48 protein-coding genes and 5 pseudogenes (2 of these 53 cut by a window edge) are annotated in these 57,671 nt (G+C 56.9%); 35 read left to right on the top strand and 18 right to left on the bottom strand.

Annotated features, from left to right (window positions below):
• Nucleotides 1-1,707: the 5' portion of an alpha/beta fold hydrolase gene (locus QMG40_RS03225; RefSeq protein ID WP_283527842.1), read on the bottom strand. Its footprint begins 993 nt before the window's first position; the window shows 1,707 of its 2,700 coding nt (coding positions 1-1,707); it begins with the start codon at nucleotides 1,705-1,707; the stop codon falls past the left edge of the window.
• Entirely contained in the window at nucleotides 1,701-2,726 is a 1,026-nt protein-coding gene (locus QMG40_RS03220; RefSeq protein WP_283527840.1) for a 3-oxoacyl-ACP synthase III, read from the bottom strand. The genes QMG40_RS03225 and QMG40_RS03220 overlap by 7 nt, the downstream gene beginning before the upstream one ends.
• 253 nt (nucleotides 2,727-2,979) lie before the next feature.
• Between QMG40_RS03220 and smc the strand changes: the two genes are divergently transcribed.
• Entirely contained in the window at nucleotides 2,980-6,639 is a 3,660-nt protein-coding gene (smc, locus tag QMG40_RS03215) for a chromosome segregation protein SMC (protein WP_283527838.1), read from the top strand.
• 118 nt (nucleotides 6,640-6,757) lie between these two features.
• On the opposite strand, the gene QMG40_RS03210 is transcribed toward smc, so the two are convergent.
• Nucleotides 6,758-7,978 (bottom strand): MFS transporter, encoded by a 1,221-nt coding sequence (locus QMG40_RS03210; protein WP_283528609.1) that lies wholly within the window; start codon nucleotides 7,976-7,978, stop codon nucleotides 6,758-6,760.
• 72 nt (nucleotides 7,979-8,050) lie between these two features.
• Here QMG40_RS03210 and ftsY point away from each other — a divergent pair, with 72 nt between their 5' ends.
• The 3 genes from ftsY to QMG40_RS03195 all read left to right on the top strand — a co-directional run bounded on the left by ftsY (nucleotide 8,051) and on the right by QMG40_RS03195 (nucleotide 11,157).
• Nucleotides 8,051-9,244: a signal recognition particle-docking protein FtsY gene (gene ftsY / locus QMG40_RS03205; RefSeq protein ID WP_283527836.1), complete on the top strand. Its 1,194-nt coding sequence runs from the start codon at nucleotides 8,051-8,053 to the stop codon at nucleotides 9,242-9,244.
• 216 nt (nucleotides 9,245-9,460) lie between these two features.
• Nucleotides 9,461-10,822: an ammonium transporter gene (locus QMG40_RS03200; protein ID WP_283527834.1), complete on the top strand. Its 1,362-nt coding sequence runs from the start codon at nucleotides 9,461-9,463 to the stop codon at nucleotides 10,820-10,822.
• Nucleotides 10,819-11,157, top strand: coding sequence for a P-II family nitrogen regulator (locus tag QMG40_RS03195; protein ID WP_283527832.1), 339 nt, complete (start codon nucleotides 10,819-10,821; stop codon nucleotides 11,155-11,157). Before QMG40_RS03200 ends, QMG40_RS03195 begins: the two co-directional genes overlap by 4 nt.
• A 108-nt stretch (nucleotides 11,158-11,265) precedes the next feature.
• Here the strand turns inward: QMG40_RS03195 and QMG40_RS03190 are convergent, their stop codons facing one another.
• Complete coding sequence (locus QMG40_RS03190) at nucleotides 11,266-12,678, bottom strand: glucose-6-phosphate dehydrogenase (protein WP_459252955.1); 1,413 nt, start codon at nucleotides 12,676-12,678, stop codon at nucleotides 11,266-11,268.
• A 436-nt stretch (nucleotides 12,679-13,114) separates the two neighbouring features.
• On the opposite strand from QMG40_RS03190, the gene ffh reads away from it, so the two are divergent.
• The 21 genes and pseudogenes from ffh to QMG40_RS03090 all read left to right on the top strand — a co-directional run bounded on the left by ffh (nucleotide 13,115) and on the right by QMG40_RS03090 (nucleotide 32,072).
• Entirely contained in the window at nucleotides 13,115-14,689 is a 1,575-nt protein-coding gene (ffh, locus tag QMG40_RS03185) for a signal recognition particle protein (RefSeq protein ID WP_283527823.1), read from the top strand.
• A 151-nt stretch (nucleotides 14,690-14,840) separates the two neighbouring features.
• Nucleotides 14,841-15,614, top strand: coding sequence for an alpha/beta fold hydrolase (locus QMG40_RS03180; protein WP_283527821.1), 774 nt, complete (start codon nucleotides 14,841-14,843; stop codon nucleotides 15,612-15,614).
• 112 nt (nucleotides 15,615-15,726) lie between these two features.
• Nucleotides 15,727-16,236, top strand: coding sequence for a GNAT family N-acetyltransferase (locus QMG40_RS03175; protein ID WP_283527819.1), 510 nt, complete (start codon nucleotides 15,727-15,729; stop codon nucleotides 16,234-16,236).
• 161 nt (nucleotides 16,237-16,397) lie between these two features.
• Complete coding sequence (locus tag QMG40_RS03170; RefSeq protein ID WP_283527816.1) at nucleotides 16,398-16,850, top strand: hypothetical protein; 453 nt, start codon at nucleotides 16,398-16,400, stop codon at nucleotides 16,848-16,850.
• A gap of 333 nt (nucleotides 16,851-17,183) precedes the next feature.
• Nucleotides 17,184-17,591 carry a 30S ribosomal protein S16 gene (rpsP, locus tag QMG40_RS03165; protein WP_283527814.1) on the top strand — a complete coding sequence of 136 codons (408 nt, stop codon included), beginning with the start codon at nucleotides 17,184-17,186 and terminating at the stop codon, nucleotides 17,589-17,591.
• Between the two features lies 1 nt (nucleotide 17,592).
• Complete coding sequence (locus QMG40_RS03160; RefSeq protein WP_283527812.1) at nucleotides 17,593-17,835, top strand: RNA-binding protein; 243 nt, start codon at nucleotides 17,593-17,595, stop codon at nucleotides 17,833-17,835.
• Between the two features lie 142 nt (nucleotides 17,836-17,977).
• A complete protein-coding gene (rimM, locus tag QMG40_RS03155) occupies nucleotides 17,978-18,547 on the top strand; it encodes a ribosome maturation factor RimM (RefSeq protein WP_283527810.1) in 570 nt (189 codons plus the stop codon).
• Nucleotides 18,547-19,344, top strand: coding sequence for a tRNA (guanosine(37)-N1)-methyltransferase TrmD (gene trmD / locus QMG40_RS03150; RefSeq protein WP_283527808.1), 798 nt, complete (start codon nucleotides 18,547-18,549; stop codon nucleotides 19,342-19,344). The genes rimM and trmD overlap by 1 nt, the downstream gene beginning before the upstream one ends.
• Nucleotides 19,345-19,596: 252 nt before the next feature.
• Complete coding sequence (gene rplS / locus QMG40_RS03145; protein ID WP_283527806.1) at nucleotides 19,597-19,956, top strand: 50S ribosomal protein L19; 360 nt, start codon at nucleotides 19,597-19,599, stop codon at nucleotides 19,954-19,956.
• A 16-nt stretch (nucleotides 19,957-19,972) separates the two neighbouring features.
• Nucleotides 19,973-20,632, top strand: a complete 660-nt coding sequence (gene lepB / locus QMG40_RS03140; RefSeq protein ID WP_283527804.1) for a signal peptidase I — start codon at nucleotides 19,973-19,975, stop codon at nucleotides 20,630-20,632.
• An 81-nt stretch (nucleotides 20,633-20,713) separates the two neighbouring features.
• The gene (gene lepB, locus QMG40_RS03135) at nucleotides 20,714-21,694 is read left to right on the top strand and encodes a signal peptidase I (RefSeq protein WP_283527802.1); all 981 of its coding nucleotides are present in this window, start codon (nucleotides 20,714-20,716) and stop codon (nucleotides 21,692-21,694) included.
• Nucleotides 21,694-22,368, top strand: coding sequence for a ribonuclease HII (locus QMG40_RS03130; protein ID WP_283527800.1), 675 nt, complete (start codon nucleotides 21,694-21,696; stop codon nucleotides 22,366-22,368). The genes lepB (QMG40_RS03135) and QMG40_RS03130 overlap by 1 nt, the downstream gene beginning before the upstream one ends.
• 85 nt (nucleotides 22,369-22,453) lie before the next feature.
• Entirely contained in the window at nucleotides 22,454-22,786 is a 333-nt protein-coding gene (locus QMG40_RS03125; RefSeq protein ID WP_283527798.1) for a DUF2469 domain-containing protein, read from the top strand.
• A 194-nt stretch (nucleotides 22,787-22,980) separates the two neighbouring features.
• On the top strand, nucleotides 22,981-25,182 hold the full coding sequence (gene betT, locus QMG40_RS03120; protein ID WP_283527796.1) for a choline BCCT transporter BetT: 2,202 nt from the start codon (nucleotides 22,981-22,983) through the stop codon (nucleotides 25,180-25,182).
• On the top strand, nucleotides 25,179-26,765 hold the full coding sequence (locus QMG40_RS03115) for an aldehyde dehydrogenase family protein (protein WP_283527794.1): 1,587 nt from the start codon (nucleotides 25,179-25,181) through the stop codon (nucleotides 26,763-26,765). The genes betT and QMG40_RS03115 overlap by 4 nt, the downstream gene beginning before the upstream one ends.
• 3 nt (nucleotides 26,766-26,768) lie before the next feature.
• Nucleotides 26,769-28,361, top strand: a complete 1,593-nt coding sequence (locus tag QMG40_RS03110) for a GMC family oxidoreductase (protein WP_283527792.1) — start codon at nucleotides 26,769-26,771, stop codon at nucleotides 28,359-28,361.
• Between the two features lie 200 nt (nucleotides 28,362-28,561).
• Nucleotides 28,562-28,918 (top strand): YraN family protein, encoded by a 357-nt coding sequence (locus QMG40_RS03105; RefSeq protein ID WP_283527790.1) that lies wholly within the window; start codon nucleotides 28,562-28,564, stop codon nucleotides 28,916-28,918.
• Nucleotides 28,918-29,436: pseudogene (locus QMG40_RS17365) on the top strand (magnesium chelatase domain-containing protein); the annotation flags it as partial. The gene QMG40_RS03105 and the pseudogene QMG40_RS17365, both read left to right, overlap by 1 nt.
• 87 nt (nucleotides 29,437-29,523) lie before the next feature.
• A pseudogene (locus tag QMG40_RS17360) lies at nucleotides 29,524-29,952 on the top strand (ATP-binding protein); the annotation flags it as partial.
• The gene (locus QMG40_RS03095) at nucleotides 29,933-30,964 is read left to right on the top strand and encodes a hypothetical protein (RefSeq protein ID WP_283527786.1); all 1,032 of its coding nucleotides are present in this window, start codon (nucleotides 29,933-29,935) and stop codon (nucleotides 30,962-30,964) included. The pseudogene QMG40_RS17360 and the gene QMG40_RS03095, both read left to right, overlap by 20 nt.
• Before the next feature lie 214 nt (nucleotides 30,965-31,178).
• Nucleotides 31,179-32,072, top strand: a complete 894-nt coding sequence (locus QMG40_RS03090; RefSeq protein ID WP_283527784.1) for a TIR domain-containing protein — start codon at nucleotides 31,179-31,181, stop codon at nucleotides 32,070-32,072.
• A 91-nt stretch (nucleotides 32,073-32,163) separates the two neighbouring features.
• Here QMG40_RS03090 and QMG40_RS03085 read toward each other — a convergent pair whose 3' ends face one another.
• From QMG40_RS03085 to QMG40_RS03075, 3 genes are all read right to left on the bottom strand, one after another.
• On the bottom strand, nucleotides 32,164-33,447 hold the full coding sequence (locus QMG40_RS03085; RefSeq protein WP_283527782.1) for an ISAs1 family transposase: 1,284 nt from the start codon (nucleotides 33,445-33,447) through the stop codon (nucleotides 32,164-32,166).
• Between the two features lie 344 nt (nucleotides 33,448-33,791).
• Complete coding sequence (locus QMG40_RS03080; RefSeq protein WP_283528607.1) at nucleotides 33,792-33,938, bottom strand: transposase; 147 nt, start codon at nucleotides 33,936-33,938, stop codon at nucleotides 33,792-33,794.
• Nucleotides 33,887-35,083, bottom strand: a complete 1,197-nt coding sequence (locus tag QMG40_RS03075) for an ISL3 family transposase (RefSeq protein ID WP_283527780.1) — start codon at nucleotides 35,081-35,083, stop codon at nucleotides 33,887-33,889. Before QMG40_RS03075 ends, QMG40_RS03080 begins: the two co-directional genes overlap by 52 nt.
• Nucleotides 35,084-35,298: 215 nt before the next feature.
• Between QMG40_RS03075 and QMG40_RS03070 the strand changes: the two genes are divergently transcribed.
• From QMG40_RS03070 to QMG40_RS03060, 3 genes are all read left to right on the top strand, one after another.
• Nucleotides 35,299-36,243: a TIR domain-containing protein gene (locus tag QMG40_RS03070; protein ID WP_283527778.1), complete on the top strand. Its 945-nt coding sequence runs from the start codon at nucleotides 35,299-35,301 to the stop codon at nucleotides 36,241-36,243.
• A gap of 184 nt (nucleotides 36,244-36,427) precedes the next feature.
• The gene (locus QMG40_RS03065) at nucleotides 36,428-36,904 is read left to right on the top strand and encodes a hypothetical protein (protein ID WP_283527776.1); all 477 of its coding nucleotides are present in this window, start codon (nucleotides 36,428-36,430) and stop codon (nucleotides 36,902-36,904) included.
• A gap of 29 nt (nucleotides 36,905-36,933) precedes the next feature.
• Nucleotides 36,934-37,098 carry a hypothetical protein gene (locus tag QMG40_RS03060; RefSeq protein ID WP_283527774.1) on the top strand — a complete coding sequence of 55 codons (165 nt, stop codon included), beginning with the start codon at nucleotides 36,934-36,936 and terminating at the stop codon, nucleotides 37,096-37,098.
• 400 nt (nucleotides 37,099-37,498) lie between these two features.
• On the opposite strand, the gene QMG40_RS03055 is transcribed toward QMG40_RS03060, so the two are convergent.
• Complete coding sequence (locus QMG40_RS03055; RefSeq protein ID WP_283527772.1) at nucleotides 37,499-38,230, bottom strand: ISL3 family transposase; 732 nt, start codon at nucleotides 38,228-38,230, stop codon at nucleotides 37,499-37,501.
• On the bottom strand, nucleotides 38,231-38,797 hold the full coding sequence (locus QMG40_RS03050; RefSeq protein ID WP_283527770.1) for a transposase family protein: 567 nt from the start codon (nucleotides 38,795-38,797) through the stop codon (nucleotides 38,231-38,233).
• A 392-nt stretch (nucleotides 38,798-39,189) separates the two neighbouring features.
• Here QMG40_RS03050 and QMG40_RS03045 point away from each other — a divergent pair, with 392 nt between their 5' ends.
• Entirely contained in the window at nucleotides 39,190-40,095 is a 906-nt protein-coding gene (locus QMG40_RS03045; protein WP_283527768.1) for a hypothetical protein, read from the top strand.
• Nucleotides 40,096-40,325: 230 nt separating this feature from the next.
• Here the strand turns inward: QMG40_RS03045 and QMG40_RS03040 are convergent.
• From QMG40_RS03040 to QMG40_RS03030, 3 genes and pseudogenes are all read right to left on the bottom strand, one after another.
• Nucleotides 40,326-40,640, bottom strand: a pseudogene (locus QMG40_RS03040) (transposase); the annotation flags it as partial.
• A 927-nt stretch (nucleotides 40,641-41,567) separates the two neighbouring features.
• A pseudogene (locus QMG40_RS03035) lies at nucleotides 41,568-42,133 on the bottom strand (recombinase family protein).
• 281 nt (nucleotides 42,134-42,414) lie between these two features.
• Nucleotides 42,415-45,450, bottom strand: a complete 3,036-nt coding sequence (locus QMG40_RS03030) for a hypothetical protein (protein ID WP_283527766.1) — start codon at nucleotides 45,448-45,450, stop codon at nucleotides 42,415-42,417.
• A gap of 122 nt (nucleotides 45,451-45,572) precedes the next feature.
• Here QMG40_RS03030 and QMG40_RS03025 point away from each other — a divergent pair, with 122 nt between their 5' ends.
• The 6 genes and pseudogenes from QMG40_RS03025 to QMG40_RS03000 all read left to right on the top strand — a co-directional run bounded on the left by QMG40_RS03025 (nucleotide 45,573) and on the right by QMG40_RS03000 (nucleotide 51,574).
• The gene (locus tag QMG40_RS03025; protein WP_283527764.1) at nucleotides 45,573-45,767 is read left to right on the top strand and encodes a hypothetical protein; all 195 of its coding nucleotides are present in this window, start codon (nucleotides 45,573-45,575) and stop codon (nucleotides 45,765-45,767) included.
• A gap of 239 nt (nucleotides 45,768-46,006) precedes the next feature.
• Nucleotides 46,007-46,951 (top strand): hypothetical protein, encoded by a 945-nt coding sequence (locus QMG40_RS03020; RefSeq protein ID WP_283527762.1) that lies wholly within the window; start codon nucleotides 46,007-46,009, stop codon nucleotides 46,949-46,951.
• A 683-nt stretch (nucleotides 46,952-47,634) separates the two neighbouring features.
• A pseudogene (locus QMG40_RS17355) lies at nucleotides 47,635-48,282 on the top strand (ATP-binding protein); the annotation flags it as partial.
• Nucleotides 48,283-48,353: 71 nt separating this feature from the next.
• Complete coding sequence (locus tag QMG40_RS03010; RefSeq protein ID WP_283527751.1) at nucleotides 48,354-49,550, top strand: DNA-processing protein DprA; 1,197 nt, start codon at nucleotides 48,354-48,356, stop codon at nucleotides 49,548-49,550.
• A 300-nt stretch (nucleotides 49,551-49,850) separates the two neighbouring features.
• On the top strand, nucleotides 49,851-50,786 hold the full coding sequence (locus tag QMG40_RS03005) for a tyrosine recombinase XerC (protein ID WP_283527749.1): 936 nt from the start codon (nucleotides 49,851-49,853) through the stop codon (nucleotides 50,784-50,786).
• 284 nt (nucleotides 50,787-51,070) lie between these two features.
• A complete protein-coding gene (locus QMG40_RS03000; protein WP_283527747.1) occupies nucleotides 51,071-51,574 on the top strand; it encodes a DUF3145 domain-containing protein in 504 nt (167 codons plus the stop codon).
• 180 nt (nucleotides 51,575-51,754) lie between these two features.
• Here the strand turns inward: QMG40_RS03000 and fabF are convergent, their stop codons facing one another.
• The 6 genes from fabF to aceE all read right to left on the bottom strand — a co-directional run.
• The gene (fabF, locus tag QMG40_RS02995; protein WP_283527745.1) at nucleotides 51,755-53,014 is read right to left on the bottom strand and encodes a beta-ketoacyl-ACP synthase II; all 1,260 of its coding nucleotides are present in this window, start codon (nucleotides 53,012-53,014) and stop codon (nucleotides 51,755-51,757) included.
• A gap of 133 nt (nucleotides 53,015-53,147) precedes the next feature.
• Nucleotides 53,148-53,393 (bottom strand): acyl carrier protein, encoded by a 246-nt coding sequence (locus tag QMG40_RS02990; RefSeq protein WP_038462997.1) that lies wholly within the window; start codon nucleotides 53,391-53,393, stop codon nucleotides 53,148-53,150.
• A gap of 91 nt (nucleotides 53,394-53,484) precedes the next feature.
• The gene (locus QMG40_RS02985) at nucleotides 53,485-54,546 is read right to left on the bottom strand and encodes a beta-ketoacyl-ACP synthase III (protein WP_283527738.1); all 1,062 of its coding nucleotides are present in this window, start codon (nucleotides 54,544-54,546) and stop codon (nucleotides 53,485-53,487) included.
• Entirely contained in the window at nucleotides 54,543-55,511 is a 969-nt protein-coding gene (locus QMG40_RS02980) for an ACP S-malonyltransferase (RefSeq protein ID WP_283527736.1), read from the bottom strand. The genes QMG40_RS02985 and QMG40_RS02980 overlap by 4 nt, the downstream gene beginning before the upstream one ends.
• A gap of 142 nt (nucleotides 55,512-55,653) precedes the next feature.
• Entirely contained in the window at nucleotides 55,654-57,003 is a 1,350-nt protein-coding gene (locus QMG40_RS02975; RefSeq protein WP_283527734.1) for a PucR family transcriptional regulator, read from the bottom strand.
• A 177-nt stretch (nucleotides 57,004-57,180) separates the two neighbouring features.
• On the bottom strand, nucleotides 57,181-57,671 hold the 3' end of the coding sequence (aceE, locus tag QMG40_RS02970) for a pyruvate dehydrogenase (acetyl-transferring), homodimeric type (RefSeq protein WP_283527732.1). 2,254 nt of this gene lie beyond the right edge of the window; the window shows 491 of its 2,745 coding nt (coding positions 2,255-2,745); its start codon lies beyond the right edge, outside the window — the gene reads right to left on this strand; the stop codon is at nucleotides 57,181-57,183.

Raw genomic sequence — 57,671 nt, 5'->3', positions numbered from 1 at the left:
CCCAGCTACAAGCGCTGTGCCTGCTTCCAAATGGTAGGTGGCCTTGAGGGTGTCGCGCATGGCAGCCAAACGGCGATTTGTATACACCACGCCCTTGGCCGGTCCCGTGGATCCTGAGGTGAACAGCACTGCGGCGTCCGCGTCGGCGGGCAGGGGAATGAATGCCTGGGCGTTGCCCGCCAGGCGCACAACGCGGCCGTTGGCCATAAGTTGCGGCACGGTGGCGGCAACGGAGAATAAAGATTTCTTGATCCGGGCTGAGGCTGGTGTGAAATCCTGCGCTGCGATCTTCACACCCGGCCAGTTGTACAAGCGTGCGCCAGCGAGGGCGCGCTCAATGCCAATCAAGTAATCCGGGCCCGCACCCTTGATAGCACGGCTCATGCCCTTAGTGCCCAAGCCGGCATCGGCCACAACAATGATGGCGCCAAGCCTCAAACACGCATATATCAACGTGGTCAGGTTGATGCCCGGTGGCACCAGCAGACTTACCCGGTCTCCACCTTTTACACCCAACTCCCGCAGCCCTGCCGCGAGATCGTCCACGTCCCGAGCCAGCTGTGCCCAGGAAATAACTCGGGTAGCGCTGGCTTCTCCGGTGGGGAGCATGTCAACAATGGCAGTGGAAGTATCGTCTTGCCGGGCATCAATTTCAGCCAGCATCGGCACATAAGGATTGGCCGTTTCTGGATTGTTTGGCTCACCTTTTACCGAACGGGCAGAGTCGGCAGGGCTGGCGGGAACGTTACCGGCGAGCCACGCAAAGGTTGGTGTGGCAATATCGCGGTCTTCTTGCACCAGGTGACTTGCACCCTCAAAACGGTGCACGTGCGCGTGCGGCAGACGAGTCAGTAAATCACGCAAGTAGCGATCGGAAAAGACAGGGTCCTTGGGCCCCCACATCATAAATACGGGCACATCCAGGGTGCGGATGTCAGCGGACACCGTGTCCAGAGCAGCCCGTGAGGGATGATCCTCGGCGGCGGGAATGTCAGCCACAAAATTGCCAACACCTGCCCTGCGAGCAACAGTTTTGTACGGTGCCATGAACGCCGCTTTAACGTCTTCACTTAAGCCGGGTTGTGCCAGAGAGTGCGTCACCTGCAAAAAGGCGGACGTCGTCGTGGTACCCCACTTATGAACCGCAGGGTGGAGGGCAAGTTGCAACGCAGGCGGTAGTGAGAACCCTGCCGGGTGAACTGCGGTGTTGGTCAGGATCACACCGGCTAGCTGTTCCCGGTGGCGGGTGGCCCAACCAAGGGAGATGATCCCTCCCCAGTCGTGGCCAACACTGACCACAGGGCCTGTGAGATCAAGGGCGGCGGTGAAATCGCCCAAGTCGGTGATGCGGTCTTCAAGGCGACGGAAAGTCCCTGTGCGTTCGGAGAAACCCATATCCAGCTGATCAACGGCGATGACCCGCCACGGACCACCTGCCGCGAGTGTGGCGGGAGAGGTTGCCCCGGCCAACAGGGTGCGCCAAAGGTATGACCAGGTGGGATTGCCATGGACACACAGCAGCGTCCCCACAGGCTCTAGCCCCGTGGCCGCAACGTCCTCGGCATTGTCTAAGTAATGCCATTGATGCCGTGATCCAGCGGGATCAACTACGGCTGTGGACGGCACTGAGCGGGTGCGTCGCCAACTGGCTTGGACGCCGGGCCATGACTGGGTAGGGTCAACCTCCGATGAAGCCACTGCTACCACGCAATTTCCATCATGGCGGTATTAAGCCCGGAGCCCACGCCCATGCACAGCACGCGATCACCACTGGAGAGAGTTTGGGATTCCTGCGCCAAAGTCATCGGCAATGACGCCGGACCCACATTGCCCCATTTGGGGAACGTGATGGGAACTTTGCCCTTGACAAGGTTCACGGCCTTGATGATTGCATTGGTGTAGGAATTGGACACTTGGTGTGTGACGTACCTGTCCATGGAACGCCAATCCCAGCCGTCCGTGTGAGCTTCATCCCATGCGTCAGTAACAAGCTCCAAACCGTTATCCAGCAGGCCCTTGGTATCAGTGAACATTCCGTCAGGGCCGCCAACACAAAGCTTGTGGTGCTGGGTGCCGGCGCGGGAAACCCCGCCAAGGATGCGGTGGCCACCCGGGTGCAGATCCGCAGGCCCAATCACGGCAGCAGCGGCTCCTGATCCCAGAGTGAGGGTGGCAAATTCTTTGAGGTAGTCCTCACGGGTGGACGTTTCAGCATTCAAACGATCAAAAGTTGTTTCCTGAGTGGTTTGGGCATCCTCACCAGCAACAATCAGTGCGTACTTGATTTGACCTGAGTCAATCATGTTTGCGGCCAATGTCATGCCGTTGACGAACCCTAAACACGCGTTTGCCACATCAAAGTTCATGGCAGAGGAGGGCAACCCCAAACCGTTGTGGATTTTTACAGCCACAGAGGGTTCCAGATTGCGACGGGTGACAGAGGTGTTGATCAACAGCCCTACCTGGCCGGCTTCAATGCCCGCTTCGGCCATGGCTTTGGCTCCGGCTTCAATAGCGGCGTCATCAAAGTCCGTTCCGGGCGCCCACCAGCGGCGTTCTTCTACACCGGCCACACGCTCCAACAGGCGCTTCGAGAGGCGCAACCGTTTCAAGCTCGGGGCAAGCCGAGCGTCAAAGTCGCTGGACTTGACTACAACTGGAGCCTCAATGCTTGAGACAGCCAGCAAGGCGGTGTTGTGGTGACGAAACGTAGCGTTGCCGATCAAGTTCCAGCCTTTTTCTTGTAATGTTCGGTGCTAAATGGCACCGAAAAAGCAATGACTGTGCTGCGAAACGTGCGGGAACTGCATTGGCTGGCCCCCGTACACATAAAGGCACACCCTTAACTATGCACCTTAGAGGGGTGTTCATGCACATGCGCCTTAATGCATACACACGTTGGCCGCCCGGGTGGCGAGCAGAAATTCACGGTAGATTGGCAGGTGTGAAACGCCCGCCTGCGCAGGAGAAGAATACAGTTTGCATCTAAAGAGTCTTTCCGTGCGCGGGTTCAAGTCCTTCGCCTCGGCCACCACCTTTGACTTTGAACCAGGTGTCACAGCTGTTGTGGGCCCCAATGGTTCGGGTAAGTCCAACGTGGTTGACGCCCTGGCCTGGGTCATGGGCGAACAAGGTGCCAAGACCTTGCGCGGGGGCAAAATGGAAGACGTCATCTTCGCCGGCACCTCAGCACGTCCCCCGCTGGGGCGGGCACATGTTGCTCTCACCATTGATAATAGCGACGGCGTGCTGCCTATTGACTACGCTGAAGTCACCATTTCCCGCACGTTATTCAGAGCTGGAGGTTCTGAATATGCCATCAACGGGAGCTCATGCAGGCTCCTTGATATCCAAGAACTTCTATCGGATTCCGGCTTGGGCAAGGAGATGCACGTCATTGTGGGGCAGGGGCAGCTAGATAAGGTTTTGCATGCCACCGCCGAGGATCGCCGAGGCTTCATCGAAGAGGCCGCAGGCATTCTCAAACACCGCCGCCGCAAAGAAAAAACGTTACGCAAATTAGAAGCCATGTCGGCAAACCTTGCCAGACTCACCGACCTGACAGGGGAGATCCGCCGCCAGCTAACCCCTCTGGGCAAGCAGGCAGCCGTGGCCCGACGGGCCCAAAGTGTGCAGTTTGACGTCCGGGACGCCAAGGCACGCCTGCTGGCCGATGACATTGTGAGCCTGCGCACCGCCGTCGAACGTGACGAAGCCGCAGAGCTGGCACTGAAAAACCGTCGCGAAATGGTGGAAAAGACTCTCCACAGTGGTCGTGAAAAGCAAGCGGATCTTGAACAAGAAGCAGCCGCGGCCACTCCGTTGCTGAACGCTGCGCGCGATAATTGGTATCAGCTGTGTGCCACACGTGACCAGTTCAAGGCACTGGGGGTGCTGGCTGCTGAACGTCGGCGTCACCTGGGTGCCGTGGATGCAGCGCCGGATCCCAGCCGGGACCCTGACAGGCTTGCCGAGCAGGCCGCCCGTCTGCGTGCCGAGGAAGCCGAGCTGGATTTGACCCTTGAAGAACGCCGCTATGGGTTAGAGACGGCGGTTGAAATCAAGGAGGACGCGGAGGCTGCCGTGAGGGATGAGGAGCAGCGAGTCCGGGCTCAAATGCGTGCCACAGCTGACCGCCGCGAGGGTCTGGCCACGTTGGCCGGAAAGGTTTCTTCGGCTCGTTCCCGAGTTGAGTCCGCCGAGGCTGAAATTGGCCGCCTGCACCAGGGCAAGGCGGCTGGCGCTGATCGGCACAAGGCGGCGGCGCAAGAATTTTCTGCCCTTGAGTCTCAGGTGGCCGGGGTTGAAGCTGGTGAGGAGCGCCTGGACGAAGACTATGAAGTGGCCACCGCCGCCGTTGATGCACTGGATGCGAAGATCGAGGCCGTCATAACGGAGCAGCTGGCAGCGCAAAGGGATCGTGATTCCCTCACCGCGCGCCGCGATGCCCTCGCCGTGGGCCTGTTGCGCAAGGACGCCAGCGCGCACCTGTTGGAGACCCGCCCACCCGGCATTATGGCCTCCATGGCAGAGCTGCTTCGGGTGGTCCCCAGCCATGAAATCGCCATCGCGGCAGCCCTTGATGCGGCGGCCGAAGGCGTGGTTGTCAATGATGCCGAGTCAGCGCTGAAGGCCCTTGAACTAGTCAAAACGCACGACGGCGGACGGGTCACCTTGGTGGTTGCCTCCGGTCCAGCAGTTCCCGCCGGTCCAGCAGTTCCCGCCGGTCCAGCCGGGACCGCTACGGGTCCCGCGGCAGAGATCCTCACGAAGCAGGCCGCAGCAAAAGAGGCGGTCAACGCAGTGAAGGGAGCCGTCGTCGGCCGGGCACAGGTCAGTGGTCCAGCTGAGCTGGATGCGACTCTGGATGCTTTGCTGGCAGCTGTGGTTCTGGTCCCGGATTTGGCGGGGGCACGGGAAGTTCTTTCTCACCATGCGGGGCTCACGGCTGTGACGGCGCAGGGAGATGTGATTACGGCTTTCTATGCAAAGGGTGGATCTGCCACGGCGCCCTCGCTGCTTGAGTTGGCGGCCGCAGTTGATGAGACCGAAACGCAGCTTAGCGCCGCCACAGCGCGCGGGGAACAGGCCAGATTTGCGTTGGCCGGGCTGCAGTCACAGCGCCGTGACTTGGCTGTTGTCCAGAGCGATGCGCTGGCTGCACTGCACGAATCTGATGCGCGGCTTGCCGCTGTTGCTGAGCGGCTTGGTTCGTTAGGGGCCACCTTGCGATCGGCTGCGGGCGAGTCCGAAAGGCACGCACAAGCCCTCAATGCGGCTGCGGAAAATCTGGTCCGGGAGCAGCAGGTGCTAAAGGAAATGGCTGCCCGGTTGGCCCAAGCGCAACAGGCTCCAGCCAGCGTAGAACCTTCCATGGAGGAAAGGGATACCTTGGCTGCTGCGGCGGCTGCGGCTCGTGCTGTGGAGATGGAGACGCGGCTTACCTTGCGCAGTGGCGAAGAAGCGCTGAATACTGCGCGGACTCGGGCGGCAGCCTTGGAACGGGCGGCGGCAACAGAACGCTCGGCTCGGGAACAGGCGGCTCGCCGGGCTAACCGCAGGCTGTTCCAGTCAAAGAAAGCCGCGGCCGTGGCACTGGCTGCCCAACATATTTTGGCGTTCGTGGAAGAGTCAATCGAGCTGGCCGAGCAGGTCCGCGATCAGGCAGAGCAGCAGCGGGCCACCCGTGAAGTGGAGCTCATGTCCGTGCGGGCAGCCACCGCTGAGGCGCAGAAGGAACTGGCCACGCTAACCGATTCCGTGCACAAGGATGAAATGGCGCGCACGTCACAGCGGTTGCGTATTGAAACTCTTGAACTTAAGTCCATTGAGGAGCTGGGACTCAGTGTGGACCATCTCATCACGGAATACGGTCCCGAGACTCTTGTGCCGTTGGCTCCGGGGGTTGGCACTGATAAGTGGGCGGCGTTGCGCATTGAGGTTGATGAAGCAGGGGATGAACTCCGTGACGGGACCCCGTTTGTGCGCCAAGAGCAGGAAAAGCGGCTCAAACGCGCCGAGCGCGATCTATCTGCCCTAGGGAAGGTGAATCCGCTGGCGCTGGAGGAATTTGCGGCTCTAGAGGAACGCCACCAATTTTTGTCTTCACAGCTTGAGGACCTCAAAGCCAGCCGCAGAGACCTTATGGACATCATCAAGGAGGTGGATCAGCGTGTGGAGGAGGTCTTCACTGCCGCCTACGCAGACACGGCCGTGCAATTTGAGCGCGTCTTTGGCCGGCTCTTCCCGGGCGGTGAGGGACGCCTGGTCCTGACCGATCCCTCCGACATGCTCACAACAGGTATTGAGGTTGAGGCCCGGCCCGCTGGCAAGCGAATTAAGCGACTCTCGCTGCTTTCCGGTGGCGAGCGTTCACTAACTGCCGTAGCGCTGCTGGTGGCTATTTTCAAGGCTCGGCCATCGCCGTTTTACGTCATGGATGAGGTTGAAGCCGCCCTGGATGACACCAACCTGGGGCGCCTGCTCACCATTTTTGAGGAACTGCGCGAATCCAGTCAGCTGATCATCATCACCCACCAGAAGCGGACCATGGACATTGCCGACGCGCTCTATGGTGTGTCGATGAGGGGCGACGGAGTATCAACAGTGATCAGTCAACGAATGAACCGCCCCGAATAACCGCCCCACCCCCAACGCTCGCTCACTCTACGTCGTGTTTTTGAGAACGCTCGCTCACTAGGTGAGCGAGCGTTTACTCATAGTCGACGTAAAGTGAGCGAGCGTTGGCCGGGGGTGCTTACAGCTGCTGGGTGTCCCTTGCCCGCAGCCAGAACAGGATGCTAACCAATGCAACGGCGCCCGCCATAGAGAAAGCCACCCCGTAGGAAAAGAGGTCAACCAGGAAGCCTGCTGCGATGGGTCCGATGATGGCGCCCAGATCCGAGCTCATCTGGAACGTGGCCAGTACCTTACCGCCAGACCGATCATTGCCAATGACATCACCCACCGAAGCTTGCTGCGCCGGACCCATGAGCCCACTGCCCAAACCGGCGATTGCTGAGATAACAAAGAACCAGAAAACTTCCCCGGTGAACCCCAACACGCACATGGCAATACCGTTGACGACCAAACCAGATAAAATCATCGGCTTGCGGCCCCAAGTATCAGCCAACTTGCCGGAGAACGTGAGGGCAACACCGGTGCCGATAGCAAACACGGCCAGAGAGATACCGGCAACTTCCGGTCCGGCACCCAACGCCGCAGTGGCAAAGAGTGGAACTAATGCCATTCGAATGCCGAAGGCGGACCAGCCATTAGCGAAACTGGAGGTCAGTACCGCCCTGTAGGCAGGAATTGCCAGTGCATCACGCAGTGGCAGAACCTGTTTCTTCAGCGCAGCCTGAGCACGCTCATGCACCGGAATGGGAAGAGCAGCCGGAAGGAAGGTGGCGACAAGAATGGCCACCAGCACTAGTGCCCCGGCGTAAACCAGGAACGGCAACTGCATTCCAAACCCTGCCAACAGCCCACCCACGGCAGGCCCGGCAATATTGCCCAACAGGAAAGAACCGGCGTACAAACTAGAAATGCGGCCTCTCGCCTTGGGTGGAGCCATCCGGATCAAAAGACCCATAGCGGCCACTGTAAACATGGTTGAACCAATACCGCCAAGCCCGCGGTAGACCAACAATTGCCAATAATTCTGGGCAAAGGCACAGGCCGCGGAGGATGCTCCTACAATCAGGATCCCCAAAATATAGGTGCGTCGCTCACCCATCCGCTCCACAAGCCATCCACTGAGCGGGGCAAAGAGCAATCTCGTGAAGGCAAAGACGCTGACCACCACTGCTGCGGCGGTCACACTGACATCAAAACTTTGCGCAAATTGGGGCAGAACAGGTGCCACAATGCCAAAACCAATGGCGATCAGGAAAGCGGCAGCAACCAGCACCTTGATCTCTCGAGGCAACTTCACTTTGGTTGGGTCAGAGACCTTATTGGCACGGGGACTAGTCATTGGCATCAAAGAAGAGTTTCTCACACGCAGCAGGAGAGCCAATGCCGGCAGGCCCCGTGAGAGACTGGGAGAGTGAACGATTTTCTCCCCATCATTGTGTCCATTGTTGTTGGCCTCGCCGTCATCGGCGCCCTCATTCCAGTCTTTCTGAAGGTCCGGCGAAGCAACCAAAACTACGTTGGCCCGCGCGACGCCAATGATCCAGCACCGCTGGATGCCACCGATGCCCAAGGTGGCGGCACCCTGGTTCAGGAGCGCCCGGAAAGCCAAGTTCCGCCGTCGGACATTGATAGCGCGGAAGTTGAGCCGGAAACACCAACTGCACCGTCGCTGGAAACGCCTCTGCCCGTTGACGGACGGCTGGTACGCCTGCGCGCACGGCTATCGAAGTCAAACAATGCCCTGGGTAAAGGCTTGTTGGCGCTGCTTTCGCGCGACACTATCGATGAAAATGTGTGGGATGAGGTCGAGGAGACGCTGCTGCTGGCAGATATCGGCACCGATTCAACCATGGAACTGGTGGATACGCTGCGTGAACGCGTCAAGGTCTTGGGCGTGCGCAGCCCCGAACATGTCCAATCCATGCTGCGTGAGGAACTGATCAAACTGGTGGATCCCACCATGGACCGGACGCTGAATATTACCCGTCACGAGGACCGTCCGGCTGTTTTGATGGTGGTTGGCGTCAATGGTGTGGGTAAAACCACCACCGTGGGCAAGCTGGCACGCGTGTTAGTTGCACAGGATAAGGACGTGCTGCTGGGCGCTGCCGATACCTTCCGCGCCGCTGCGGCAGAGCAGCTGGCAACGTGGGGTGCCCGCGTAGGTGTACCCACTGTGAAGTCCGACGTCGATGGGGCAGACCCCGCTTCGGTCGCCTTTGAAGCGGTGAAGGCCGGGATCGAACAAGAAGTTGATGTTGTCATGATCGACACCGCCGGGCGCCTGCAAAATAAGGTTGGGCTGATGGACGAGCTTGGCAAGGTCAAACGAGTCATTGAGAAGCAAGCCACCGTTGATGAGGTGCTGCTGGTGCTGGATGCAACGACAGGTCAGAACGGGCTCACCCAGGCGAAGGTCTTTGCTGAAGTCGTGAATATCACCGGCATTGTCCTGACGAAGCTGGACGGCACTGCCAAGGGTGGCATTGTGGTGGCCATCCAGAAGACCCTCGGGGTTCCCGTGAAACTGGTGGGACTAGGTGAAGGTGCCGATGACCTGGCGCCCTTCGAGGCAGAGACATTTGTGGATGCACTACTGACTTAAAAGCGGCCTTTAACACAGCGCCCGTTTTGGCCGGCACCGAAACACACCCGAAACACGGACGGTGCACTGTTTTAACGTTGTGGCGGATAATGTAACGCCACGGAAACGTTGCGCGCCTCATTGTGAAACACCCCAGTCCCAACATTGTAAGAGTCCAGATTGCACGGGCCCAGGTGGCAACCGGCAATCATTCTTGCAATGAAAGGCCAGCAGCCAATGAATACTGGTGATACAGCGTGGGTCCTCATATCGGCGTCCCTGGTGCTCTTGATGACCCCAGGACTAGCATTTTTTTACGGGGGCATGACCCGGGCCAAGGGTGTGCTGAACATGATGATGATGAGCTTCGGGGCCATCGCCGTTGTTGGTGTGCTCTGGGTTCTTTTTGGTTACTCGGCAGCTTTCGGCAGTGACGTTGGGGGCGGACTGCTAGGTAACCCTTTCGAAAAGTTGGGGCTGCGCGGTGTCCTGGACACCGGCGCTGGAATTCCCTTAATGGCGACTATCCCAGAGATTGCCTTTGTCGGCTTTCAGGCGGTGTTCGCCATCATCACGGTGGCGCTCATTACCGGGGCAATAGCAGATCGTGCCAAATTCGCTGCGTGGCTCCTCTTTGCGGCTATCTGGGTCACAGTGGTGTATTTCCCGGTTGCCCACTGGGTTTTCTCATTTACCAAGGACGCCAATGGCAATCCGACTGGCGGTTGGATCGGTCAGGGGCTAGGTGTCATTGACTTTGCCGGCGGGACGGCGGTGCACATCAACGCCGGCGCAGCCGCATTGGCGTTGGCGATTATTTTGGGGAAGCGCAAAGGATTCGGCAAGGACCCCAGCCACCGCCCGCATAACCTTCCCTTCGTCATGCTCGGAGCTGGCCTGCTGTGGTTTGGCTGGTTTGGTTTCAACGCAGGCTCGGCCTTAGGGGCCAACGCTATTGCTGGGTATGCCTGGATCAATACGCTCGCCGCCCCGGCTGCGGCTATTTTGGGATGGCTTCTTGTAGAGAAAATTCGCGATGGCCACGCCACCTCCCTCGGCGCGGCTTCCGGAGCCGTTGCCGGGCTCGTTGCCATCACGCCGGCATGCTCGGCGTTGACCCCCATGTACTCGATGGCACTGGGCTTACTGGCTGGGGCCGTCTGCTCCTTGGCAGTTGGCCTGAAGTACCGTATGGGCATTGACGATTCCCTCGATGTAGTGGGTGTTCACCTGGTGGGAGGCATTGTAGGGACCCTATTCATCGGCTTTGCAGCCGATCCCGGTGCACCCGCAGGAGGCCAGGGACTGTTCTACGGAGGCGGACTCGAGCTGCTGGGCAAACAAGCCATCGGTGCCCTGGCCGTTATGCTCTACTCGTTCGTCATCGCCTTCCTCATCGGGTGGATCATCAACAAAACCATAGGGTTCCGCGTTTCCGCCACGGCGGAAACAGACGGTATTGACATCAGTGTCCACGGCGAATCGGCCTACGACTTCGGCGGCCGCAGCTCCGGTAGTTTCTCGCCGTTGCTGGAGAAACTGCCGGCGTCCGTAGGGCCACAAGAAACGCAGACTATGGAAGCAAAGGTAGATGCATGAAACTCATCACGGCAATCATCCGTCCCGAACAATTGGACCAGGTTCGCAATGCGCTGGAAAGCTACGGTGTGCAGGGCCTCACGGTCAGCGGCGCGCACGGTTACGGACGCCAACGCGGCCACACGGAGGTTTACCGCGGGGCGGAATACACAATTGATCTGCACGCAAAAATCCGTATTGAAGTCCTCGCCTCAGATGAGCAATCAAACGATCTCATCGACATCATCGTGGCCAGCTCCAACACCGGAAATGCTGGGGATGGCAAAGTCTGGATGACTGCGGTATGTGAAGCCGTCCGCGTCCGAACTGGTGAACGCGGCGTTGCGGCGATCTAGAGTCTTTCCAATGGACGACGGCGGCACTTAGGTGAGTGGAGAACTTACCTAAGTGCCGCCGTCGTCGGTCAGGAAATACTCCAGTATTATCCCGTTGGGAGGGAAGTCCTAGTCGTTGCTGGTGGTCCAATCACTGGGCCCATTAGAGCCGGCAGCATATTCCTCCATCGGGACTTTGTCAGCTTTCCATGCGGTGAAGGTTGGCTCCACAATACGCCAGCACTCTTCCGCAGTGTCACCGCGCACTGAAAGCAGGGGATCTGCCCGCAGAATGCCTTCCAAGACTTCGCCGTACGGCAGGAGCGGATCGCTGCCCAACTCTGCTTCCAATCTGACCCGGTCAAGGGTGAATACGTCACCTGGGCCATTGACATCAAGATCCAACACCAGAGTATCCGGACCGAAACCGATGTGTAGGCGCGTTGGGGCATCTATTCCCTTGAACCCAAGAGGCAGGTGCGGCACTGGTTTGAAAGTCACCACCGCCTCCTTGCGTGAGTGGCCAACAGCCTTACCGGAACGCAAAATGAACGGTACTCCGGCCCAACGCCAATTGTTGATGTACACCTCCACCTCAGCCAGGGTCTCAGTATCATTGGCCGGATCCACGCCGTCTTCATCAACGTAACTGGGCACGTGACGTTTACCAATGGTGCCGGCGGTATAGCGGGCCCGGCGGGTGTAATTGGCCAAATCACCACCGTTGCGGCCAATAGTGCTTGCGCGCAGAACTGTGGCAATGCTGGAGCGGACGTCCTGCTCACCCAAAGTTGCAGGGGGTTCCATTGCCATGATGCCCATGACTTGAAGCAGGTGGCTTTGAATCATGTCACGCCCGGCCCCGGCATGGTCGTAGTAGCGGGCCCGGTTCTCCAACGTCAGCGCCTCATCAAAGAAGATTTCGATCTTTTCAATATGCTCACCGTTCCAAGAGTGCTCAAGCAACCTGTTGGCAAAGCGAAGCCCCAAGATGTTCAGGACGGTGGACTTGCCCAAGAAGTGATCCACCCGGTGGATGTGGTCTTCGGGAACCAAGCTGGCCAGTGTGGCATTGAGTTTGCGAGCTGATTCAACGCTTGAACCAAACGGTTTTTCCATCACCAGACGAGTTCCCTCGGGCAGCTCTTCTGGAGTCAAAACCGAGCAGGCCTTTTGGCTTATTGCCGGGGGCAGGGCAAAATACAGGGCAACCGGGCCGGGAATATCTTTGAGGAATTTGCCCAAGGCACCCTTGGCTGTGACGTCAAGCTGATGGTAAGTGCTCTCTTTTTTGACTTGTTTGAGATCCTTGATCCCGGAGGCAGTGGATGACTTATCCGTTGATTTTTCGCTGGGGGAGAGGGCCTCGGAGAAACTCTCTTTGAGCCTTTCCTGCCACTGCTCAGCGGACCAGTCATCGTTGCCGGCGCCCACCAACGAGAGCCCGTCCGCCCGTCCTGAAGCAATCAAACGAGCCACCCCGGGCAGCAAAAGTCGACCCGTCAAATCGCCCGAGGCACCCAAAATAACAAGTGTCTTGATCCGCCCGTCGGAGCCGTTCGCCTGAACCGGGGGCCCGGCGTCGTGCGAGGCTTTTGAAGCCTTGGTTTTCGAGCTGGCCGAAGAGGAGGCATGAGTACTGGAAGCTGAGCTGGTTTTCTTCACACTTTCAGCATGCCACCAAGTCCAGAAAATTTCAGCACTTCCGGCGCTCAAGAGCGTGAAGTTTCATTTGGAACGTGCTTGTCAGGGACAATCACCGGTGGTGAGTTCCGGGTTGCGTGGCATGTGCAGCGAAGCGGCGCCGTAGTTGGTACCCTTGATAGTTGAGTCCCTCAGGAAAGGGAGTGGGACGGTGGTAAACGCCGTCTCGCCGGTCTCATCCTGATTACCGTAATTGCCGCGTCTCTTGCGCGGGCAGGCCCTGGCCAGCTCGCGCGGGCGTTGGTTAATCTCTGACGAAAGAAGTACGCGGCGCGTGTTCAACTCCCTATCTGATCGGTTGACAGCAACTTTCAAGAACCTCCGTGGCAAAGGCCGGCTAAGCGAAGCCGACGTCGATGCCACAGTGCGCGAGATCCGTCGAGCCCTTTTGGATGCCGACGTTGCCGTGCCGGTGGTTCGTGAGTTCACAGCCAAAGTGCGTGAGCGCGCGCTGGGCTCTGAGGTCAATGAGGCGCTGAATCCAGCTCAACAGATCGTTAAAATCGTCAACGAGGAACTCGTTGCCATTCTTGGTGGGGAAACCCGCCGCATTAACTTGGCTAAAAACCCGCCCACCGTCATCATGTTGGCCGGTTTGCAGGGTGCGGGTAAAACCACCCTCGCCGGAAAGCTGTCCAAGTGGCTCAAGGGCCAAGGGCACAGCCCACTGCTGGTTGCAGCGGATTTGCAGCGTCCCAACGCTGTCAAACAGCTCCAGGTTAACGGTGAGCGCGCGGGTGTCCCCGTTTTTGCCCCGCACCCCGGTGTTAGCAGCGAATTTGAAAGTGCCACCGGTGATCCTGTAGCCGTCGCCATGGCCGGTCTGGCTGAGGCAAAGGCCAAACTTCACGACGTCGTCATTGTTGACACCGCCGGACGTCTTGGTATCGACGCAGAGTTGATGAAGCAGGCTGCAGACATCCGCGCCGCCATCAACCCAGATGAAGTCCTCTTTGTTATAGACGCCATGATCGGCCAGGACGCTGTTAACACGGCTCAGGCGTTCAACGAAGGTGTGAACTTCACCGGTGTTGTTCTGACCAAGCTGGACGGCGATGCTCGCGGTGGTGCTGCGCTCTCCGTTGCCTCCATCACCGGCAAGCCCGTCATGTTTGCCTCAACGGGTGAGTCACTGGATGACTTCGAGCTGTTCCACCCAGACCGTATGGCCAGCCGCATCCTTGACATGGGTGACGTGCTCACGCTCATCGAGCAGGCTGAAAAGAACTGGGATAAGGGCGAAGCTGAGCGGATGGCGAAGAAGTTCGCCGACCAGGAAGATTTCACCCTCGATGACTTTCTGGCTCAAATGCAGCAGATTCGCAAAATGGGCTCCATGAAGAAAATGCTCATGATGATGCCAGGTGCCGCCAACATGCGCCAACAACTTGAGAATTTTGATGAGCGCGAGATCGACCGCGTTGAGGCCATTGTCCGTTCCATGACACCTCATGAGCGTGTGGCGCCCAAGATCATGAACGGCTCCCGCCGCTCCCGCATAGCCAAGGGTTCCGGCGTTCACGTTTCAGAGGTCAACGGGCTTCTGGAACGGTTTGGGCAGGCTCAGAAAATGATGAAGAAGATGGCTCAGGGTGGCGGGATTCCCGGTATGCCAGGTGTTGCGGGCCCGGGCGGATTCAGCAGTGCACGCAAGGGCAAGCAAGGGCCCAAGAAGAAGGCACGCTCCGGCAACCCGGCCAAGGCTGCCGCAGAGTTGAAAGCTGCTGCGGAGAAGGCCAGTGCGCCCAAGTCGCTGCCCACGGGTGCCGCATTTGGTGCGGGCGCCGAGGACTTTGATCCGGCTAGCCTGAACCTGCCGAAGGGGTTTGAGAAGTTCCTCGGCAAGTAAGCCACGCTACCTGCAAGGCCCTGTTCGGAAGTCAGTAACACCTCTGTTACTGACGCGCCGGACGGGGCCTTTTGCTGTTCACGCACCAACCTTGTGCTGCTCGGGCACCAAAATGGGGCACTTTGTCAGTGGCCTCCGGTAGCCTGCATCAATGAGTAAAACCCGTATTGTGTTTGTGCATGGCATGGATGGTTATGGGGTTGCTGCCTGGCCCGCTCAACACACCCTCGCCGGGAACTACGATTGTTTGTTTCTCAAGCGGACCGGTTTTGACGTCGTAGAGTTCCCTGTCGCCGGCGACTTCGCCGCCGACGCCCGCATTGTCATTGATGCGTTGGGAAGGGGCGGCCATCTGGTGGCCCACGCCCAGGGTGCTGTCGCCGCCATGATGGCAGCTGTGGAGCGTCCCGATCTAATCCGGTCGCTAGTTTTGGTGGAACCTGCGCTACTGTCGCTGACGGCAGAACTGCCTGCAACCACTGCATACCGTGAACTTGTGGAACCGTTGTTTGCCCGAAGTGCGGAACTGACAGATACTGCCTTTTCTGCCGAGTTCAGACGGTTAACCGGTGCCATGACGGGCCCAGGTAATGCTGGGCAAAGCACTGCTCACAGTACGGTTCACAGTTCAACGGGAATGACGCGCCTAGCACCGGCAGAATCCTCAGCCAGAACCGCGGCGCGTGTTCACTTACAGGCCCCGTTGTGGGATGCGCCGTTGCACATAGTTCCCGGTGTACCCACTCTTGTACTAACAGGAGGCTGGGAACCCCTCTACGAAGAAATAGCCGAGTATCTCACCACAACGGGTGCCATGCATCGGATGACACCTGGTGGACACCGCCCGCACGACCACCCCGAAGGTGTTCAAATAATCACAGAGTATATTGCTGAGCAGACGCTGGCCACCACAGATGACCGCTGACGCCGGCGTAACCGCTCTGCTCTTCACAGTGCACCAATATCACGATGCACCAATATGCGGCGCACCAATACGCGGCGCAGGGAGATGGCTGTCATGTCGGTAGGATCGCTCTATGTTTGAAATTCGTCCGGCAGCTCTGAGCGAGTTTGCCTTGCTGCCTGCCGTCGAGGCGGAAGCCGACCATGCCTTTGAAACGCTGGAGCCACCCCTGTCCATTGCCAACTTTGCACCTCTGGGCATGCCGGCAGATTATGCTGACGCGTTTCACATCATGGTGGCCGGGCGTCCGCCGGTTGGTTTTGTGCAGTTAGAAATCGTGGATGGCCAAGCCCACCTGGAACAACTTTCTGTCAGTCCTGAGTTCGCACGGCAGGGTATTGGCCGTTCATTAGTGACGGCCGCAAAGGCATGGGCGGCGGAGGCTGGCTTCAAGTCCATGACGCTCTGTACCTTTGCCGAAATACCTTTCAACGGGCCCTTTTATGCAAGCTGCGGGTTCGCGGAGGTTGTATCGGGGCAGTGGCAAGGCGAAATGAGAGCCCGTCTTCAGCACGAACGCGAACTTCAAATGGCCGCTGTGGGTCGACGAATTGTCATGAGAGTTGACCTGAACCAGCGCTAGTAAAGCTACGTGTCTCCCAAGTAACCTAGCTCAGCCGGTGAGGCCGGGGCTGTGGACAAAGCAGATTCAAGTTAGGGTTGGTTCCGGAGCTCGCCGTGAACCAAATACGGGGGCTTCCCCGGAACATTTCAGTGCCGGAACCCAACTTGAAAGGCTTGTGCGTGGCCAATTACTCAGAGTTCTTCATTGCCGACCACCACCAGGCGGTTGCTCGCGCCAAGGCGCGACAGGCTGGAAAATCACCTGCCATGGACGTGCCCGTGCTGCCCACTCCCGGCCTGAGTGACTTCGAGTTTGAAGTACTCGGTGAGTTTGCCGTCAATAAGGTCCATGCAACAGGAGTGGCTGCAGAGCTGAGTCTTGTGGATATTGAGTTGGATAATTTGTTTGCTGTTCCTGATGCGCTCCTTGAAGTTTTTGCAGAGCTGAACGCCCCGGAGGATCCCGAGGATGTTGTGGATCTTGCCGCACAATGGGCCCAGGCCGAAGAGATGGAATCCACTCCTGCGGTAACCGAGCCGTTGCTGCGTGCTTTGACGGGTATGGCGGTTGCTGCCATGTCGGCGGCCGAAGACAACGCCAAGATGGGTCTGTTCTTCTACTCCGCCGAGTAGTTCTGGGCGCCGCCACGAATTTTCTTTCGCCAGTTGCCACTTATGGTGTCCAGATCGCCCGTTACGGCACCGTAAGTGGCAACTCACGGATGTCAGGACCTCGCCGCGGCCGCCCAAGAGCGTAAATGCGGTGCCATGATGAACAACACGTGGGCATCAGAACGCAACACGTTCCATGTAGCAAAGTTTTTCTGGCATAATAAAGATGTACTCGATCCGTGTGGCCCCTCTCTCCACTTGATGATCGTGTCCTTAGAAATCCGAAGATCGGCCCGCCCCACGGGAGCGTGACACGGAATTCGCCCCTTTTTCGAACCAGGAGTAACCACAAAAGTGGCCGTAAAGATTCGCCTTAAGCGCTTTGGTAAAATGCGTGCACCGTACTACCGCATCGTCGTCATGGACTCACACTCAAAGCGTGATGGCCGTGCGATCGAAGAAATCGGTAAGTACCACCCGACCGAGCAGCCTTCATTCATTGAGGTCAAGAGCGACCGTGCGCAGTACTGGCTCGGCGTTGGCGCTCAGCCGTCTGAACCTGTTGCCAAGATCTTGAAGATCACCGGTGACTGGCAGAAGTTCAAGGGCATCAAGGGCGCCGAAGGCACCTTGAAGACCAAGGCCCCCAAGGAAGCATTCGTTGCTCCTGAGGCCAAGAACGTTGTTGTTAAGGAAGCCATCACCAAGAAGGCCAAGAAGGCCGACGACGCTGAGGCGCCCGAGAGCACCGAGGCCGAGTAACTTGTTGGCTGAAGCGCTGGAGCATCTTGTCCGCGGGATTGTTGACTCTCCCGAGGACGTGCAGGTGAGCGTCAAGACCAATCGCCGCGGGGAATCCCTCGAGGTGCGCGTTCATCAAGACGACCTCGGCCGGGTTATTGGCCGACAGGGCCGCACCGCACGTGCTTTGCGCACAGTGGTAGCTGCACTGGCCAACGGTGAACCGGTGCGTGTTGACGTTGTTGACACGGACCGTCGCCGCTAACCTGTCCCACGGAACTTGGTATCGCCTTAGCGCGAACTAAAGCAAGTTTCCAGCAGCTAAGCCAAATGTTTGGCCCCGGCACCATAATGGTGACGGGGCCAAATTTTTTCCCCATCATTATATAAATACGTAAGGAATCCCCATGCAGGTTCAGGTTGCCCGAATTGGCAAACCCCACGGTATCCGTGGAGAAGTGACGGCATTGGTTCTCACCGATGCCCCTGATTCCCGGTTTGCCGTCGGCACCGAATTCGTTGTTGAACCGGCAACGCTGGGAGTCCTGACTGTCAAGAGCTCGCGCTGGAACAAGGACATTCTCCTGCTCGGTTTCGAAGGTACCACCACCCGCAATGAAGCAGAATTGTTGCGTGGTGCCACCTTGTACTTTGAATCCGAAGATGACCAGGACGACGACGCCTGGTACGAACACGAGCTGCTGAACCTTGAGGTTCGTGTTGGCGATGCAAAGGTTGGCAAGGTCACTGGCTTGCGCACCCAGGCCGTGCAGGACCTGCTGATTGTGCAAGACAATGAGGGGGATGAAGTTCTGGTTCCGTTCGTGGATGAGATAGTCCCGGAAGTGAATATCGAAGAAGGTTTCGTTTTGCTGACTCCTCCCGCTGGCCTCTTTAGCGTTAATAAAGAAGTATCAGCGAGCGATGAATCCGGCGAGGCTGCGGACTTAGATGGCACAGAAAACAGCGGCAAATAATGCGTTTTGACGTCGTGAGTATTTTCCCCGAGTATCTGGCGCCCTTGGACCTGAGCCTTATTGGCAAGGCCCGCGCCGAGGGAATTCTGGAGCTCGTTGTCCATGACCTGCGCAGCTACACCGCGGATCGGCACCGTACCGTTGACGACACCCCCTATGGTGGTGGCGCGGGGATGGTTATGAAACCCGAACCGTGGGCGCAGGCTTTGGAGGACATAAGCGCTGTCTCGGCCGTGTCCGACGCCGCTCGGCCCACCTTGATTGTGCCTTCACCTGCCGGGGAAGTGTTTAACCAAAAGCTTGCCTACGAGTTGGCCGGTGAAGAGCACTTGGTCTTTGCCTGCGGACGGTATGAGGGCATTGATGAGCGCGTACTTGATTGGGCCGCCAGTGAATACACGGTGCGTCCTGTCAGCTTGGGAGACTATGTTCTCAACGGTGGCGAAGTGGCAGTCTTGGCCATGGTTGAGGCCATCGGACGCCTAATACCTGGCGTGGTGGGAAACCCGGAGTCACTTATTGAAGAATCCCATTCCGATGGGCTGCTTGAATACCCGGTTTACACCAAACCCTCGAGCTGGCGCGATCATGAGGTCCCCGAGGTGCTCCTTAGCGGCAACCACGGAAAGATCGCCAAATTCCGCAAAGAACTCCAGCTGCGTAGAACTTCGCAGCGACGTCCGGACCTGATTGACGCCCTTGATGTCTCCAACTTCAGTAAAGCGGATCGAAACGTGCTGTGGGACCTGGGTTACGCCGTGGTCGAGGGAAGAGCAGTTCGCCGCGACAACGAATGAACCAGGCGTAGTGAGACCATGGTGCGTACCGAACTGAATTAGTTATTGAGTCGCCATCTGTGGCAAAATGAATAGATGTGCCTACTGGGCGTGTTCCTGCCACAGGGGGAACACTAGCCAACAGGGCGGCACACCGGTGATCCAATCGAGGTATCCGGTCCAATTTTTTCGATTCCCATGACAGGCTTTGTGCCGTCCATGAAAATCGTGACACAAAGTAAATGACCTGTGGCGTTTACCTGGAGTGAGAAAATGCATCTTCTCGATTCTGTTGACGCAGCCAGCCTGCGCAGCGACATTCCCGCCTTCCGTGCCGGGGACACCCTCAACGTTCACGTGAACATCATTGAAGGTTCCCGCTCACGTGTCCAGGTGTTCAAGGGCTTTGTCCTTGGCCGCCAGGGCGACGGCATCCGCGAGACCTTCACGGTCCGCAAGGTCTCCTTCGGTTGCGGTGTTGAGCGTACCTTCCCGGTACACTCCCCGGTACTGGACAAGATTGAAGTTGTCACCAAGGGTGATGTACGCCGCGCTAAGCTCTACTACATGCGTAGCCTGCGTGGCAAGGCAGCAAAGATCAAGGAAAAGCGCGACAACGTTCCCGCCAAGTAAAAAAAGGAACCGCACTTTGACTCAAGCGAAACGCCAGACCAGGAAACTGGGCTGGCGTTTCGTTGTTTTGGCAGTTGCCATCATCTTTGTTTTCTTGGCGTTGGTCCGCAACATCTGGGTGGATGTCTACTTCATTCCTTCAGAATCAATGGAGCCACTGCTGCTAACTGGTGACCGCGTCTTAGTCTCTCGGACCGTTTTTGCAAAGGTGCCTATTGAGCGTGGGGATGTTGTTGTTTTTGACGGGCGAGGTTCCTTCACACCCTGGAAATCCGGTGCTGGCCCACTTGCTGACGGGGTGGTGGGTGCTGGCCAGTGGCTTGGTCTGGTGCCCAATGACAACGTTTATGTAAAACGGGTGCTGGGCGTGGCTGGAGATACGGTGAAATGTTGTTCGGCTGATGGTCTCCTGGAAATTAACGGGGTGCCTGTGACCGAGAGTTATCTTTATCCGGGGGATGAGCCCAGCGTGGTGACGTTCACTGTGAGCGTTCCGCAGGGTAAATTGTGGCTTATGGGCGATCACCGAAGCGTGTCTTTGGATTCGCGTTCACTGTTGGGTGCTCCCGGTGGCGGGTTGATCTCCACTTCAAAAGTCATTGGCTCCCCACGTGCAACCGTGTGGCCGTTGGACCGGTTGCACGTCATCGACAGCAACAGCGATGCGGCGCCCTAAGAGCTGAGTCGTTCGTAGTTTACGCGCCGTCAGCGGTGCGCCAAGACACATTTATGCTTGACTTTGCTAAGGAAATTTACGTTGATCCAAGACAGTGTTCCGGAGAAATCCGATGACGCCGAACCCCATGACGCCGAACCCCACGGCGCCGGGTCCCAAGAGTCTACAGAGGCACACGTGCCCCACGACTCCGCTAGCTCGCAGAGCCCCACGGACGCTCACGAGACCGGGAGCGGGCACGCACGGCACTCAACTGCGGGTCGGCACAGCACCAACGCCACCAACGCCACCAACACTGATGGCACCAACAGCACCAGCACCAACGGCGATGGGACGCTCGTTGACCGTCTTGGCCGCCAGGCGTGGTCGTGGGGCAAAGAACTGTTGATCATCATTGTGATCGCGGTTGTTTTGTCATTTTTAATCAAAACATTTTTGTTCCGGGCATTCTTCATCCCGTCTGGGTCGATGGAAAACACGCTGCAGGTCGATGACCGGATCTTCGTGAACTTGCTGGTGCCGGAACCATTTGCACTTAAACGCGGAGACGTTGTTGTTTTCAAAGACACCCAAAACTGGCTCAAGCCAGAGCCTACAACTGAGAGTCCCCTTGGTTGGGTGAGCAAGGTGGCGACCTTCATTGGTTTGGCACCGGATAGCTCACAGCAGCACCTCGTCAAGCGCGTGATTGGCATGCCAGGGGACAAAGTCAGGTGCTGCGACGCTGATGGAAAATTGAGTATTAACGGCCAAGCCATCACCGAACCGTACCTGTTTCCCGGTGCTTCACCGTCGGAGACTACCTTCGAAGTTACCGTTCCCGAGGGGCATTTGTGGGTTATGGGCGATCATCGCAACAATTCCCAAGACTCCCGCTACCACAACAGCTACAACAACACCGGCTTTGTCCCCATTGCCGATGTGGAAGGCCGTGCTGTTGTGATTGCCTGGCCCGTGACCCATTGGGGGATCCTGGGCAACCACCCGGAGGTTTTTAACGAAGTCCCTAATCCAACGAGCTCAAGTGTGGGCTCTGCGGCGCACGTACCAGCAGGTCAGTAATGGTTGCTACTGCACCCACTCTTGAGTGGGAACGCGAACTTGCCTCTCGCGGGTTTGCGGTTGTTGCGGGGTGCGATGAAGTGGGGCGTGGCTCACTTGCCGGTCCCGTCAGTGTAGGAGTGGTCATTATTCGCCCAGCCTCGGCCAGCGAGCTACCAGGGGTTAAAGACAGTAAGCTCCTTCGCATTCCTGTGCGCCAGGCGCTCGTTCCAGCAATTGTGGACTGGGCGCAGGCTAGTGCCGTAGGGCATGCGGCCGCCCACGAAATCGATGCTGTGGGCCTTGTGAGTGCACTGCGTTTAGCTGGCCAACGGGCCATGGCACAAGCTGCTGCAGTACTGATGCCAGATTTTGTTATTTTGGATGGCAACCAAGATTGGCTCTCTGAGCCTGTCCATGAAGATCTTGGCCTTTTTGCAACGGCTGCCCCGCAGGGACCACCCGCACCTTGGCAGGTCCAGACTCGCATTAAAGCGGACCTGACCTGCCTGTCAGTCGCCGCGGCTAGTGTCCTTGCCAAGGTTGAACGCGACGGCATGATGAGCCAGCTCGCCCAAGAGTTCCCGGCGTTCGGGTGGGAGTCGAATATGGGCTATGGAACAGTCAGTCACCGGGCTGCTATTGCTCAACTAGGTCCCACAGACCACCACCGCAAAAGCTGGCGTCTAGTCTAATCAGTGCCGTGGAGGTCGCCGTGCTGAGATGACTTTGCTCCCGGGCCCGTTGGGTAAGTGCGTGTTCGTGATGGATGATGGAAGCATGAGCGCTGAGGATCTGGAAAACTACGAAACTGACATGGAGTTGCAGCTTTACCGCGAGTACCGCGACGTGGTGAACCTGTTCAGCTATGTGGTTGAAACGGAACGACGATTTTATTTAGCTAACCATGTGGATTTACAGGCACGGTCAGCTGACGGCGAGGTGTACTTTGATCTGACGTTGCAGGATGCCTGGGTCTGGGACGTGTACAGGACAGCCCGTTTTGTGAAGAACGTGCGAGTCATCACTTTCAAGGACGTCAACGTCGAGGAACTGATCAAATCTGATGACCTGCGGGTCCCCAAGGACAGCCAGCTGGGACCGCTTAGTTAAGTCCCGCCGTCGTCCTAGCCCCGTGAGGTTGGAGATAATGACGCCTCCACGGCCTTCCCGGTATTGAGGAAGACTCGGAAGAGGGCCATTTAGTCAGCGTTTAGCACATTAGGATGTGATATTCATCCTAAAACCCTGGCAGTAACATGTCCGGAAGCACGAACTCAGCTGCGGGTGCTTGTTACGATGCAATCATGAGTCGAAACAAAAGTGTCGAATCCCCGCCCAAGAGCACAGGTGCTGTATCCACTGAAAATACGGACGATGGTGATAGCGGAGACCGCATCAACAAAGTAGTCTTTTTTGGGGCCGCAGGTGGTGTGCTGGCCATCGCTCTCTGGGCCATCATTGATCAGGAGGGCGCCGATTACATCATTAACAGCGTGGTGGGATGGGTCGGTTCCACGTTCGGCTGGTACTACTCGTTAGTGATTGTCCTGGTGTTGGCCTTCGTGATTGCCGTAGCCGTCAGCAAGGTTGGCAAGACCCGGCTAGGGCCTGACCACTCGAGGCCAACTTTCAACCTGTTCACATGGACAGCAATGTTGTTTGCCGCCGGCATTGGGATCGACCTGATGTTCTTCTCGGTCTCAGAGCCTGTTGCACAATTTCTGGCGCCGCCGGCTGGAGAGGGTGGCACCGTTGAGGCTGCCCGTCAAGCCTTGGCCTGGACCCTGTTTCACTACGGCATCCTCGGATGGGGGCTGTACGCACTGATGGGCCTGGCCTTGGGCTATTTCGCCTACCGTCACAACCTGCCGTTGAGCATCCGTTCGGCGCTATTTCCTATCCTCGGCAAACGTATTCACGGCCGCATAGGTGATGCCGTTGACATTGCTGCGGTGCTGGGCACAATTTTTGGTATCGCCACTTCCTTGGGAATCGGTGTTGCACAGCTGAACTTTGGGTTGTACTTCATGTTCGGCATCCCGGAAAATACTGGTATCCAAATAGTCTTGATCGCCGTTGCCGTCATTATGGCAACCATCTCCGTACTGACCGGAGTGGAAAAGGGAATTCGCCGGCTCTCTGAACTCAACGTGATCTTGTGTATTGCTTTGATGGTGTTTGTTCTCATCGCAGGCAAGACCGGCTACCTGCTCGATGGGATCGTACTGAACATTGGTGACAGCATCTCCCGCTTCCCGAGCATGGCGCTGAACACGTTTGCCTACGACCGTCCGGATGAGTGGCTTAACGGCTGGACCTTGTTCTTCTGGGCCTGGTGGATTGCCTGGGCCCCGTTTGTAGGCCTGTTCCTGGCACGTATCTCACGCGGACGCACCATTCGCCAATTCGTTGGTGGAGTACTTGTGGTGCCTTTCGCCTTCATCCTGCTGTGGATTTCAATCTTCGGTAACAGTGCCCTGGACGTAGTTCGTAGTGGCAACACAGCATTTGGCGAACTAGCCATGAATACTCCCGAGCGCGGCTTCTACACGATGCTTGACCAATACCCCGGGGTGACTTTCACGGCGGCCATAGCAACGTTTACCGGCCTGCTTTTCTATGTCACAAGTGCCGACTCCGGGGCCCTGGTCATGGCTAACTTCACTTCGAGATTGAAAAATCCAGAGGCCGACGGCGCCAAATGGGTTCGTGTCTTTTGGTCAATGGCCACCGGGCTACTGACGCTATCGATGCTTCTGGTGGGTGGTGTCAGCACGCTGCAAAGCGCTACGGTCATCATGGGCCTGCCTTTCTCCGTGGTGTTGCTGTTCATCATGCTGGGTCTATTCAAGGCGCTTCGGGTGGAGAGTGCGCTAGCAGGCAGCTACCGCGCCGGACTTCATGGTGTGCTCTCTTCCAGAGCCGGTGGCTCAGGCCCCGAGAACCGCAGAAGCTGGAAACAACGGTTGGCACGAGCAGTCAACTATCCCGGCAGGCGGCAAGCACACAAATTCATGGAGGAGGTTGCCCGCCCGGCTCTGGCTGAGGTTCGGGATGAATTTACTGCCCAGGGCATTGAAGCCACGTTGGACTTCGGGACCGTGGAACCAACAGGTATTGGGACAGCAGACCTGGTTATTCATCTTGGCGAGGAGAGGGCTTTCAAGTACCAGGTCTATCCTGTCCAGCAAGAAGTGCCTTCCTATGCCAAGTCCTCCGTAAAAACGGAGCACTACTACCGTATGGAAGTGTTCTCCCTTGAAGGCAGCCATGGTTATAACCTCTTTGGCTCCAACAGGGAACAGGTCATTGCTGATGTCCTTGACCACTATGAAGTACATGTGGCCTTCCTGCACCAAAGCGGCGGAGCCACCGGTGTCAGCAAAATTGCTGAAGCCAGCGAAGCTAAGACGGACTGGGAGGGAGACTTTGACACTGTTGATGACCTTCCCGCAAATGTCGCAACCACACCACCGAACAACGGATTGGATGAGGAAACACCATGACCGAAAAAAACCATGTGGAGCCGACCAACACTAGGGCCAAAAGCATGTTCATCGGAGGCGCCTGGGCACCTGCCGCCGCCGGCGGGACCCGCGAAATTTTCTGCCCCGCTGATGGACGGCTGGTGGCGAGCGTTTCGGAAGGAACGGCAGAAGACTCCGAACGGGCTATTGCAGCAGCCCGCACTTCATTTGACTCCGGCGTGTGGTCTTCAGTGCCTGCACCGCAACGCGGAGACTTCCTGCTCAAAGTAGCCACTCGGCTTCGGGAGCGGAAGGAAGAATTTGCTCGCGCCGAATCCGAAGATACAGGCAAACGGATCCTCGAAAGCCGTCTGGACATGGATGACATTGCCGCATGCTTCGAGTACTTCGGACGGTTGGCAGGCCAAGATGCCGGGCGCATTGTCGATGCTTCGGATAACAACGTACTTTCACGTATTGTGTACGAACCCGTCGGTGTGTGCACCATGATCACACCCTGGAATTACCCGCTGCTTCAGGCGGCATGGAAGATTGCTCCGGCCTTGGCGGCCGGATGTTCCTTTGTTCTCAAGCCAGCCGAACTGACCCCATCCACAGCAATCTTGATGCTGGATGTTCTGGATGAACTTGGACTGCCGGCAGGGGTTGCCAACCTCGTCACCGGAGCCGGTGCTGACGTTGGCCCACCGCTGTCAAGCCACCCGGATGTAGACATGGTCTCCTTCACCGGCGGATTGATCACAGGACGCGGCATTGCTGCTTCCGCTGCTGGAACCGTAAAAAAGGTTGCGCTGGAGCTCGGCGGCAAGAACCCGAACGTGATCTTCGCAGATGCAGACTTTGATGCTGCACTGGATAACGCGCTCAACGGGGCCTTTGTTCACTCAGGGCAAGTATGCTCAGCTGGCGCCCGCCTGCTGGTGGAGGAATCCATAGCCGAAGACTTCGTGACTGAACTGGTGCGTCGTGCAAACGGCATCCGCCTAGGCGGACCCTATGATGAGGACGCCGAAACCGGTCCGCTCATCTCGGCAGCTCACCTGGAAAAAGTTGATGGCTACGTACGCAAGGGCCGAGAAGAAGGTGCTCGAATCCGCTGCGGTGGACGCCCCGCTACGGCTGCCGAGGTCGGTGCTGCACGCGGTGCGGTGAAGGACACCGGCATCGAAGGGCCCAAGGCCGAGGGGCACTACTACCTGCCCACTGTCATTGACCAGGTCACTTCCGGTATGTCTGTGCTCACTGATGAGGCGTTTGGACCCACCATCACCGTTGAAACTTTCCGCACTGAGGACGAGGCAGTAGCCCTAGGTAACGACACCATCTACGGCCTGGCCGGGGCAGTCTGGACACAAGACGCCAGCAGGGCTCAACGTATTGCTGGGCGTCTGCGTCACGGAACTATCTGGATCAACGACTTTCATCCGTACCTCCCGCAGGCTGAATGGGGTGGCTTTGGCCAGTCCGGAGTGGGCCGCGAACTTGGCCCCACAGGCATGGGCGAGTACCAGGAAGCAAAGCATATTTACCAGAACCTTGACCCGCAAGTCACCGGTTGGTTCGCTGACCACGGCTCGAGCCCCAGCCAGGAGGAGAACTAGACAATGAGCATGATTGAAGATGCAGCCAACCGCGACTTTGACTACATTGTCATTGGTGGTGGTTCGGCCGGAGCCGCTGTGGCAGCCCGCCTTAGCGAAGATCCCGCCGTCGAGGTGGCTCTAGTGGAGGCAGGTCCTGACGACCGCGAACTGCCTGAGATCCTCCAACTTGATCGGTGGATGGAGCTTTTGGAATCCGGGCTTGACTGGGATTACCCCATTGAGAAACAGGAGAACGGCAATTCCTTTATGCGCCATGCCCGTGCACGGGTCATGGGCGGTTGTTCCAGCCATAACTCCTGCATCGCTTTTTGGGCACCGCGTGAAGATTTGGATGACTGGGAGAGGGTGTACGGTGCCAAAGGTTGGAATGCGAAGATGGGCTACCGTCTGTTCAAGCAGCTTGAAAGCAATGAGGATGCTGGCCCCGACGCCGCGCACCATGGAGACAGCGGACCGGTAAAGATTATGAATGTCCCCGCAGCTGATCCGTGTGGGGTCGCGCTGCTGGATGCGTGTGAACAAGCCGGAATTCCTCGGGCGAAGTTCAATAATGATGTCACTGTTGTCAATGGTGCGAACTTCTTCCAAATCAACCGTCAGCCAGATGGAACGCGCGCATCCAGCTCCGTTTCTTACATTCATCCGATCATGGACCGGAAGAATTTTACGTTGCTCACTGATCTGCGGGCCCGCGAACTAACCTTTGACGAGGCGAACAAGTGCACGGGTGTCAATGTGGTGGATTCGGCTTTTGGCCGCACTCACACGTTGAAAGCCAACCGCGAGGTTATTGTCTCCGCCGGGGCCATTGACACACCGAAATTGTTGATGCTCTCAGGCATTGGCCCGCGCGAGCAACTGCGTGAGCACGGCATCGCAGTGCGCGTGGACGCGCCGGGAGTTGGCGAGAACCTGCAGGACCACCCCGAAGCTGTCATCCAGTGGGAGGCGAAGAAGCCCATGGTGGAGGAATCCACACAGTGGTGGGAGATTGGCATCTTCTCACAGACGCGCAGTGGGTTGGACCGGCCGGATTTGATGATGCACTATGGTTCCGTACCGTTCGATATGCACACACTGCGTCAGGGCTACCCCACGACTGAGAACGGATTCTGCCTCACTCCAAACGTCACTCACGCTAAATCGCGGGGCACTGTCAAGTTGGCGAGCCGGGATTTCCGCGACAAACCCAAGGTGGATCCGCGCTATTTCACGGATGAGGCGGGCCATGACATGACCGTCATGATCGCGGGTATCCGCCGGGCCCGAGACATTATTTCTCAGCCGGCCATGTCCGAGTGGGCGGGAACTGAGCTCTACCCGGGCAAGGATGTGCAAAGCGATGAAGAGATTGCAGATTACATCCGCCGCACGCACAACACTGTTTACCACCCGGCCGGAAGCGTGCGCATGGGTGCTAATGATGACGCACTGGCCCCGGTAGATTCGGAGTTGCGGGTCAAGGGTGTCACAGGGCTGCGCGTGGCTGACGGTTCTGTCATGCCGGAGCTGACTAGCGTTAACCCCAACATCACCACCATGATGATTGGGGAGCGCTGTGTCGAGCTTGTCCGGGCGAGCGCTGTTAACTAGATTCTGACTCGCTTAACTCTGGTTCACTAAACCCGAGTACGACGCCGGTGACTTGCCTTGGTGGGCGGGTCACCGGCTTCGTGCGTTCTGGGGTGATTTGTTCCCCCACAGGGGGCTGCGATTGGTGAGACTATCCACAATCGGTGTCCTGGCACTGTTGCTGGCATCCAATGCGAGCCAAGCTGACATTGGAGGCTGTTATGAGAGCAAAAGATGCGTTGGGTCAGTCCGGTGAACGGGTGGCAGCTGATTATCTGGAGGACCGCGGTATCCGGGTGATTGATAGTAACTGGCGGTGTGCCAGCGGTGAGATTGACCTTGTTGCCCTTGATGGAAATGAACTCGTCATAGTTGAAGTCAAGACACGCAGGTCGCGGCGGTATGGGGATCCGCTTGAAGCGTTGACACGGATTAAACTGTTGCGCCTACGAACTTTGGCGGTGTTGTGGGCGCGCGAACACCAACACGTCATTGGTACCGTGCGAATTGACGCTGTTGGCATCATCATGGACCACTCGGGCCCACCCAGCATTGACCATCTCAAGGGCGTGGCCTGATGGGGATGGGGCGTGCCCTTGCCGTGGCCCTGGTTGGTTTAAATGGCCACGTCATAGAAGTTGAAGCCGACATTGGCCAGACCCTGCCCAACTTTATTCTCCTAGGACTCCCAGATGCCTCATTATCAGAAGCACGGGAGCGGATTCGATCGGCGGCGCAAAACTCTGGGATTCCATTGAGTCGGCGTAAAATAACTGTCAATTTAGTACCAGCTTCTCTACCTAAAAAGGGCTCTGGCTTTGACTTGGCCATTGTTATGGCTGCCCTCAACGCTGCGGGCGATGTTCGGCGAACCGGCAGCACTGTCTTCCTTGCTGAACTCGGACTTGATGGACGGTTGCGGGCGGTCCGGGGAGTCCTGCCCGCAGTTCTTGCCGCGTTGTCTGCCGGGTACAAGGAATTTGTTGTGGCAGGTGCCAATCTCGCTGAAGCACAGCTAGTAAGTGGAGCCAAGGTTCGCGGCTACGACTGCTTGGCACAGGTGGTCGCTGACTTTGACGCCAACCCCCAAGAACTCATAGGCCTTGAAGGCGTCACTGCGGCCGGCATTGAAACCGCTCAGCCGGTAAGCGGTGTAGTGGCAAACCACGAGAAAGTGGATTTGTCCGAGGTAGCAGGCCAAACAGTGGCGCGTCTTGCGTTGGAGATCGCGGCCGCGGGTGGGCACCATCTGATGATGATAGGACCACCCGGCTCAGGAAAAACCATGCTGGCCGAGCGGCTGCCCGGACTACTACCGGATCTCAACGATGCCCAGGCCATGGAAGTCACTGCCATTCATTCCCTTGAACATAGAGCATCTGGACTTGTTGGGCTTATACGGCGCCCGCCTTATGAGCGGCCGCATCATTCCGCTAGCACAGCAGCCATTATTGGTGGGGGTAGCGGCATACCGCGTCCTGGTGCCGCTACCCGCGCTCATCGAGGCGTGCTCTTCTTAGATGAGGCTAAAAATGTACAAGACTCCTCAAGTTTCCGTCAAGTTCAGCCGCCCGTTTCGGTAAGGTTGGCAGATGCGCGTTATCGACCTTGAGACCAAAGTAATTTTTGCCGTAGATCGGATCCAATCTGGCCAAAAGGTTGAGGATGATTTCATCGAGTGCAAGCGAGAATGGCCGCAGGGCGACAAAGCACGTCAGCTTGCTGGAAGCCTGAACCGTGCGGGTGGCGATCCCGTCATTTACATCATCGGAATCGACGAGACGAACGGTGCTATCCACGATCTTTCCGGGACAGATGTCCTTGATTGGTGGGCTCAAATCACGCCAAAATTTGACCAGACCCCGCCTGAAATGATTCGGCAAGTGAATGTGCCGATCGGCGCTGACGGTGAGTTTGTGATAGCCATAGCCTTCGCTTCTGACCGCTCACCCTACGTTGTGAAGACAAAGACCCCGATTCTCGAAGTTCCAATGAGGGAAGGAACCGGCACCAGGTCAGCCAAGCGCGACGAGCTACTTCGACTCTTGATCCCAACGATCAAAGTGCCGCCTGCGGTGACCTTGAGTGGAGATTTCTATGCCGAGTACTATCCGAGCGTCCGAGCTCCTCGGGAAGAAATGGGCGGTGGTCATGGCCAAGTAGAGGGCATTAGGTGCCAGGGGAACCTTAGAGTCTATTTCGAGCATTCCGGTAATGTACTTACGACAATTCCTACGCACGGAATGCAAGGCAAGGTTCATGTTGATAACAGGACGTTCAATGTTAGTGTCACTCCGCATGCAACTAAGCCGACCGAAGTTCATCAAGAGTATGGAGTACACGTAACTCGTGACGGGATTACCTTGACAGGTCCCGGATCAGCGATTCTTGCATTGAAGCTGCCCGCTGTTAGTCCCGAAGACAAAAGATTTTTTCGGGATGCGTCGCAACTAGGATTTGATCTAGAACTCCACGTCCTAGGTGCGGTCAGGCCTCTCATAGCAACTGCGCAGATGGGCAGGGTTGGCCCATATGAGATGAAGAACAAATATGGAGACAATCTGAAAAGCGCTTATCAGGAAATTCTTGGGAACTGGAATTTCTCGCATCACGGACTCGATTAGCGGTTCGGCCTAGACACGATTTGCTGGCTAACAGGACTTGCAAGAATGGTGAGGTCGGTTCACAATCATACGTGCTACATACTCATGCAGGGCGTCCAGGAGTGTGCTGAGCGGCAGGGTTCATCTTCTGATGACATTTGAAACGTAAATGGGCTTGGGTGATGGCATGGGTTGGTAGGCTTGCTTGGGTATCTAGTTGGAGTAAGGGAGTGTCTTGAAGGTCTTTATCAGCTGGTCTGGAGCGAAATCTAAAGACTTTGCGAATCAGTTGCGTGGTTGGCTCCCCTTTGTGCTGCAGGATTTACGGCCCTGGGTCAGCGACATGGATATCGACTCGGGGACGTTGTCAATGGCAGAGATCCACGCCCAGCTTTCGGACACTGCCTACGGCATCATCGTAACGACTTCTGAAAACCAGGCTCGTTCGTGGATCAACTACGAAGCCGGAGCTCTGTGGAAGTCCATCGACGTAGTAAATAAAGTTGTGCCGATTCTTCTCGACCTAGACTTAGCAGACCTTACTAGCCCGCTCAAGAATTTCCAGCTTCGGCAGTTCAAGAAACACGACGATCGTAAGTCTGAATTCAAGAAACTGGTCATTTCTCTGAACAACGCACGCCCGTACCCACTTGCGCAGCATGTTCTCGATGAGTCCTTCGAGAACCATTGGAGCAAGATGGAAGCTATATTCAAGCGGATCGAGACGAATGATTACGCATATAAACCTGAGATGACCTCGACGGACCTTCGGCTCGAGGACATTCAACAGCTAGTACTTAAGCTCGATCAGAGTTCAAGGGCTACGCTCACTGGTGTGGAGCAAATTCTGGACCATGACCATAATGAGGGCGGCGAGGGTCGCGGCAGGGAATCTTCCGGAACTCGCGAGAGTCGGTTTGAAAAGATCATCAACGACAGCCTGATAGCTCGGGGAAGCATCGACCGTGCCCACGTCAAGAGAATTGACAAGCGACACTATGTGGTCTATTCTGCCCATCGAATTCCTGACGAGGTCAAGGCAGCGGCCGAAGAAATCAACGCCCAAGTCCCATATTTGATTGATTTCTCTTATATGTTGACATATTCGGAAGATGGGCCAGATGACTAAGTTGTCCAGCCACGATCTAACTTAGAGATATGGGACACTGCGGCTTTATATTGGATGCGCTTTGGAACTCCGCTTAAAGCAGCCGACCCGTTCACGTAGTAATGAGATTAAAAGACTCAAATATCTGCTGTAATTGTATCAATACATGTGTGAAAGTTGGGGAGGGCTTTTTGTTGAAACTCCTACGCAGCAGAAAAGCTAGGCCGGATTGCACAGGGCGATTGCAAAGTCCGTTTAGCTGATATCTAGGCCAGCGAGTTAGAGTGCGCGGTGCGGGTAGTTGTGGGGGCTCGGGTGGCTTTGGCGTGGTTGCGTTCGCCTGCCAGAGACATAATCGTGATAGCGATATCCTGAGAGAGGCCACGACTCGGGGTGCGTTGTCTTTTCGGATCTGGCTGGAGTCTTCCCGCCAGGTCACGTCCCGGCGGTAGTGCAAACCGTTTTCGATGCCCCAATGGCCGTGGATCAAGTTGCCGATGAGCTCTGGCTTTCCTTGAGCTGGAGTTAGAGAAGTGACAACGTAGACGGTCTCGGTTGACCACTTCCTGGTCCCGAGTGGCCGCGACTTACGGGTGATTTGGGCGCCTTGAGCGGCGTGGGGGAAGTTGATCCCGGCTGCCACGGTTACGCATTTGACGGTCCGCTGGATTTCACGCCCGTTGGCGGTTGTGTGGGCCTTGGGCCCGGCACGGACCTGCTTCCATGGCAGGGCGCACAATTGCTCGTGAAGTTTGGGCTGGTTGCCTTTCACAGTCAGCACATAGTGGGCGCCACGGAAATGGAGGTACTGGGCGTGCTCACGCTGGGTATGCAACGCATCGGCAGTGACGACCATGCCGTCAATGGCCGCGATCTCTTCCAGCAACGGCTTGAAATAGGTGATCTCATTATGCTTCGCCGACACGTTCTGTTGCACGAGCACGGCCCCGGTAGCTTGGTCGATGCCGGCCAGGAGGTGGACTTTGGTGCCGCCGCCGTTCTTGGCGCCACGGACTTCCTTCCCGTCAATGGCGATGGCCGTCACCTCGGTCATGGATTGGGCCCATGCCCCGGCCAGTCGGTCCAGGGCATCAGCATCTAGACGCTGCAGAACCCTGGCCAATGTGGTTGCGTGCGGTGCACGAATACCGAGCCCAGCAAGAGGAACCCGTGCCGTATCGGTGGCCCATTCAGCCATTTCTACCAACGACTTCGCCCCCGACAGAACTGAGCAGACTATGATGACCAGCAGATGCGCGAAAGGATACCGGATCCCGCCCTTCTTCCGCGGATCCGGCAGCTCACACAACCCGGCCAGCACCTTACCTGGGTCAATCCCCACAGGCTCCTTCGTTGCGAATTCGTCGATGAACGCCGCAAGATAAGACGATGGCATACGAGAACTCCTGGGCAACATGTGGGACTGAACAATCACATGCTTAAGAGGGGTTCTCTCTGATTAAAAGCCAGGGTGGATCCATCTCATATTTTAAGACGCACAATTCGCACAAACGACTTTGCAATCACCCTGCCGGATTGCATGGGCGAGAGACCAGAGCACAAGGCCTGGAGTGCGCCGGCCGTAGACGCTGCACGGTTCTCTTTAGAGCACGGTGGAGGCAACATGAGTAAGATGGACCGTCTTACCTACGACCGACTCATGCAGCGCTATCTGGAGTCCGCTGAGGGGCATGACGGCTCTTCGCGTTTCGTGGTGAATACCAGCCCGCTAAGATGAATTCATGCCACCGTCCGGGCGGCACTTCTTAGTAGGATACGTGATTGGTAGTTGGTTGGGTTGCGGAACCCGCGGGCGATCCTTTTGATGTTTTTGATCATGGTGTTGGCTGCCTCGACCTTCGCTGTGGTGACGCGGGTGGCGAGCAGGGTTTGGATCTCCGGCCACCATTTGTTGACACCGCCGTCAGCAGCCGGTCGGTTTCTTTCATGGCTGCCGCTTTCACTTGTCGTTCAAAGAACGCTTTCCGCTGGTCCACGTTGGCCGGGTTGGTGGCCGAAAGCAGCAGCCGCAGGGCTTCCTTGACACCCCAAGCGGCGACGAGTTCTTGCGTCGGGTCGTCAGTGGCAAAGACCTCGTCTAAGCGTTTCTTGCCGTTCTCCGAGAGCGTGTCGTAGCCGCGCAGCAGCTGTCGGTGCGCCCAGGCCTTGTCCGTTTTCAGGCCACGGCGCCCGTTCTGCTCACGGGACACGCGTTGGCGGACCTTGGTGAGCATGTCATTTCCGAGCTGCACCAAATGGAAGTGATCCACGGAAACGGCGGCATCGGGCAGGTTCTCGCGCAGGGCCTTGCGGAACGCCGCTGACGGGTCGATGCCGACGGTCTCAATACAGGAAAGCCAAATGGCGGGCCGGGCCTTGAGCCAGGCACCCACGCCCCGGCTGTCGCGGCCGTCAACGATGCCCAACACCTGGCCGGTGTCGACGTCTACGATCGTTGACATCCATGGCTCATACCGGGACCACTTGCCCGTGGTCTCGTTCTTGAACCACCGCACACTGCGGTAGCGGTGTTCATCGATGCCCAGCCGTGTCGGGGCCAGCAGGTCCACGGAAGGCAGCGCCATGGCGGCGGCGACCACGGCCGTGTTGACCAACCACCAGGACACCCCAAACGCGATGGCAACCTCGGACGCGGCCCGGCCGGAGCTGATGACGGCATCCATGAGGGTTTCCTTCAACCGTACGGTGGAACGGGCGAAGCGCGGCACCTGCGGGGTGGATTCAGCAAAGGTCTTCCGGACGCAGGCAGCCTCGTTGCAGAAGAACCGGCGCTTGAACCACAGGAGCCGGACAGGGCCAGCGACAAGGATGTCCCGGACCCGCTGGATTCGGCGCGAATGCACCCGCACCGACAGGACAGCGCAGGCGGGGCATGCTTGCGGGAAGTCCGCAGCGACGGTCACTACACGGATGCCGGCGTCGTCGTCATTGATGACGGAAATGACCTGGTAATCGGGGAGATTGAAGAGTGTCGTGGCCTCATTCGGGCACGACTGGGTAGGCTGATTCAAGGCTCGTGGTTCCTGACCTGGGAAGAATGCTAGACACATCCATCTCAGCAGGGCCACGGGCCCCTAACTTGCTACGACACCAACCCCGGATTCACCACCAACCGCGAAGAGCCGGCATGACCCAGTCAGGGTAGATCCCGAAGCCTGACTAGGCGCCCGTGTCCTGTCGGCGTTGGTAGGCTTACCTGATCATCATCGTGAGCTAGGGGAGCGTCTTGAAAGTATTTGTAAGCTGGTCAAAAAACAGTCGTGGTGTCGGGAGCGCCGTCGCTGCGGCTGTAAGGGAAATTTTCGACCCAGTTGTAGATACATTCATCAGCCAGGAAATTCAAGCGGGCTCACGAGGGCTCGAAGCGATCGACGCGGAGTTGAACGATACGGACTTTGGCATAATTTGCCTCACGCGATCTAATCAGACTGAACAGTGGATTAACTACGAAGCTGGCGCACTGTCGCGTCAAGTGGCGGACAAGCGGAAGAGGATGGGCGTTTTTCTAGTCGATTTTGGTGATGTTGACGAGGTTAACAGTCCAATGAATATATTTCAATGCAAGATGGCTACCTTCGAGGGCCTCACTGAGTTGATGACATCGCTGAACGAATTGGGCCCAAATCTGAAAGAGGGAACCCTAAGTAAGCGTATTGCTTCGGCTTGGCCGGACGTAGAGACCGCCGTCACGGAAGTCAAGGCTGGCGGAACTGTGGGGCCTGTTTTGCCGCCAAAATCACCTGACGAGAAGCTTGATGAGATCTTGGGTCTCGTTAAAGCCGTCGAAGCTTCCCTTGGCGATGAATTGCAACTTCAGCACCAGAAAGTTTCACACCGTGACGTATTTGACCTGGTAGGTTCTGATCCCGTATTTGCGCGCAGTCTTCGAAAATGGATGACGAGCCCTCACTCGGATGATCAATTGGCCCTTTCGGGTAAAGATCAGATCCGCAAGAATCGTGACGGATTCAACGCGAAAATTATGGGAATCATGGAGGATGTCTCCCATTTGGGTGAATGGGGAGATCTCGGGGTCTCGATGATGGACGACGCGGTTACGTTCAAGTCTGATATTGAGCTCCCCGACAATATTAGACGTTTGGTCGTAAATTCTATTGCCCGGAATCATCCTAATCATTCGATTGATTTCCAAGTCAGACCTAAACTGTAGCTCGGTGACCACGAAAAATTGCGTGTATAGACAATTGTTATCTGGCTTACAGATTTTGAGCGTGTAGTTCGGATCCCACCGATATGATCTACCCATGACCGAAACACAAGATGTCTAGAAGACTGGCTCGAATTTCACTCAGGTGCTGGAAGCTGCGGCGAAGCTGCCGGGATTGAGGATCAGCATGGCCGCCTACCTCCGTACAGCGCTCAAGCGCCACTGCACTGCGGATCAGAAAGCGAGGGCAATCGCTAACAGTCCAGCAGCAGCGGGCATCCCGCTCAAGGTCATCGCTGAGGTCGCAAGCAACTCGATCGCTTATGAGGCGAGTAAGGTCACTGGCCTGTCGACCCTCGCAGGTATCCCCGGCGGTCTGGCAGTGCTTGGCACTGTGCCAGCTGACCTCGCGCAATATATGGGGCATACGCTTCGAATTGGCCAGAAGCTTGCCTATATCTACAGTTGGCCTGATTTGTTCGCCGATGAGGGCGAAGATATTGATGAGGCTACGGAGAGCATGCTGATCCGGTTCGTCGGTGTGATGTTCGGCGTGCAGATCGCTCAGGGTGGCGTTGCAAGAGTTGCGGGCATGATCGCCACTAATGTTGCCAGGAGACTACCGCAGCAGGCACTCACAAGGGGATCATCTTCCCGATCGTGAAAAGGCTTGCTGCCCATCTTGGTGTGAGTATGGTCAAGAAGCTCTTTGCCAGCGGCATCGCGAAGGCAATCCCGGTAGTCGGTGCATTTCTCTCGGGCGGTCTCACCCTTGGCACGTTCCTTCCGATGTCCAAGCGGCTGCAGAAGCACTTGGCCAGCTTGGAGCTGACCAAGCCAGGGCACCGGACCGAATAGGCCGAGAGCATCGACGCCGAAGTCATCACTCTGGCGGTTGTCGAGGAACTCCCATGGCAAGAGCCGAGCGGTCAGAGCTGACCGAGGGCATACTTCCCGCCGAAGAGCTCTAAGTGGATCGGGAAGATTCCTATGGAATCTTTGCCCACAGCCGGGTCCGTGGGGCGATCATGGCAGCAAATCTTTGCTCAATCAGTTCTCCACGGAGCAGCGAGCATCTATACACCGTCGTTTGCGATGAGCCGGTCTAGACGTATGATCTGTGACTCAGCCCACTCCGCATAGGGGTATAATTGCAACACCCTGGGGGAGCTTGTAATATTTACGTGTCATTAGTAATGGGGCAGAACATGTTGGTGGATTACCGGCTCTCCGCGGTTCGTGGTGAAATCCACTATTGTCATGGATGATTCACCGCTGTTCTGGCGGCGCTCCTGAGCATAATACGAGTCGTGTAGTTGGCGCTATTGACGAAGCCGCGGCCGGTCCGCTTGATGTGTTTGATGCTGGTGTTGTTGGCTTCTACTTTTCCCGTGGTGGCGCCGGTGACGATGAGGACTTCGATCTCTTTCCACCACCTGCAAATGGTCCGCCAAAGCCTAGTCGTCTCAGGTTGGTTGGATTCCTTGACGAGGCGTTCAAGGTGGTCTTTAGCGATCTCGGCGTCCTCCAACGACCCCGTGCGCAGCAGTGTTCGCACTTGTTCTTTTACGTCCCACGCGGTCTTGAGTTTCCCTGTCGGATCGTCGGTGGCGAAGACCTTCTCCAACCGCACCCGGGCTGGCTCGGAAAGTGAATCACCGGCTCGTAGGAGCAGCATTCGGTGTGCCCAGGCTGGGTCCACGGCTCGGCCACGACGCCCACGCACCTGATGGGAAAGCTGCTGCCTGACTTCTGTCAACGCCTGGTTGGCGAGCTGGATGAGGTGGAAATGATCCACGGAAACGGCGGTGCGGGGCAGCCACATCCGCAGCGCTTTTCTAAAAGCTGCTGAGGGATCGATCGCGACAACTTGAACGCCGAGGCGCCACTCCAGGGGCCGCTGGATGAGCCATGCACCGACCCCGGTGTGGTCTCGGCCGTCAACAACACCAAGGATCTGCCCGGTATCCAGGTCAACAATCGTCGTCATTCACGGTTCAATCCGCTGCCACGCGTTGGTCTCTGTGTTCTTGAAGAAGCGGACGGATCGGAAGCGGTGTTCATCAATGCCGAGCATCCTTGGCCGCAGCAGATCGACGTTGGGAAGTTTGGTTGCTGCCACACTCAACGCCTTCTGAACCAACCACCACGACACCCCGTGGGCAGTGGCGGTTTCCGTTGCGGCGCGGCCAGAGTCAATGACTGCTCGCACGAGAGCACTACGGAGTCGGCTCGTGGTGCGTGCCCTGGCCGGGACCTCGATCGTGGCTTCAAAGAACGTTTTGCGAGGGCACAATGTTTCGTCGCAGAACAGTCGCCGCTTGGCCCAAACAACCTCCACCGGACCGGCGATGGGGATGTCCTTGACTCGTTGCTGCCGGCCAGAATGGCGACGGGTGCCAATGACCCCGCAGCCAGGACACCCGGATTCGGCGGTGCTTGCTATCTGAATTCTTCGTTGGCCAAAACTCAGGATCTGGGTTTCAAGTACACGGTAATCGTCCAGATTGAAGATCGTGGTGGCAGCATCAAGTTGCACCAAAGTAAGCTCGTTCAAGGCTCGTAGTCCTGTCAAAGATGAATGCGTCAGAACATCCATCACAACAGGGCTACGCGCCACCTCTGTTCAAGGACACGAAACCAGAATTCACCACGAACCACGGAGAGCCGGATTACCATGTATCAGGCATAGGATTTTTTGCAGTCCGGAAGTTTCGTTTTCTCGTCATTCGACTTCAGTAGTATTGGAACCATCGGACTAAACCGTTACGTGTTTCTAACGCAGTAATACCACAATTCTTTGAGATATAACAGCACGAAATGTTAAGAGAAATTAAATAAGTTCTGATTGTCATTGTATCGATGCCCTAATGCTGGAAGTAAAACTCACGTATTTCGAGATGTATTACCTTTGAGTCCCAGAATGAACATCAATTGAAAAGATAGGCAATGGCAATGGATTTTAATTTTGATATATCAAATGAGAATTTTAGATTAAAATGGGAGGAACGGCTTGAGAATCGCAAACTCAAGCTGAAAACAGAAAGGAAATTATACGCAGACGATGATGGGCTACCTATTTTACGGCGTTCTTGCGTAATGTACCTTGATGAACTGGGCACAAGCGCACGTCTGTCTAATTATGATAACGAAATGCTTCGCCAGGACATTGATGTATACGATCGCACCCGTGACATTCTTCACAGTGAGGCAACGAATGACCAAGATTCCCAGCGGTCGCTATATTTCAGTGATAATGTCGTGGTCGTAGAACCTATAGGGGAAGATACTTTTACTGGACCAAATCCTACCCTCCTTGCCCAAACTATTTGCGCGGCGATCTACCAATTAAATCTCGCCATTACCGGTCGCGTTCTACGGGGTGGAATTGCAATAGGTAATGCGTATGCTGATGGAAATTTTGTTACCGGACCAGCGCACCTTTCAGCAGTTTTACTCGAAGAAACGCAAGCTGAAGTTCCCCGTATCCTACTTGATTCTGAAGCGGTCAAGATTGCAAAAGAAGCGATAACTGATGACAAGCCGAATGAATCAGTGTTTTCGGATATTCTGCTTGTCGACGATGACAAGAAAGTGTTCGTTAATTACCTTCCGCTTGTATTCGAAGATGAAAATATAAAAGGTGCACTAAGCCCTATTTCGGGTCTAGAAAAACATCGAGATCATATCATCAGTATGCTCCAAGCATTCAAGGGTACGGCGGTCGCAGGTAAGTATGAGTGGCTTGCCTCGTATCATAATTTCGTAATTTTAGAATCTAGGCACCATCAAATGAAGAATTTATACATCGCTGGCTACCCGACGAGGAATTTCAGACCTCTGGATGGCGACTAGGCGGCTGGGTAGGTGTTCCGCGCAGAGATTCTTCGTGGATGATGTTGAGGCGCCCTCCAGCATTGCAAGCGCCAACGCTGATGTTCTTGAGCATTTTGCCGGATAGCTGGGGTCTGCCCAAGATTTAGTGGCAGGTTGGGTTGATATTTCGGCGACCGATTGAGTGGTCTTGCTTATTGTCTCAAACTGGCTCTTGGTGGTTCGTGGGGATTCGGATTCCCGGGTGAGTGTCATGCCGTTGTTCGGGCGGCACTTCTCAAGAGAATAACTGATGTGTAGTTGTTGGGGTTGCGGTAGCCACGTGCTGTTCGTTTGATGTGCTTGATGCTGGTGTTGTTCGCTTCGACTTTTCCGGTGTTAGCACCGGTGACTATGAGAACCTCGATTTCGTTCCACCACCGGCAAATGGTACGCCACAGCCTAGTCGTCTCCGGTTGCTTCGATGCTTGTACCAACTCTTCGAGGTGTTCTTTGGCCAGCTCGGCATCTTCTAAGGAGCCAGTTCGCAACAAGACCCGGACTTGTTCCTTCACTTCCCACGCTGCCTTGAGTTTCCTGGCTCTTCAGAATCCAGAGTGTAGTTTCGATCTGAATCCGCCGGATTCCAGGAGCGATCTGGCGACATAGTTGGTGAGGTTCCGGAAGCCGAGGGCGGATCCTCGAAGGTGTTCCAGCCGGCCATTGATCGCTTATGCCGATGTTTGGGTTATGCCTACAATGTTGAGAAATAGCATGTTCTTGGACGGTTGGGCCCTCTACTTGTCGGCATAAGTGCCCTGGGAAACCCTGTCTCTCTCAAAGGCGAAGCAGGGTGGTCATGAGTTGCCCACTACTCATTCAGGAACCGGTTTTGACAGTGGACGCGCTTACTATCGTGTGTTTGTGGCTGGAATGTATGAATCCGGCAATGAACTTTGATGTCCGTGATCTGGGATGGCTTGTACGCCAACTGCTGCTTTGCACTCCGTATGCGCGACGTCCATATGCCTCGAGGCATGTTGATTATGCCGACACGTCTCCAATGGCCAAGGCCCAAAGCCAGCCCAAAATTGCCGATGTCGGGATAACCCAGGCATCGGCATCGGCATAAGCAATTCAATGCCGATGTCGGCATTGAATCGCTTCAGTAGGGCTATTGGAGGTCCCTGGCCGGTCGAATTATGCCACCACGTCTTCAGCTCGCCGGCTCAGTGTTCGTCCGAGTGTTTTGAGGTCAGTGAGCGCCGCCTGGACCCCGGTGCCGAGGCACCAAATTGCAAACACTCCACAGCCTACGTCAGTAGCTTCATGACGACGAATCGCCTCGCTAATCGGGTGCGGACATCGGCGAACATGCGGTGTCATCATTGTCTCGTCAGACCGCAGCTTCCTCGGACCTTCGCTGAACCGGGGACTGGGGAAGACCTGGCCGGTAATTAGAGCTAATAACGTTCCGTCGTTAATCTCGGCGTAGACGGTGCAATCCTGCCGCGCTAAGCTGCGGCTTGGCCGCCGCGTTTGATTGCACGCTGGATGGTGGAAAGGGCCTCACCGAAAGGCTCAGTAATTTCAAGAGTTGCGCTCACCCGCCCGGTGCACTGAAGGCAAGTGTGCTTCCTGTGCCTTGGAGATCTTGGGCTGCTTCACGCGCAGCTTGCACTTTGCTTTGGCGACAGCCATCCCTTAACGAGTGCGTGCGCGGATCAGGTCTGCTTCAAACTCGGCAACCATAGCCAGAACATTGAAAAGAAGCCTGCCACGGGATCGGTGGGTCGTGGACCGAGCCGCCGATGCTCGGCCTGACCTCGCGGCGGGTGAGTCCATCGACGATGTCCTTTGCATCGCGCCGTGACAGGGCTGGGTGGTCGAGCTTGGTCACGACCAGGGTGTCTCCGCCCCGACAGGCGGCCAGTGCTTATCTAAGACCAGGCCGCGTCCTGTTCGTGTCGGTGAAGGTCTTGCCTGACGACACTCCTAGGGTAAGAAAGGAGTTCTTTCAGGCCGTGAGCTCTTGGTCTTTATTGGATACGCGGGCGTATCCAATAAAGAGTCCGGAGATGGTTTAGAGTGCACCTTTCACCCCTTCACCGGGCTTTCCCCCCGGGCAAGTACAGGGGGATACGGCAACTGCAGAAACACGCAATCTCGAAAATTTCCGAAGTTTTCCGCACACGCGCCGATAAGCGACCAGCTTACGGCACGACTGTCGCCGGCGCCTGGGGCAGTCCCGTCCCTCCCTCACCGCCGGGCGGGGGACAGGCCTGATCTAACAGTGCGGGTTACCGTCAACTCTGACGACTTGGAACCCATCGAATGCCCGCACTGCGCTAGGACCTCTGACTACGACTGGGATGCCAGAAGGTCCGTGTGCGGGACGTCTTGCAAGAACCCATATCTTCGATCTAGTAATTGCCGAACTCCGATGATGTTTGGAGTGTCACGGTCGATGTGGAGCCCTAGACGCTTGGCCACACTTAGCGTCGCGAGGTCAAAGGCTTGACGCAGGTTTTCCTTAGAGAAGTGGTGGAGGGGGATGTTTGGAGATTCTGGCGTTTCACCTTTATGGACCAAATCCGGAGCAGTTTGTCGGAGCATCTGGGGTGATGAACTGTCTGGGCCGAGCTCACGCCGTATGCGGTAGTTGGTAGCGACATTGAATATTGCCAGAAGCAAGTGCCAATCCAGCCAGCCCTCTTCCCGGAGTTCGGAAAGAATCCTGCGGCATGTGTTGTTTCGGAGTATTCGGGCCAATGTGAATCCTACGAGAGTTGAGACCTCGTAGCGTTCTTTGATCATCTGATGCCATTCACTCTCCGAGAAACCAGGGCCGTAGGATTTCGGCTGCTCCAAAGAGATGCTTGTGAGTGGCGCGTAGTCGCAGGTGCCGATGACTTGGCGACCGACTTTAGCCGTCTGGCGGTAGTGGGCTTCGTCGAGCAGTCCTGCTGTTTCGTCGTATGGCCGACCGAACGAGATTTGGTTGAGAAAACCCCTGGCAAATGCCCTGTCAAGCATCTCTAGGACTTCTTCCTGCGATAGAGCGCTCAGCCTCATGAGTAGCAGCCCTACGGCTCCTACAATCTCAAGTTCCAGCACTTCGGCATCTGACTGGTCCGTGTAGGGCAGAAGAGTAACTAGGGCCTTTAGCTGATGGTTGTCAGGTGCGAACTCCACTCGTTCCTTATACTCACAACCCGCCAGTTGGATCTCTACCGAGACGCTTTCGTCTAGGAGTACCGGATCCTCCGTTGCAAGCTTGCACAGAAGAATCTGCGCGGCTGCTGCAAACCTTTCAGCGGCAAGCACCGATACTCTGTCATTTGGGCAGCTTATGTTCCAGTGCGTACCAAGAGCCGAGAAGCTCAATGAACGCGTTGGCCCGGTGTCGCTATAGGGGCGACCCCCAAGCTGTTCAACGGAAGCTTTAGTAAAACTCACTTCGTCGTGTGCGAAGGAATCTTCAAAATGGTCAACGAATTGCCAGATCGTTTTGTCGTAGTCCGTCTCCGCAAGGCGGTCTGTGAGTGTTCCCACCAGCTCCGGCCTGAACTTCCTGGCGGCCATGCAGATCATGGTCTGGTGAAAGTCCATGCCGACTAGATCTGGGTGCTTCTCGCGATCGAAGGCATCCTCTGCATATATTCCATGTGCTTGAATTGCCAGCTGGCTCAAGGCCGTGGCGTCCAGCCACGCCCCGGCGTAGTAGCAATTCTGGAATGCTTGGATCAGGCTAGTGCCGACCAAATCGATGACGTCTGAATCCGGGGAAGAAATTGCGATAGAGGAGGCAGTGAGAGCATACTTCTTGGCGGCGTGGGGGAGCTTCAAGTTGGAGTAAACGCTGGAGATCATGAGCATAGCCAGAACTGAGCCACGAAGCGTATCGCCGTGGAACCAGTTGATCTTTGCCTTATGAAACTCCCGGAGAGCCAGGAGGGGCTTTTCTGACTTGATAAAGGATAAGGCCCTGTTTCTGCAGCGCTCGGCGACGGCGTTGTCGCCTTCAATCGAGCCTATCGCCTCATCCAGTGCATTCCTGACCTTCTCGTAGTGTTCGTGTGCTGCAAGAACTGGGCTGTAAGCCTCAAAGAGGTCGCAGGTTGTCTGCACTGGAAAAGTACGGGCGATGGGCAGGAGCTCAGCAAGATCTGCGAGTGCGATCATCAGCGGGTCCAGCCTGATTTTCACTGCTTCAGCGGATCCCGCCTTACTGAGGATCTCCTGCAAGGTCGTGTCTGCTGTATCTGCAGTCCTAGCGGGAGCATTTGGATTTCGCGTCATGCCGGTGACGTCGGGGTGGAACAGGATATGCGCTCGAGCTGCGAGCAGGTGCGCTGTCGCATTCGGGTAAACACTCCGGTCAGTGCCAGCTATCAGTGCATCGACACGATTCAAGATGCGCTGTAGTTGGGCCATTAGATGTTCCGAAGTGGTTGTGGCGATCCCAGCCGCCCAGGCTCCTTGCCAATAGGAGATGAGGACGCTTGCATCGACAAGGTCGCTCGATGCGGAGCTCTCGGCCGCGTAGTCAATGAACTGATCGATGTACTCTTCCACATTCGCCAGGGTTTCCATCCCGCGAAGAGTGGCAACTACGATTTCGTATCGAGCTTTCATCTGTACGTCTGCGGGTTGGAGGTTTTCAGGGTCTGAACTTAGGAAGGCGCGCGTGTATTGAAGCCATTCAGCCAAGTCGTTCTGGGCCTCAGCGTCTTGTGTAGCGTGGCGGAGTCCAGTTCTGACCGCGGCAAAGTCGCCCGGGGTGGTAAGCGGTTCACCAGATTCCCTGATCCGCCGCAGCAGGTCTTGGTACCACTGGGGAAGATCCGGGGCATTCGTCGGTACCAGGTTTGAGGGCAGATCGAGCATCTTTTCGGCGACCCAGACTAGGTCAGGCTCGGCCAAAAGAGTTGATATTGCCATTGCGTCAAAGACCTCAAGATCAACGTCATGCTGTTGGCGCGCGTACTCTTGAAGGTTGTGCCGGGTGCTCACGGGCAGGTTTTGTGTCAGAAAGTAGGCGACCCTGGCGACAGGCTGCCCTTGGGAGGTGATTTTTTTGAGATCCCCTTTGACTTTGGAACTCAGGTCGGTTCGCTGAATCGTGCAGGCAAGGACTAGGGGTTCTGTAGTGGACCTGCCGACGAATCCACCGGCTCTGGGGAGTTCTTCGGGCAGGGCAGAGAAGAACGTTTCTCCGTCCCGCCCTTGGTCCCCGCCGCTGCTGACAGGTCCGGTTGCCGGGAGGATGTTGCTGCTGATTCGCCGCTGGGCAATCCGAAAGCAAATGTTCTCGAACTCGTGGTGTCGGTTTTGCGCGCCAAGCTGATCCAACTGGAAACGAATGAACGTCTCGGTTTCTATACGGGTAACCATTCGTCTATCCTGCCCTATCTGACAGCTAGAACCTGACTTCACCGCGTGCCACGAACTTGCTCAGGGTGCTGCTTCCGCTGGAAGGGTGCGCACCTGTCGCGGACATATACGAGGTACGTCAGGTGTTCTGTCTAGATTTGGATTTTGACGACGAGGCTCGTGGGGCGGAAGCTCAGCCGCTTGTGAGTGCGATGATCGAGTATTTCAAGCAACGGCTCTCCTTGGCTGCCCCCAAAAAAAGGTTTCAGTCCGGGAAAATGGTCAGCAAATTTGTTTATTTTCGTGCCCTGACGGTCTTGGAAGCCGGATTTGCATAAATCCCTTTCCTGCCCGGTAAGGGATCCGCATCTGGGGCAGTCTTCGTGACTGCCGATAGGGATAGGGTCGGAGCATGTCCATCATCTTTGCTCCAATGACCCAAGCCGACATTGGCGGGCTCCTCCACCAGCTGGCGGCAACTGCTGAGATGACTCTAGTCTTGAGTGTCAGTGCCTCCGTCTAGGCTTAGGGCATCGCAACAGTGCGATTCATGTCTAGGGGACAGGTGCGGATCTAAATGGTTGATGTTCAAGTGTTGGCCGACTCACAGGTGGGGCTGCGGCATCTGATGCTAATGGCTGCGTTGGCTAAGCGGGCTCAAGGAAATCAAGTCTCAACTGACTGGTTCTATCAGAATGCAGGAGATACGACCCGTGATGCTGCACAACTGACGGGTGACTTTGAGACTCTTCAAGAGAAGGGCTGGCTCTGGTTTGAGAAATCAATCGTAGGCATTGATGAAGTCGTATTGACTCAGCCTGGCAACGACATAGCCGAAGAATTTGGCGTATTGAGGGACTCGCCTCGCGAACGAGTGAAGGCTGCGCGAGACCGGGTTCTTCACTGGCTGTACGACAGCGACCTAGCTGGTATCTCTTCGCCCGTCATCGATCGGTTTTTTGAAAGTGGCCATGCAAACTACTATGGAACACCGTTTTCAGAGACAGAGCTTGAGCGTGCTTGTAACTGGTTGCATGATGAAGAGTTGATCGCGGGAACTAAAACGTGGGGTGGACCGATTCCCCGGCCAAACATCACAAACAAGGGCACCAGAGTTGTCGAGAGCGGAGAGTCTGTGAACGCACAGAGTGGCAATGGAGGAACAACCGTGCACAACAACAACATCAACATCAAAGACTCGCATTCGTTGAACGTAGCTGCAGGAAGCTCACATGTCAGCCAGTCCAACACGCTGACCATCGAGCAGATCAGTCAAACAACGCAATTCGTTGAAAGCGCCAGGTCACTCGTTCCGCTCCTGGGGCTCCCGGAAGATGGGCAAGTCCTAGCCGGTCAACTAGTTGATCAACTTGAGGCAGAGGTAGCGGCTCCCGTGCCCAGCCAGAGCAAGATGAAGGAGCTCGTTAGCAAGGTAGTAGACATCGCTGTTACCGGCACTGCAACTGGCTTGGTGAACGCCCTTGTCACTCTGGGCACAGGAATGATGACCTCCCTCGGCTAACCAGAGTCATGCGCACCGCTACGGGTCCTCAGTCTCTTTAGCGGTGCGCTTGATCTCGCCGACAGGAAACCAATCAGAGTCGTACCGGCCCCTTGAGTCCGTCCACTCGATGAGACTCTGGTGCTAGGTGTGTATGCCACAGCGCGCCAGCGAATGTCACCAGCTCTCACCAGCGGCACATCGACTTTCAGAAAACCTTCATCCCTCGTTGAAGTCGTGACAGAGCCAAGCGGGGCCTGTGAGATGCGCTATCGTACCCAACTATGTATACGCTTAACGTAAGTACTTCGGTCGACTGAGGTGTACTAATCGTTCGTCTTCATGTACAACGACGAAGGTATTGGAATGCTAAGTCCAAGTGGTCAGGGCATCGTCACATTAAAGCAGTTCACGCTGGACAGTTCCACTCTCCACACAGTTATCCTGCACCCATGCGATGTACCACACCGCAAACTATGGGACTGACACACTGAGCGTTCGTAGAACACCGGCATGAAGCGCTAAAACCCACATATTGAGCCGAGGATTCGGGGCAACGAACCTCGCCTCGAAAGTTTTCGTTCCTTGTTCAGTCGGACATGCGGACTCGACTGGATATCGATTCACTACGGTCCGTCAGACTGTCAACCATTAAGGTCATAGCGGAGGAGCACAACGATCTTGGCCAGCATTGCTGCTGACGCGGCTCAACCGCGGAAACACGGGGAGGTATATTATTTGTAGAGGCGCCCGAGTTTGATAAACGTGTATTGGATGCACTGCGGCAGCCTCTGGAAAGTGGGGAGCTTGTGCTCCATCGCTCCGCCGGAACGGCATCTTACCCCGCCCGTTTCCAACTTGTCATGGCCGCCAACCCCTGTCCTTGCGGAAAGGCAACGGGCAAAGGAATCAATTGCGAATGCACACCCATGGCACGTAGGCGCTATTTTGGTCGGCTTTCGGGTCCTCTGCTTGACCGGGTGGACATTCAGCTGCAGGTCAATAAGGTACAGCTCTCACAGCTGTCCGATTCTGCACAGCGTGAATCAAGCGCCCAGGTGGCAAAACGGGTAGAGATGGCCCGCGACATTGCTGGCGAGAGACTAAAAAAGTGGGGCTTGGTTCACAACGCTGATCTCACGGGCCGGGTGCTGCGTGGTCCTCTGCGGTTGGGTGGCCATGACACAGCGCTTTTGGACAGGGCGATGGGGACGGGGGTACTCAGCGCACGGGGTTATGACCGCGTTTTGAGATTGGCGTGGACGGTGGCAGATCTTCAAGGACGTGAGCGACCCGGCAGCGATGATGTGGGGTTGGCGTTGACATTGCGGCAACGAGGTGAGGGATTGTGAATATAAGTAAGGCAGAAAGAACGCCGGATTATTCTGAACTGCGCATAGCGCGTGCTGCTCTGACTCGGTTGATGGAACCTTCAGATCTGCCGGGGCTGGCGCTGATCCAGGTACTGGGGCCACAAGAGGCGATGGCTTTGATTGCTACCAGCGCCTGGTCGAGTTCTGCGGTTGAACGCCAGATCACTGAAATACTGGGCTTTGCAGGCACCGAGCGGTGGACAGGTCTGGCAGAGGCATTGGGGCGTTGGCGGCCACGGCTGGGCGATGTTGCGCCGGAACGGGACCTAGCCACCATTCAACGATTGGGCGGGAACTTACTGATCCCTGAAGACACACAATGGCCACGAGCTTTAGAAGATTTGGAACTGAACGCGCCCATAGCACTCTGGTGTAGGGGCAAAGGCAACAGGATTCCGCCACAGTCAAGCTGCATCGCGGTGGTGGGATCCCGTGACAGCACCAGTTACGGGGCTAATGTCAGTGCGGAAATTACCAGTTCCCTGGTGCAACGCAATTTTACGATTATCAGTGGAGGCGCCTACGGGATCGATGCCCACGCGCACCGTGGAGCCTTGAGCGCCGCCATGCCGGTACCACTGACAAGGCACACCGAAGGCCGAACCGTCACGGTGGAGAACGACCCGGCTAACGAGCAGCCACCAACAATCGCTGTCATGGCTGGGGGAGTGGACAGATTCTACCCATCCGGAAATGAGGACCTGTTGCGGAGCATTGCTGACCGCGGTCTTGTCGTGGCTGAGGTGCCTCCTGGCACGAACCCCACACGCTACAGGTTCTTGCAACGTAACCGCCTCATCGCTGCCTTGTGCGGGGTCACCGTTGTAGTGGAGGCCAGATGGCGTTCAGGTGCGCTGAATACAGCTCATCACGCTGAGGCGCTCAGCCGGGTTGTGGGGGCGGTGCCGGGATCCGTATACTCGGCGAATTCTGCTGGTTGCCACAGGTTACTCAAAGAAGGCTCGGCTGTGTGTGTCACTGACGCAGCGGATATTGCTGAACTGGCGGGTGTTATGGGGGAACACCTTGTGAGCGAACCACTGGTGCAGGAAGCACTGTATGACGGTTTGTGCACTCAAGACCTGCTGCTTCTGGATGCTTTGCCGTTGCGCGCAGCCACTACGTTGGAAAAACTGTGTGTAGTTGCGGGGCTCAGCGCTGCCACAGTCTTATCCGGGTTGGGCCGACTTGAGGCATTGGGGCTGGCAGAAAGACTGGCAGGTGGCTGGAAGCGCCAGGCTCAATGACCTCGGTGCGCGAACTGCAGCGGCTAACGGCAGCGCGGGCACAGGATGAGCGCGTTGCTGAGATGGATGAACATCTCCCATCCATCTGTCTCGGAGGTACATCACCATGCCGCAGAACTACATCATGATGGCGGGAGCCCAAAAGTTCACTGGTGGCCAAACACTGGCCGCCCTTGCCCAAGCTCTCACCGGTGTCGGCGTCTGTGTCTACCCTTGAAAGCAAAGGGTTGGGATAAACCAAAAACAGATGGACCGGCGGGGGAGCTTGAACCCGGGGGTTGTTCAGCGCACAGTGAGTGTGTGGATTCAACAGAACGCTCCTCCCTGCCTCCTGCTCTAGCCGGGGCAGCGAACGCCTTTGAGCGCTACTTACGCACGGAACGGGGCCGTTCAGAACACACCATCAGGGCATACCGCGGGGACCTTGACGCATTGTTGATTCACGCCGTTGCCGAGGGCAACACTTCTTTGGCGGAGTTGGACTTGGGCTCGCTGCGGCGTTGGCTGGGGGAGCAGAGCGAGGCCGGACTGGCACGTTCAACACTGGCTAGGAGGGCTGCCACGGCACGCAGCTTTACGGCATGGGCGCTGCGGGAGGAGCTCATTGAAGTAGACCCGGCGGTGCGGTTGAAGGCTCCCGCGCGCGGGAAGAGCCTGCCGGCTGTGTTGCAGCAGCAGCAAGTACGGCGGATGCTTGAAGAAATGGTCAAGGCGGCCCAGGCGCAGGATCCGGTTGCCCTCCGCGATCTTGCAATGGTTGAACTTCTCTACGGAACCGGAATTCGTGTCGGTGAACTGACAACTTTGAACCTCACTGACATCAATCAAGAGCGGCGCACTGTGACTGTGGTGGGCAAAGGTAACAAAGAGCGAACTGTGCCCTTCGGTGTGCCAGCGGATACGGCACTGAGCCAGTGGATGAACGCCGGCCGGCCCAAAATACACAAGCATCAGGCTGGTGAGGCACTCTTCCTTGGACAGCGCGGCGGACGTATTGACCAGCGCACAGTGCGCTCAGTGGTAGATAAACACTTGGCTTCTCTCGGTGATACCTCTGCAACCGGGCCTCATACTTTGCGGCATTCGGCTGCCACTCATCTCCTGGACGGTGGCGCGGACCTACGCGCTGTGCAAGAGATTCTGGGGCACAGCTCCTTGGCTACCACACAGTTATACACTCATGTCTCGGTGGAACGGCTGAGAGAAAGCTACCGCACAGCACACCCACGCGCCTGACACTTCGCTCTCTGAACATAGTGAACGTAAGGATCCAGCCAGAAAGCCGGAAAGCCAGAAAACCAGAAAACCGCATAAAAAATAGGGACATGCTTGTCATAAGTGCTCACCTTAGTGGCGTTATCTGCCCCGCTACGGCACAATGATAATAAGTTATCTTTTGATAGCGAATCCCGGGTTTATAACCTAGACATTTAGGGACGGTTCACATCAGAATCGCGTAACACCAGTTCCATCCAAAGAAGGTCGTTGGGGAAGACGCACCTACTGCAATGGAGGATGGAATGAAGGTTGAACACACGCGCGGTGTTTTGTTTGTGCACTCAGCCCCGGCTGTCATGTGCCCGCATATTGAGTCATCCATTGCTGGGGTGATGGATCAGCGCACGGACTTGCAGTGGACTGCACAGCCCGCGGCGCCTAATGTGCTGCGCACTGAACTTAGCTGGCGTGGGCCTGCCGGAACCGGCGCCCGCCTTGCCTCCGCTTTGCGCGGATGGGCCAATTTGCGTTACGAGGTGACTGAGGATCCGAGCCCGGGAACGGACGGCTCCCGCTGGTCCCACACTCCAGAACTGGGTATTTTTCACGCGATCGCGGATGTGCACGGGAACATTATGGTTTCCGAAGACAGGATCCGCTACGCCTATGAGACAGGCAAGGGTGACCCTTCACTTGTCTACCAGGAGCTTTCACTGGCTTTGGGGGAGGCATGGGACGAAGAACTCGAGCCCTTCCGCCACGCGGCAGCCGGAGCACCTGTGCGCTGGCTACACCACGTTGGCTAAAGCAGCCCAGAACATCCCAGAAGTGACCAGTGCCTCGCGTATCTCCCCCAGCTTTGATCGCTTGGGCTGTTCACAGCATCCCAAGTCTCACCCGTGAAAAAAATGACCCGCAGCAACTGCTTAAAAACACTTGAAAGGTGTTTTTCGCTTGTTTGCTGCGGGTCAGTTTTCCTACAAAGACTAGGCCATGTCAACCTTGGGGCCTGTGCTGCGGATGGCCACAACGGCATTGTGTCCACCAAAGCCGAAGGAGTTGTTCAGCGCCAGGACCTCGCCTTCGGGCAGTTTGCGGGGTGTGCCGGTGACAACGTCGAGGGGGATCTCCGGGTCCTGGTTCTCCAAGTTGATGGTGACCGGGGCCAGGCGGTGGTAAACAGCCAGCACCGTCAGGACCGACTCAACGGCGCCCGAAGCACCCAACAGGTGCCCCATCTGTGACTTCGTGGCCGACACGCACACATTGTTCACGTGCTCACCCAGGGCGGCCCTGAGCGCGGTGTATTCGGGCTTGTCGCCCACGGGGGTTGAGGTGGCATGCGCGTTGACGTGGGATACGTCTTCAGGCAGTGCGCGAGCATCAAAGAGGGCCGCCTTCAACGCGCGGGTGGCACCCAGACCCTGGGGGTCCGGTGCGGTGATGTGGTAGGCATCGGCGGTTACTGCGGTGCCGGCCAATTCACCGTAAATGCGTGCGCCACGGGCCAGCGCATGCTCTTCAGCCTCGAGCACCAACGCGCCGGCGCCTTCACCCATGACGAATCCGTCGCGGCTGATGTCGTACGGACGTGATGCCGTCTCGGGGGAGTCGTTGCGCTTGGACAGGGCCTGCATGGCGGCGAAGGAAGCCAACGGCATGGGGTGGATGGCGGCTTCGGCGCCGCCAGCCACGACCACGTCGGCCTTGCCGGAACGGATCAGCTCCAGGGCGATGTGCAGTGCCTCGGTTCCTGAAGCACACGCGGAAACGGGGGTGTGTGCGCCGGCACGGGCGCCCAGGTCCAGGCTGACAGCCGCGGCCGGGCCGTTGGGCATGAGCATGGGAACGGTCATGGGCAGCACGCGGCGGGGGCCCTTTTCACGCAGGGTGTCCCAGGCATCCAGGAGAGTCCAGACACCACCAATGCCGGTGGCAAAGGCTACGGCCAGGCGGTCGTGGTCCACCTCCTCAATGCCGGAATCCTTCCATGCTTCACGTGCAGCCACCACAGCGAACTGGGTGGAGGGGTCCATGCGTTTGGCCTCGACACGGCTGAGCACTTCGGTGGCGGGAGTTGAAGCCTTGGCTGCGAAATGAACGGGAAGATCGTACTTTTGTACCCATTGATCTTTCAGGGTGTGTGCGCCGGAGACGCCCTTGAGGGCATTCTTCCACATGGTCGGGACGTCGCCGCCAATGGGTGTGGTGGCACCCAGTCCGGTGATGACTACTTTGCGGGCCATGGTTCAACTCTCTACAAAAATTATGGGGCAGGACTCGAAGATGATTATTGTGGTTGGCCGGCGTCCTGCTTTCCGGCCAACCACCATGTCTCTTTTCGCTGACGCGGGTATGAGACTAATGCACAAGGGCTGCTTAAGCCTGTGCGCCTGCAATGAAGCTGACAGCGTCGCCAACGGTCTTGAGGTTCTTGACTTCCTCGTCCGGGATCTTCACGTCGAACTTCTCTTCAGCGTTGACAACAATCGTCATCATGGAGATGGAATCAATATCCAGGTCATCCGTGAAGGACTTGTCCAGCTCAACGGCCTCAGGGGCAAGGCCGGTCTCTTCATTGACGATTTCGGCCAAACCAGCCAGGATTTCTTCGTTGCTAGCCATTGACGGCTCCTTTTCTTCTTGTGCTGTGATCAAGGACTTGATCGTTTAATAGCATGTTGATCAAACCACGGATGTGGAGAGATACGTTTAATTAGGGCAGGCGCACTACTTGAGCGCCAAACACCAGTCCGGCACCAAAGCCGATCTGCAGCGAAAGTTTACCGGAAAGCTCCGGGTTCTCAGCGAGCAGTCGGTGTGTTGCCAAGGGGATGGAGGCAGCCGAGGTGTTTCCGGCGTCGGCAATGTCTCGACCAATAATGACGTGCTCAGGTAACTTCAGCTGCTTGGCGAGTTCATCAATGATGCGCATATTGGCTTGGTGGGGAACGAACGCGCCAAGGTCGGCAGCAGTTATACCTGCGTCCTCAAGCGCCTTCTTGGCCATCTTCGCCATCTCCCACACGGCCCATCGGAACACGGTCTGTCCGTCCTGGCGAAGGGTTGGCCACAGCGTTGAGTGAGCCTCATCTGCGGCGGCGTGAGCAACGCCGTCGCCCTTCATTGCCTGCTCGCTGAAGTCGCGGATGTCCAGCTGGGAGTGGGTCATACCAATGGTGTCCCACTTACTGCCGTCGGAGCCCCAAACGGTGGGGCTGATGCCGGGCTCGTCCGAGGGCCCGATAATAACCGCGCCAGCCCCGTCACCGAGCAAAAATGAAATGGTCCGCTCATGGTTGTCAATAACGTCGGAGAGTTTCTCCACTCCAACAACCAAAACGTATTCTGCAGTACCGGAACGCACCAGGGCGTCTCCTTGGGCCACGCCGTAGCAGTAGCCTGCGCAGGCAGCGGAGATGTCAAAGGCGGGAGCGGGTGAGGCCCCGAGCCGTTCGGCAATCAAGGCAGCCGCTGATGGCGTGGCGTAGGGGTGAGTCACTGTGGAGACAAGGACGGCGCCAATTTGTGTGGCGTCTATCCCGGCATGCTTGATGGCTTCGGCGCCTGCAGCCACGGCCATATCCACCACCGAGACATCTTTGGGGGCGCGGTGGCGGGTGATGATGCCTGTGCGTTGCTGGATCCACTCGTCGGAGGAATCGATCCACTGGCACACATCGTCATTGGTGACGATCGTGGTGGGGCGGTAGGCGCCAATGCCTAAGATGGCTGATCCGGCACGGAGCGTACTTTGCTTCAGAGTAGGTGTACTCACAATGTTCCTTCTTGGTGCGCGGAGTGTGCTGCCAGCAAGTCCTGGGCAGCCTGAAGATCATCGGGTGTTTTCACAGCAACGGTAGCAATTCCGGGCATGGCTCGCTTGGCCAGACCCGTCAACGTTCCGGCAGGGGCAAGCTCTATCAAAGCGGTCACGCCCATAGCGGTCATGGTTTCCATGCAAAGATCCCAGCGTACCGGTCGCGAGACTTGGGCGATCAAGGATTCAAGGGCGTCTGCTCCGGAACGTACCACGGCGCCGTCGTAGTTTGATAGCAGCGCAACCTGAGGCGTGTGAGGGGTCAGAGACGGGGAAAGTGCTTCCAGAGCCGAAACGGCAGGAGACATGTGGTGGGTGTGGAACGCACCAGCTACCTGGAGAGGGATTACCCGGGCTTTGGCTGGCGGGGCAGCCATGAGAGCGGCGATTTGTTCCAAGGTTCCGGCAGCGACCGTCTGTCCTTTGGAGTTGATGTTGGCCGGGGTCAGGCCGGTAGCTGCGATGGCTGCCAAGACCTCCTCTGGGTCTCCACCAACAACTGCCGCCATCCCTGTGGGTGTTGCGGCGGCGGCGTCGGCCATGCGGTTGGCACGTTCGCGCACAAAAGCCATGGCGTCAGAGTTGGAAAGGGTCCCTGTGATGGCGGCGGCGGTGATTTCACCCACCGAGTGTCCGGCAACCACCACTGAGCGTTGGGCCAGCTTGCTGGCAACATCGAGTGTGGCACCTTCAGTGCCGAGCAGTGCCTGAGCTGTAATGAGCCCGGCAGCAACAATCAGGGGTTGCGCTACGGCGGTGTCTTTGATGGTTTCGGCATCTGATGTGGTGCCGTGGGCCAGCAGATCAATTCCAGCGGCCTCGCTCAGGGTGAGCAGTTGTTCCCGCACACCTGGGCGTTCCAGCCATGGTGAGAGGAAACCGGGGGATTGGGAGCCCTGTCCAGGGCAGACTATTGCAAGCACATTAACCAGCTTTCCAAACTAAACCGCATTTTCAGGGTATTTTCTTGCACCAAGCTCTTCTCCACAATTTGTAGGAAGTCTACAATGGTGGTGCCTCTGCTGTGCTATCTCAGTCTTCTTTTAGGCGAAAAGAACTAAATTCTCATCCGGATCCTTCGCGGTGCGTGGGCAGGCCCTGTTTGCCCGGCAACGACTTGGTCGCTGCCTTTGGCACCGGCTTAGAAGAGATGACTTTGGCGGGCGTGGCAAGTCTGCCCACGATGATCGCTGTCTGCAAGACAAACGCTTCACGCGGAACCAGCGGATCCCAGCCAGTGACGTCGCAGACGCGTCGCAAGCGGTAACGGACCGTGTTGGAGTGCACAAAGAGTTCCCGGGCGGCGGCTTCCAGTGAATGCCCGCCTTGGAGATAGCTAATGAGCGTTTCGATCAAACCATTGGAGGCGGCCACAAGTGGCCGGTAGATGCTCAGCAACAGTGCGCGTCTGGCGGATTCATCGCCACCGATCACTCGCTCAGGCAGAAGGTCATCCGCGGAAACTGGGCGTGGGGCAGAGGACCATCCCTTAGCCACGGAGATACCGGCAAAAGCAGCCTTGGCCGATCCCGTGGCCTCAGCCAACGTGGGGGCCAGCGGGCCGTAAACAACAGGGCCGGGTGCGAAAAGTTCGCTCAGGCGGATGTAGGCAGATTCCGGATCGGTGACATTTCCGAGCACCAAAATGAGTTTGTCACCTTGGATACCCACCATCACATCCTCGGAAAAACGCCCGGCGGCCCTGCGGAGGGTGGCTAAGAATAAGGCGTTGGCTTCCTGGGGTGCGGCGCCCACCATGATGGTGAAGTGTCCGTGTGAGGTCCAGCCAAGCGCGGAGATCCGTGATTGCAGTGCGTCGGTGTTTTCCCCACGCAGGATGCCGTCAACGGCGAGGGCTTCCAAGCGCGTGTCCCAAGCGCCACGATTTTCTGCTGCCCGGGCATAGACATCGGCTGCCGCGAAGGCCACTTCTCTGGAATAGCGCAGTACTGCCTCGCGCAAATCCACTTGTTCTTCGGGGGCGGCTATTTCCGGGACCCTGTCTTCAACGACTTGGACCACTGTGCGGATCAATTGCAGGGCACGTTGAAGGCTGATGGAACGGGTCAGTTCAGTGGGTGCTGTGCCAAACACATCGGAGAGAACCCAGCTTGGTGAGGACGGGTGCTCATACCAAGAGACAAATGCAGTGATGCCATTCTGTGCCACCAGGCCAAGCGCCGAGCGTTCATCAGCGCTGAGTTTCCTGTACCAGGGCAAAGTATTTTCAAGCTCTTGGCGCATCATTGTTGACAGAGTGCCAACATTGGCCCGCAACCGCTCCAAAGTCTCCGACGTGTCCTTGATTCCAGGGCTCCTGTGTTGTAGTGCGTTTTTACTGCCTGTTGTGCTGGCTGAATTCTTGGCGGGTTTACTATCCGAGGGGGATCCCGCCGGCTTGTTAGTAACTGCCATATCTAGAGGATATGTCTTTAGTGCTCGAAGAGGTTATTTGTGTGAACCCAACAACTCAAGAATTAGTCGCCCTGCCTGTAGGTAGCGTGTTTCTGGGGCTTAACGTACAGCGGGTGCCTGGTGTTGCTGTAGAACCTCTACAGCAACATCAGGCACCCGGTAACGAACTCTTGTTGGTTAGCTGTCGCCGCCGGTGTTGCCGGTGGTTCCTGCGTTGATGTTGAGGAGGTCGTATTTTTGGGCTGCTTGTTGTGGTGTGTTGGTGTCGATGTCACCGTTTTTAGCGAGCATTTGTAGGGTGCGTACCACTATGGAGTGAGAGTCGATTTTGAAGTAGCGTCGTGCTGCTGCGCGGGTATCGGAGAAACCGAAGCCGTCTGCGCCGAGGGTCGCGAAGTCATTAGGCAGGAATTGACGGATTTGATCCGGGACTGCTTTCATGAAGTCACTCACGGCGATGATGGGTCCGTGCGCGTTAGCCATTTTCGCTGTGATGTACGGGGTGCGTGGGTCTTTTTCCGGGTGTAGGAACGCGTCTTCTTCAGCCGCGAGGCCATCGCGACGGAGCTCGGTCCAGGATGTTACTGACCAGACATCGGCTGCGACCCCCCATTCATCGGCAAGGATTTGCTGTGCTTCTAGGGCCCAGGGCACGGAGACTCCTGAAG

Source organism: Arthrobacter antibioticus, from assembly GCF_030063205.1.
Classification (GTDB): domain Bacteria; phylum Actinomycetota; class Actinomycetes; order Actinomycetales; family Micrococcaceae; genus Specibacter.
The sequence above is the reverse complement of the archived record's forward strand: the minus strand, read 5'-3'. Positions and strand labels throughout refer to the sequence as shown.

Bases quoted from the DNA above. Each gene is read 5' to 3' on its own strand.
- betT (WP_283527796.1), top strand. From the start codon at position 22,981: ATGAGTCGAAACAAAAGTGTCGAATCCCCGCCCAAGAGCACAGGTGCT.
- rimM (WP_283527810.1), top strand. From the start codon at position 17,978: ATGCAGGTTCAGGTTGCCCGAATTGGCAAACCCCACGGTATCCGTGGA.
- fabF (WP_283527745.1), bottom strand. From the start codon at position 53,014: ATGGCCCGCAAAGTAGTCATCACCGGACTGGGTGCCACCACACCCATT.
- QMG40_RS03115 (WP_283527794.1), top strand. From the start codon at position 25,179: ATGACCGAAAAAAACCATGTGGAGCCGACCAACACTAGGGCCAAAAGC.
- QMG40_RS03000 (WP_283527747.1), top strand. From the start codon at position 51,071: ATGAAGGTTGAACACACGCGCGGTGTTTTGTTTGTGCACTCAGCCCCG.
- rplS (WP_283527806.1), top strand. From the start codon at position 19,597: ATGCATCTTCTCGATTCTGTTGACGCAGCCAGCCTGCGCAGCGACATT.
- trmD (WP_283527808.1), top strand. From the start codon at position 18,547: ATGCGTTTTGACGTCGTGAGTATTTTCCCCGAGTATCTGGCGCCCTTG.
- QMG40_RS03060 (WP_283527774.1), top strand. From the start codon at position 36,934: ATGGTCAAGAAGCTCTTTGCCAGCGGCATCGCGAAGGCAATCCCGGTA.
- QMG40_RS03095 (WP_283527786.1), top strand. From the start codon at position 29,933: ATGCGCGTTATCGACCTTGAGACCAAAGTAATTTTTGCCGTAGATCGG.
- QMG40_RS03180 (WP_283527821.1), top strand. From the start codon at position 14,841: ATGAGTAAAACCCGTATTGTGTTTGTGCATGGCATGGATGGTTATGGG.
- QMG40_RS03110 (WP_283527792.1), top strand. From the start codon at position 26,769: ATGAGCATGATTGAAGATGCAGCCAACCGCGACTTTGACTACATTGTC.
- QMG40_RS03175 (WP_283527819.1), top strand. From the start codon at position 15,727: ATGTTTGAAATTCGTCCGGCAGCTCTGAGCGAGTTTGCCTTGCTGCCT.
- QMG40_RS02990 (WP_038462997.1), bottom strand. From the start codon at position 53,393: ATGGCTAGCAACGAAGAAATCCTGGCTGGTTTGGCCGAAATCGTCAAT.
- QMG40_RS03210 (WP_283528609.1), bottom strand. From the start codon at position 7,978: ATGACTAGTCCCCGTGCCAATAAGGTCTCTGACCCAACCAAAGTGAAG.
- QMG40_RS03055 (WP_283527772.1), bottom strand. From the start codon at position 38,230: ATGACGACGATTGTTGACCTGGATACCGGGCAGATCCTTGGTGTTGTT.
- QMG40_RS02975 (WP_283527734.1), bottom strand. From the start codon at position 57,003: ATGGCAGTTACTAACAAGCCGGCGGGATCCCCCTCGGATAGTAAACCC.
- QMG40_RS03030 (WP_283527766.1), bottom strand. From the start codon at position 45,450: ATGGTTACCCGTATAGAAACCGAGACGTTCATTCGTTTCCAGTTGGAT.
- QMG40_RS03125 (WP_283527798.1), top strand. From the start codon at position 22,454: ATGAGCGCTGAGGATCTGGAAAACTACGAAACTGACATGGAGTTGCAG.
- QMG40_RS03195 (WP_283527832.1), top strand. From the start codon at position 10,819: ATGAAACTCATCACGGCAATCATCCGTCCCGAACAATTGGACCAGGTT.
- QMG40_RS03130 (WP_283527800.1), top strand. From the start codon at position 21,694: ATGGTTGCTACTGCACCCACTCTTGAGTGGGAACGCGAACTTGCCTCT.
- QMG40_RS03085 (WP_283527782.1), bottom strand. From the start codon at position 33,447: ATGCCATCGTCTTATCTTGCGGCGTTCATCGACGAATTCGCAACGAAG.
- QMG40_RS03065 (WP_283527776.1), top strand. From the start codon at position 36,428: ATGGCCGCCTACCTCCGTACAGCGCTCAAGCGCCACTGCACTGCGGAT.
- QMG40_RS03105 (WP_283527790.1), top strand. From the start codon at position 28,562: ATGAGAGCAAAAGATGCGTTGGGTCAGTCCGGTGAACGGGTGGCAGCT.
- QMG40_RS03010 (WP_283527751.1), top strand. From the start codon at position 48,354: ATGGAACCTTCAGATCTGCCGGGGCTGGCGCTGATCCAGGTACTGGGG.
- QMG40_RS03045 (WP_283527768.1), top strand. From the start codon at position 39,190: ATGGCAATGGATTTTAATTTTGATATATCAAATGAGAATTTTAGATTA.
- QMG40_RS03020 (WP_283527762.1), top strand. From the start codon at position 46,007: ATGGTTGATGTTCAAGTGTTGGCCGACTCACAGGTGGGGCTGCGGCAT.
- QMG40_RS03200 (WP_283527834.1), top strand. From the start codon at position 9,461: ATGAATACTGGTGATACAGCGTGGGTCCTCATATCGGCGTCCCTGGTG.